Here is a 55,257-nt window from a genome sequence, read left to right as displayed (position 1 = left end):
TTGACAGCGCATCATCCCGGCCCTCTTTTGACTCACATGTTAACCATCCCCGCCCGCCACAGATGAGTGCGCAGCACAACCGTGCATGGCTTCTGGTGCTGCCCGCCGCCGCGGTGATGGGCTTCGTCGCGGTGCTGCCGCTTCTGACAGTGCTCAACTACTCCTTCCACGACATCTTCACGCTCGAAAGCCGCTACTGGATCGGGCTGGAATGGTATGAAGAGATCATCACCTCTTCCCGCTTCTGGGCCAGCCTCGGGCGCTCCGCGCTGTTCTCGGCCATCGTGCTCTCGATCCAGGTGCCACTGGGCATCGCCGTGGCGCTTCTGCTGCGCGGCACCCGGCATCCCACGCTCTACCTCATGGCGCTGGCCCTGCCGCTCGTCGTGCCGTGGAACATGATCCCCGGAATGTGGCTCTCGCTGGTGTCCCCGTCCGGGCTCCTCGGCACCCCGCTTGCCGCCGTGGGGTTCGATTACAAGTTCACCGCGCTCCACACCTGGGCCCTCATCGTGACGATGGACACATGGCACTGGCTCGGCCTCGTGGTGATCCTGTCCTACGCCGGGCTCTCCGCCATCCCCCAGCCCTACTACCGCGCGGCAGAAATCGACGGCGCCTCCCGCGCCGCCATCTTCCGCCATATCGAGCTGCCCAAGATCGCCGGGGCGCTGGCCATCGTTCTGCTGCTGCGCTTCGTCGACAGCTTCATGATCTACACCGAGGCCTTCCGCATAAACGCAGGCGGGCCGCAAGGCGCCACAACCTTCCTCTCGCTCGACCTCGGCGAAGAGATTAACGGCTTCTCCTACGGCTCTGCGGCAGCGAGGGCGATGACCTACTTCCTTATCGTCATCACAGTCGTCTGGGCCTTCGTGCAGGTCACCCGCCGCCGCGAGGCCAGCGCATGAGCCGCGCCCCTCGCATGCTCGCGCTGGCCGCCCTGCTGCTTTTCATCGCCCTGCCGCTGGTGCAAACCGTGGTGCTCTCCTTCACCGCCACCCTGCCCCTTGACGGGGTGGAGCCCGGCCAGTTCACCCTGCTGAACTACGCCAACATCTTCCAATCGCCCGCTCTCGTCGCTTCCATCGGCAACAGCTTCCTCTACGTCTCGCTCAACGTCGCGCTCTGCCTCGCCGCCGGCCTGCCCGCAGCCTATGCCTTCTCACGCTACCGCTTCACCGGCGACAAGCACCTGCTCTTTGCAATGCTCGCCTTCCGCGTCACCCCGCCCGTGGTACTCTCGCTGCCCATCTTCATCCTGTTTTCCAAGTTGGGGCTGGTGAACTCGCCGGTCGGCATCGCCCTGGTCCACTGCGTCTTCAACCTGCCTGTGGCGATCTGGATATTGGAAAGCTTCATCTCCGCCGTGCCCCACGAGTTCGACGAAACCGCCTTTCTCGATGGCCAGTCCCTGCCCGGCTTCTTCTTCTCCAAGCTGATCCCGGCCATCGCGCCCGGCATCGGCGTGGCGGCCTTCTTCTGTTTCATCTTCTCTTGGGTCGAGGTTGTGTTCGCCCGCATCCTCACCGGCACCGGCGGCAAGCCGATCACCATGGCGATCAACGCGCTGTTTTCCTTCCGCACTGATATCGGCCTCGTCATGGCGATGACGGTGGTCTCCCTCCTGCCCGGCGTGCTGATGATCGTCTTCGTCCGCCGCCACATCGCCCGGGGATTCGTAATCCGCACCTGAGGTCCGACCGCCCGCGGCATTAACCATCAAGTCATTTTTGCAGGCGGCGTTAACGTCTTGCCTACCCTCATGAAGATATCGTGTCAGCCATGGGGTCCGTCAACTTCAGGAGCTTGAAACGATGAGTATGGTAAGGCTCGACACGCAAGGCCAGCCGTCACAGTCCCTTGCCCTCCCGGCGCAGGTGCTGGCCGCACGCCACCGGCAAAACTCGGTGGCCCCGCAATCAACCGATATCCGCCCGCCCGAGAAAGCCGAGGCTTCGGCGAAAACCGGGCTCGACACCGCCCGCGAGGAGGCCGTCGGCCCAGATGGCGAGCGCCGCCCGCCGCCGCCGCTGAAGGAATATGCCCGCATCCCCACTGCGATGACGGCCGAGATCCTGCGCCTTCAGGAAGAGGCGATGGAAAAGGCGCAGGAGGCGACCGAAGCCGAAGGCCAGGCCGAAACCGCGCGCGCCGCCGCCGCCCAGGCCGAGAAGGCCGAGGATGCCGCCCGCGCCGCAGAGGCCAGCGCCGCACAGGCCCAGAGCGCCAGCGCAGGGCCAGAGTCCACCGCGCCCGCAGCTCAGCCCGTCGCGCCCGGCCTCGCCGCAGGCCTTACCGCGGTGAACGGAGCCGCGACAGGCGCCAGCACGCTCGACCATCAGGCCTGACGCGCCGCGGGCATCAGCCGCCGCACCAGCCAAGCTCTTGCCCATGAAGCCGGGGCCAGCACCCTGCACCCCTCGGCCAACCTGGCTATGGCGTCACGCATCCTTCACTTTGCCGATCCGCCGACGGCTGTTAGACTTGTCTCGCATTTAAGCACCAATCCATCGCCCTAACCGCGAGACATCTCATGACCGCCCCTGACTGGCTGCAACACATCAAATGGAGTGCGCCACACCGCCTCTCCGACCTCATCGCCGACATGAGCCTGATCTCCACCGTTGAAGGCTTCTACGCCTTCAACCTCGATCCCGGCCCGCTGCAAATCGGCCGCGTCCTCTATATCGGCGAAACCCAGCAGGCTGGCGGCCTCCGGTCCCGCCTGCGCGCCTATCTTCCGGTCGATCCGACAAAGAGCCGCGAAAAGCACTCCGGCGCGCTCTGGATTCACTGGCACCGCATCAAGGACAGCCTCGGCCCCGACGCCCTCACAGCCCCTTGGTCCGAGATTTCCCCCAACGCCAAGCCCACGAACGACAGCAAGATTTACCTGCGTTGGTCCGGCTGGGAGAGCGGGCGGCAGGATCGGCAGGCGGTGGAAACCGGCCTGATGCAATACTACCAGGCGTGGTACAACAAGCGGCAGATGAAGAAGGAAATCGGGCTGGAAACCATCTGATACCCCTGCCCGCAAAGCAAACGGGGCGCCCGAAGGCGCCCCGCGTCATTCTCGATCCAACGTCAGCTTACTGAAGCGCCGCGTCGGTGATATCCAGCGTGTAGGCGCCCTCGGGCTCCTTGGTGATAACCGGGTCCGAGCCGCCGCCGAGCAGCGTCTGCACCGTGCGCTCGTAGTCGGCCACGTCCAGCGCGCCGTTCGAACCGGCGGTCAGCTTGGCGATCTCGTCCATCATCCGCACCTGGTGCTTCTCGGTCTGTGCACCGGTCTGGTCGTTGTCGAGCACGATCATCGCCGCCTCTTCCGGGTTCTCCTCGGCCCACTTCCAGCCCTTCATCGAGGCCCGCACGAAGCGCTGCATCTTGTCCTTGAAGGCGTCGTCGGCGAGGTTTTCTTCCATCACGTAAAGCCCGTCTTCCAGCGTGGCCACGCCCTGATCTTCATACTTGAAGGTCACCAGCTCTTCTTCCGGGATGCCCGCGTCGATCACCTGCCAGTATTCATTGTAGGTCATCGTCGAGATGCAATCGGCCTGCTTCTGAATCAGCGGGTCGACGTTGAAGCCCTGCTTGAGCACCTCCACGCCATCCTCGCCGCCTTCGGTCGGAATGCCCAGCGTGCTCATCCAGCTCAGGAACGGGTATTCGTTGCCAAAGAACCAGACGCCAAGCGTCTTGCCCGGAAACTGGTCAGGCCCTTCGATGCCGGTCTCCTTCAGGCAGGTCAGCATCATGCCAGAGCTCTTGAACGGCTGGGCGATGTTGACCAGCGGCAGGCCCTTCTCCCGCGCGGCCAGCGCGGCGGGCATCCACTCGACGATCACGTCGGCCCCGCCGCCCGCGATCACCTGCGTCGGCGCAATGTCCGGCCCGCCGGGCTTGATCGTCACGTTCAGGTCTTCCTCTTCATAGAAGCCCTGATCGGCGGCCACGTAATAGCCCGCAAACTGCGCCTGGGTCACCCACTTGAGTTGCAAGGTCACGTCATCGGCGGCCTGCGCCGCCCCTGCGGCCAGCGCCAGCCCGGCGCTGAGTACGATCTTCTTCATGGTCACTCTCCTTGTTGGTCTTGGTTCATGCGCTCTCCGGCGCGGTTATTCCTCCCACTCACCCCACCCTCTGGCTGGGATGCCAGAAGGTCACGAGTTTCTCGATCATCGCCACGATGCCATAAAACGCGGTGCCCACAAGGGCGGCCACGGCGATCTCGGCCCAGACGAGATCAATCGCCAGCCGCCCCACGCCGGTGGAAATCCGAAAGCCCATGCCCTTGATCGGCGAGCCGAAGTACTCCGCCACGATGGCCCCGATGAGCGCCAGCGTGGTGGCAATCTTCAGCCCGTTGAACACGAAGGGCATGGCCGCCGGAAGCCGCAGCTTCACCAATGTCTGCCAATAGCTCGCTGCATAGGTACGCATCAGATCCTTCTGCATCGCATCCGCCTCGCGCAGCCCCTGCACCACGTTCACCAGCACCGGGAAGAAGACCATCACCACCACCACTGCCGCCTTCGAATGCCAATCGAAGCCGAACCAGCTCACGAGGATCGGGGCAATGCCAACGATGGGCAGCGCCGCCACGAAATTGCCTATGGGCAGCAGACCAGCCGTCAGAAAGGCGCTCCGGTCAATTGCCAGCGCGGTCAGAAAGGCCGCACCACAGCCCATGGCATAGCCCGAAAGCGCGCCTTTCAAGACCGTCTGCACAAAGTCGACCCAGAGCACATCGGTCGAGTTGGCGAAGGTGGCGGCAATGTCGGTCGGGGCGGGCAGGATCACCGGGTTCACCTCGAGTCCGCGCACCAGCCCTTGCCACAGCACCAGCAACGTCAGGCCGAAAATGAGCGGGACCGCCACCCGAACTGCGCGGCTCCCGTGCCAGGGCGAGCGGGCCAAGGCCACGTTCACCGCCCAGGCCACCGCCCAGAACAGAAGAGCGCCCACAATCCAGCTCATCGCGCCATCCCCATCGCCCGCAGCACCACCGTCTGGAGGCCCCCGATCACCACCACCAGCACACCGGCAAGGCAGGTGGCTGCAATCAGCGCGGCCCAGATCGCCAGCGGCGTGCCGAACTGGTCGCCAATCAGAATGCGGGCACCCAGCCCGTTGATCGCCCCGGTCGGCAGCTCGCCGACGATGGTGCCCACCAGCGCGGCGGCAATGGCCACCTTCAGCGAGGTGAAGAGATAGGGCATCGAGGCCGGCAGCCGCAACTTGAAGAAGCTCTGCGCCGCGCTGGCGTTATAGGTTTTGAGCAGGTCAAGCTGCTGCGGGCCCGGCGCGTTCAGCCCCTTCACCATACCCACCAGCACCGGGAAGTAGCACAGGTAGGCCGAGATGATCGCCTTGGGCACGCCCCGCCCCTCGATACCGACCGCGTTGGAAAGCACGATGATCATCGGCGCCAGTGCAACGATCGGGATGGTCTGGCTGACGATGGCCCAGGGCATCAGGCTCATCTCCGACACCCGGCTGTAGGTGATCGCGACCGCGCCCAGAATGCCCAGAGTGACCCCCAGCGCAAAGCCCGTAAGCGTGGTGCGCAATGTCACCCAACCATGGTAGATGAACGAGCGCTTCGACATCGCCCGCCCCTTGATGGCCATCTCCCCGGTCACCGACCACAGCTCCGCCGCCACCTGATGCGGCGCGGGCACCCGTGGGCGGGTCTGGTTCATCGTCGCCTTGAAGAGTTCCCCGGTCGACAGCGTCTGCTCCGCGCGCTCCGCCTGCTGCAACGCCCAGGGCATGTTCATCCGCCACGCGCCGAGATACCAGATGCCGACGATCACGGCGAGAACGGTCAGAACAGGCAGCGCGCGTTTCATTAATTTACCAAGCCATGCGCCATACGCATATGTATGGGTTGTGCATAGGATGTGCATGGGTTGTGGCCCATGTCTTCTGATTGGTTAATCATCGTCGGAATGCCCCGCTCTCAGCCCTTCGCGCACCCTGTGGGCCACTTCAATAAACTCCTTCGAGTCTCTGATTTCCAAGGGTCTTTCCGGCGGAAGCGGGCTTTCGATCACGTCGCTGATCCGGCCCGGGCGCGGGCTCATCACCACGATCTTGGTTGAGAGATAGACCGCTTCGGGTATCGAATGGGTAACGAAGCCGATTGTCTTCTGCGTCCGCTTCCACAGCGCCAGCAATTGCTCGTTCAAATGGTCGCGCACGATCTCGTCGAGCGCCCCAAAGGGTTCATCCATAAGCAGAATATCGGCATCGAAGGCCAGCGCCCGCGCAATCGAGGCACGCTGCTGCATCCCCCCCGAAAGCTGCCAGGGGTACTTGCCCCCAAAGCCTTCAAGATCAACCAGTTGCAGCACTTTGTTCACCCGCGCCTCACGCTCCTCGCGCGAAAACCCCATGATCTCCAGCGGCAGCTTGATGTTGCCCGCAATCGTGCGCCACGGATAAAGCCCCGCCGCCTGAAAGACATAGCCGTAAGCCCTTGATCTGCGGGCCTCCTCCGGGGTCAGCCCGTTCACTGTAAGGCTGCCGCCGGTGGGTTGCTCGAGGGCCGCGATACAGCGCAGGAAGGTCGTCTTCCCGCAGCCCGACGGGCCGATGAAGCTGACGAAATCCCCCTTTTCGATATCGAGCGATACCCCCTTGAGGGCATGCACCGGGCCGTCCTTCGTCTGAAACGTCAGATCGAGATCGCGGGCGCTTATCACGCTTTGGTCCACCGGTATTCCTTCTGTTATTGCAGCCGTTTGCGCCGTCGTCACACCCCTGTCGCCGGGATGCCGCTGCGCTCCACAGGGCGGGGGGCGGTGAGCTCCTTCCAGGTCGAGAGCGCCTTGTTAACCGTTGCGTTGGGCTCGCGTGCTACAAAGGCGCCGTGGCCTTCTTTGGTGCGCATCTCGCCGTCATGCACCGCCACATGGCCACGCGTCAGGGTAAACCGGGGCAGCCCCTTCACGTGCTGACCCTCGAACACGTTGTAATCAATCGCCGATTGCTGGCTTCCGGCAGTGATCGTCTTTTCTTTTGTCGGGTCCCACACCACGATGTCGGCATCCGCCCCAACGAGAATTGCACCTTTTTTCGGGTAGCAATTCAATATCTTGGCAATGTTCGTTGAAGTGACGGCGACAAATTCGTTGGGGGTAAGCCGCCCGGTTTCCACGCCGTGGGTCCAAAGCATCGGCATCCGGTCTTCAAGGCCCCCGGTGCCATTCGGGATCTTCGAGAAGTCGCCCACCCCGTAGCGCTTCTGTTCGGTGGTGAAGGCGCAATGGTCAGTCGCCACGACCGAAAGCGTACCAGCCTGAAGCCCCGCCCAGAGGCTGTCCTGGTGCTTCTTGTTGCGAAACGGCGGAGACATCACCCGCCGCGCCGCATGGTCCCAGTCGGCGTTGAAGTATTCGCTCTCATCCAGCGTCAGATGCTGGATAAGCGGCTCGCCCCATACGCGCTTGCCATTCTGCTTGGCCCGCCGGATCGCCTCATGTGCCTCCTCGCAAGAGGTGTGCACCACGTACAGTGGCACACCTGCCATATCGGCGATCATGATGGCTCGGTTGGTTGCCTCGCCCTCCACCTGGGAGGGCCGCGAATAGGCATGCGCCTCGGGCCCGGTGTTGCCCTCGGCCAGCAGCTTGGCTGTCAGTTCGGCCACCACATCGCCGTTCTCGGCATGGACCATCGCCGTGGCCCCCAGTTCGGCCAGCCGCTGGAACGACGAATACATCTCGTCATCGTTCACCATCAGCGCGCCCTTGTAGGCCATGAAATGCTTGAAGGTGTTGATTCCACGGTCCTTTACAACCGTCTCCATCTCGTTGAACACCTGCTCCCCCCACCATGTCACCGCCATGTGGAAAGAGTAATCGCAGTTCGCGCGGGTGCTCTTGTTGTCCCACCGCTTCAGCGCGTCCAGCAGGCTCTCGCCGGGGTTCGGCAGGGCGAAATCCACCACCATCGTGGTGCCCCCCGCCAGCGCTGCGCGGGTGCCGCTCTCGAAGTCGTCGCTGGAATAGGTGCCCATGAAGGGCATCTCCAGATGGGTGTGCGGATCAATCCCGCCGGGCATCACGTAGCAGCCCGTGGCATCCAGCACCTCGTCGCCCTTGAGGTCTTTGCCGATCTCCACGATCTGCCCGCCCTCGACCAGAACATCGGCCTCATAGCTCAGGTCCGCGGTCACCACCGTGCCGCCCTTGATGACTGTGCTCATGGTCTAACTCCCCGTTTTAGTTGCAGGACTTCCCGCCTGCCGTAATTTCATGGCTCTTCAGCAGCAGCCTGATGCCGCGTGCCTTGCTGTCTTCGCAGACCGCGTCCCAATCCAGCCCCGCGTCATCGTATTCCACCGCCAGCACGTCTTTGCCCGCGTCCAGATAGGGCTTCAGTTCGTCACAGAAGTCGTAGGCATAGCATTCCTCGACCATCATGAAGTCCATTTGCCCCACGAGATCCGGCACCAGTTCCGGGGCGTTTTTCTGTGCAACTTCAAGCCCCTGCTCCTTGGCGAACATCGCCAACGCGCGGATGTAGCTCAGCGCATCATCGCGTGTCAGCTCAAAGCCCGAGGCGTTGTCATACACATCCATGTTGTCCATCTCGACAGCCATGAAGCCCCGCGCCGCGCAATCCGAGATCCGCGCGCGCATGATTTCACCCACCTTGGCGTTGCGAATGTCGACATAGCGCTCATCAGGCCAATCCCCCAGCGGCTCGCCCAGCGCCTCTTGCGGAAACGCGTCCTTGTCGTCGCGGTATTCCTCCCACGATCCGATGGAGACATAACACACCGGTTTCACCCCGCGCGCCCGCAGCCCCATGATCGTGTCGCGATCATGGTCGTCCTTGTCCAGCGCCAGGACTTTGACATCAATATCAAGGTTGTAAGGGTGGGTGAGCTGCCAATCCCAATAGGCCTGCTCGCCGCCCCCGATGATGAAGATGCCGAGCGCCGTGAGTGCCGTCGTAAGTGCCATTGTCTCCTCCTAGCCGATGCAATAGGGCTGCCCGTCAAAGCCCGCGTCGCGCATCTCCTGTGTCGTCACCGGATAGATCGCGCCTTCGTAGAAGATGTAATAGCACGCATCCCGCACCACGATCTGATCAAGCCGCACATCGGCGGGCACAGCGGCCATCACTGCTTCGGGAATGGGCTGATCTGCCACCACGTAGCCCGCTGGCAAGTTCCCTGTTGTAGTTTGGCAGGCCGCGATAAACGCCACCAAAATCAGCGCCTTCTTCATTCAGTGATCCCCGCGGTCTCGACCACCGCGTGAAACAGCACATCCGCCCCGGCGGTGGCCCATTCCTTGCTGATCTCCTCGGCTTCGTTGTGGCTGAGGCCGTCCACGCAGGGGCACATTACCATCGCCGTGGGGTAGAGGTCATTGATCCAGCAGGCATCGTGGCCCGCGCCCGATACGATATCCATATGGCTGTAACCCAGCCGCTCGGCGGCATCGCGCACCGCCTTAACGCAGCCTTCGTCGAAGGCGGGCGGGTCGAACTGACCGACGATCTCGGCGGAAAACTCCACGCCGATATCGGCGCAGAGCTTGGGCGCCTTCTCCATCAGCTCGTCCACCATCGCATTCAGCTTGTCGAGCAGGTGTGTGCGCATATCGACGGTGAACACCGCCTTACCGGGGATGATGTTGCGTGAGTTCGGGTAGATGTCGATATGGCCGATCGCACCAACCGCATTGGGCTGATTTTTCATCGCGATTCCATGCACAAGCTCGGTCACCAGCGCCAGCCCGCGCCCCGCGTTCTTGCGCATGTGCATCGGCGTCGATCCGGTGTGGCTCTCCTTTCCCGTCACCGTGCACTCGATCCAGCGCAGCCCCTGCCCGTGAGTGACAACTCCAATATCCCTCCCCTCGGCCTCCAGGATCGGGCCCTGCTCGATGTGCAACTCGAAAAGGGCGTGCATCTTGCGGTCGCCCACCTTCTCCTCGCCCTTCCAGCCGATCCGCTCCAGCTCGTCGCCAAAGCGCTTGCCCTTGGCATCCACCCGGTCATTGGCCCACTCCAGAGTGTGCTTGCCGGCGAACACGCCAGAGGCCAGCATGGCCGGGGCGAAACGGGTGCCCTCCTCGTTGGTCCAGTTCACCACCACGATGGGGTGCTTCGTCTTGATATCCATGTCGTTGAGCGAGCGGACGATTTCCAGCCCGCCGAGCACGCCCAGCACGCCATCATACTTGCCGCCCGTGGGCTGGGTATCGAGGTGAGAGCCCACGTAAACCGGCAGCGCCTCCGGGTCGGTGCCCTCGCGGCGGGCAAACATGTTGCCGATCTCGTCTACACCCATGGTCATCCCCGCAGCTTCGCACCAGCTCTGAAATAGCGTGCGGCCCTCGGCGTCTTCATCGGTCAGCGTCTGGCGGTTGTTTCCCCCCGCCACGCCGGGGCCGATTTTGGCCATTTCCATGAGGCTGTCCCACAGCCTGTCTCCATTGATCCTGAGATTTTCTCCTGGGGCGGCCATGGGCTCTCCTCGGGTCTTCCTGTCGGTCGGCGCAGCCGTGCCGAGCCTCGCTCGCCCGGCACTCGCACCTTGTTGTTTGACCAAATGGTCAGGAAGACGCTACCACTCTAACAACACGGGTCAAGAAAATGCGCCGGATGGCTGCCTTGGCGCCATGGAATTTTAAGCACGGGCCGCAGGAAGCGGCTGCATTTTGAGCGCTCGGGAAACGCGCGGTGGAGAGGATAGGATTTTGGCAGCCAAAGGCACCAGGCCGCGCACGCGCATCCAGCAGAAAAACACCTCCGCCATACTCGACGCCGCGCTCGATGTGTTCTCGGCCAACGGCTTTCGTGGCGCCACGGTGGACCAGATCGCCAAGGCTGCGGGCCTCTCTAAGCCCAACCTGCTCTACTACTTTCCCTCGAAGGAGGCGATGCACCAAACCCTGCTCGCCGGGCTGCTGGACACCTGGCTTGCCCCCCTCCGCGCCCTCGACCCTGAAGGCGACCCGGTTGAAGAGATCCTGTCTTACGCGGGTCGCAAGCTGGAGATGAGCCGCGAGATGCCGCGTGAAAGCCGGCTCTTCGCCAACGAGGTGCTACAGGGCGCACCCAATCTCGAGGGGGTTCTGAAAGCGCATCTCAAGCCGTTGGTGGATGAAAAGGCCGCCGTCATCGCGGGGTGGAGCGCCGATGGCCGACTTGCTCCGCTGCATCCCTACCACCTGATCTTTTCGATCTGGGCGCTGACTCAGCACTATGCCGATTTTGACGTGCAGGTGCGCACCGTGCTTCCCGAAATAGAAGCGGGAGACCCCTTTCCGGAGGCCTCCCGCCACATCGAAACGATGTTTCGCAAGATGCTCGAGCCCGGCGGGTGATCAGCCGCTGTAGCTCCACTTGAAGCCATTGCCCACCTTCGTCAGCGGCAGCATCGGGAAGTAGAGCGCCTCGTAGGACTTTGGGCGATAATCGCACACCAGCCGGCCTTTGGCATCGCGTACGAAGCAATAAACCCCGTTCTTGTCTTTCCAGGCCACACCACCGGCGGCGGCGATGGTCATTGCCGTGATATGGTTGTTCGAAGCCCAGTAGCTATAATCGTCGGTGCCCAGGATGGAGGCGCGGAACTCCGCAGGCTCTTTCTGACGGACTTCTTCGACAAGGGTGGCGGTATGGTCGTCAACCGCAGCCTTGACGACCCCGGTGACAATCGCCGGGACGGCCATGATCGCTCCTGCCACCACGCCTGCCACACCGGCGCCGTAGATGACAGTGTCGCCCGCATCCGGGCCGGTGCCCGTTGCGATCCAAACCGCGGGCTGCACGACGAGGCCTGCGACCCCGCCCCTGACGCCGCCGCCCAGTGCACGGCTCACGCCTTCGGATGTGACGGTGACGAGAACGTTGGTGATAGAGTTGTCTGCACTCATGAGTTGGCTCTCCAATGATCTGTTCTACAAAAATGGTCGGGCGCGCGAGGCAATTGCCCGGTCAGCTGGCTCCCGCGCCTTGAAATGCATGGCGCAGATTCACGACATCTAGGTAATGAGGCGTCCCGCGTTGATCAATACCCGAGATGCGGCAAGCCCTACTCCGCCGCCTTTACTGCGCCGGGGTTGTTGGGGTGGGTCGTCCAGTTGGCATAGTCGCCCACCTTTTGCCCCGTACGCGGGTCGGTCGCGCCTTTCGGCAATTGCTCCATCGTGATGCAACCTTCGACGGGGCAAACGTTGACGCAAAGGTTGCAGGCCACGCATTCTTCATCGATCACCTCGAAAGTGCGATCTTCGCTCATGCTGATCGCCTGGTGCGAAGTGTCTTCGCACGCGGCATAGCAGCGGCCGCACTTGATGCAATCGTCCTGGCTGATCCGCGCCTTGGTGACGTAGTTGAGGTTGAGGTGCTGCCAATCGGTGACGCTGGGCACCGCCATGCCGATGAAGTCGGCGGTGGAGGTGTAGCCCTTTTCATCCATCCAGCTCGAGAGCCCCGAGATCATCTCCTGCACCACGCGGAAACCATAGGTCATCGCGGCGGTGCACACCTGCACATTGCCGCAGCCAAGGGCCATGAACTCCGCCGCATCGCGCCACGTCGTCACTCCGCCGATACCGCTGATCGGCAGGCCGTGGGTTTCCGGGTTGCGGGCGATCTCGCTGACCATCGACAGGGCAATCGGCTTCACCGCCGGGCCGCAATAGCCGCCGTGCGATCCCTTGCCGTCAATCGTGGGCTGGGGTGCCATCAGGTCGAGGTCGACCGAGGTGATGGAGTTGATGGTGTTGATGAGAGAAACCGCGTCCGCCCCGCCCAGCTTGGCCGCCGTGGCGGGTTTGCGGATGTCGGTGATGTTGGGCGTCAGCTTCACGATCACCGGCTTGGAATAGTACTTCTTGCACCACTCGGCGACCATCTGAATGTACTCGGGCACCTGCCCCACCGCCGAGCCCATTCCGCGCTCGCTCATCCCATGCGGGCAGCCGAAGTTCAGCTCGATCCCGTCGGCGCCAGTCTCTTCCACCAGCGGCAGGATCGCCTTCCAGCTCTCCTCCTCGCAGGGCACCATGATGGAGACAATCACCGCCCTGTCCGGATAATCGGCCTTCACCCGTTTGATCTCTTCGAGGTTGGTGTAAAGGTCGCGGTCGGTGATCAGCTCGATGTTGTTGAGGCCCAGCAAACGCCTGTCGGCCCCGTAGATCGCGCCGTAGCGCGGGCCGTTGACGTTCACCACCGGCGGGCCTTCCTCGCCCAGCGTCTTCCAGACTACGCCGCCCCAGCCGGCTTCGAAGGCACGGCGGACGTTGTATTCCTTGTCGGTCGGCGGCGCGGAGGCCAGCCAGAAGGGGTTGGGGCTCTTGATACCCAGAAAATCGGTCGTCAGGTCAGCCATGTCTCAGCCCTCCGTCAGCATCGTGTGCATGTCCTCGGCGGCGTCTCGGCCCTCGGCCACGGCTACCACCGTCAGGTCTTCCCCGGGAGTGCAGTCGCCACCTGCCCAGACACGCTCCAGATTGGTGCGGCCCGGCCCACTGACCTTGATCTTGCCATTCTCGATCTCGATCCGGGGTGAGGCGATATCCAGCTTCTGACCGATGGCCAGAAGCACTTGGTCAGCCTCCCGGCTGAACTCCTCCCCGGTGGTGGTCAGCTTGCCATCCGGCCCGGTCTCGGTGCGCACAAAGGTGATCTCCTCCGTCACAACCTGGCCGGCGATCCCGACTGGCGCGGCATTGGTGACAATGCTCACCCCGTTCTTCGCGGCGTGATCTTGCTCGAAGAGGCTCGCACCCATCGCGTCGCGGCCCCGCCGATAAACCATCGAAACACTCTCGGCACCCAGCATCTTGGCCTGCACTGCTGCATCCACCGCAGTCATCCCGCCGCCGACAACCACAACTTTCTTGCCGACAGGCAGCGCGGCCTTGTCATTGGCCTGGCGCAGACGCGCGATGAAGTCCACCGCGTCCTCGGTGTTGTCGAGCGTCTCCCCCGGCAGGCCGGGGCGGTTCACCCCGCCAAGGCCGACACCAATGAACACGGCGTCGAAATCCTCCTGAAGCTCGCGGATGGTGAATGCCTCGCCCAGCTTCACGCCGGTTTCCAGCTTGATGCCGCCGATACCCAGCAGCCAATCTACCTCACGCGCGGCAAAGTCATCCACCGTCTTGTAAGCGGCAATGCCGTATTCGTTCAGCCCGCCCGGCTTCTTGCGGGCGTCATAAAGCGTAACCTCATGGCCATGCATCGCCAGCCGATGCGCGCAGGCCAGCCCGGCAGGACCGGCGCCGACAACAGCTACACGCTTTCCGGTGGGAGCGGCACGGGTGTAGGGGTGGGTGTTGCCCGCCATCACCGTATCTGTCGCATAGCGCTGAAGCCGCCCGATCTCCACCGGGTCTTCTTCCGCCGTATTGCGCACGCAGGCTTCTTCGCACAGCGTCTCGGTGGGGCAAACCCGCGCGCACATGCCGCCAAGAATGTTCTGGTCAAAGATCGTGCGCCCTGCATCGCCGGGCTTTCCGCCCTGGATCTGGCGAATGAACAAAGGAATATCAATTGCCGTGGGGCAGGCCGTTACGCAGGGCGCATCATGGCAGAAGTAGCAACGATCGGCAGCAACGGCAGCCTCGTGATCGCCGAGCGGCGGGTGCATGTCGGTGAAGTTGGCGGCGATATCCTCGCCCGAAAGACGCCCGGGTTTCACCCCGCTTGCGTAACGCGTGTCGGTCATCGTGGCTTCCCTGCTGCAATGATCGTGTACCGAAAGGCTGGCACAGCAAGATTTTTTTATCAAACGGTAAATTTCTGACGGATCGCAAATCGGGGGTTCAAAGCGCTTGCGCTTTCACTTACGTGGCAAGGAGCGTATAAGCCTGCCCATAATTTGTGCCCGGCATGAACCGTGGCAGGCAGAAAGAGGACGGCATGAGTAAGACCCACGATGCAGACGTCGCCTTTATCCAGGCGCTTGCTGAACTGCTCCGGACGAATGACCTGACCGAACTTCAGGTAAAACGCGACTACGGCCAGGATGACAGCCTGAATGTGCGGGTCAGCCGCAAGATGGAACAGCAGGTGGTGCACACGGCCCCCGCCGCTGCGCCCGCACCGACCAGCGCCCCCGCAGCACCGGCCGCAAGCGCGCCAGCAAGCAACGCGAGTGAAACCGATGACCCGGCCCAAGCGCCCGGTGCCGTGACCTCGCCGATGGTCGGCACCGCCTACCTCCAGCCCGAGCCCGGCTCCCCTGCGTTCGTAAAGGTCGGAGACAAGGTGGAAGAAGGCCAGACCCTTCTGATCGTCGAAGCGATGAAGACGATGAACCAGATCCCCGCGCCACGTGGTGGCACGGTGAAGCGCATTCTTGTCGAAGACGGCGCGCCGGTGGAGTTCGGCGCCCCGCTGATGATCGTCGAGTAAGGCGCATGTTCGACAAGATCCTCATTGCCAATCGGGGCGAAATCGCACTGCGGGTCGTCCGTGCCTGCCGCGAGATGGGTATCCCTTCTGTTGCCGTACATTCCACCGCCGACAGCGACGCAATGCATGTGCGCATGGCCGACGAGGCCATATGCATCGGCCCGCCCTCCTCGGCCCAAAGTTACCTGAGCTTCCCGGCGATCATCTCGGCCTGCGAGATTTCCGGTGCCAACGCGATCCACCCGGGCTACGGCTTCCTGTCCGAAAACGCCAGTTTCGTGCAGATCGTCGAGGACCACGGCCTGACTTTCATCGGCCCCACCGCCGAGCACATCCGGATCATGGGTGACAAGATCACCGCCAAGGACACGATGAAAAAGCTTGGCGTGCCCTGCGTTCCCGGCTCCGACGGCGGCGTGCCCGATTACGAGACAGCGCAAAAAGTGGCCGAGGAAATTGGCTACCCCGTCATCATCAAGGCCACTGCAGGCGGCGGCGGGCGGGGGATGAAGCTGGCGAAAACCGCCAAGGATCTCGAAACAGCTTTCCGTACGGCCCGGTCCGAGGGCAAGAGCGCTTTCGGGAATGACGAGGTCTATATCGAGAAGTATCTCGGCAAGCCCCGGCACATCGAGGTGCAGGTTTTCGGCGACGGCAAGGGCAATGCGGTCCACCTCGGCGAGCGGGACTGCTCTTTGCAGCGGCGGCATCAGAAAGTGTTTGAGGAGGCCCCGGGCCCCGCTATCACTCCCGAGTTGCGCGCCCAGATCGGCAAGACCTGCGCCGAGGCCGTGGCCTCGATCAACTACGCCGGCGCGGGCACCATCGAGTTCCTGTATGAAGACGGCGAGTTCTACTTCATCGAGATGAACACTCGACTTCAGGTGGAGCATCCGGTGACCGAGCTTGTCTTCGGACAGGATCTCGTGCGCGAACAGATCCGCGTTGCGGCAGGCATGCCGCTCTCGTTCGGCCAGGATGATCTCAAGATCAACGGCCATGCCATCGAGGTGCGGATCAACGCCGAGAAGCTGCCCAACTTCTCCCCCTGCCCCGGGCGGATCACGCAGTTTCATGCGCCCGGCGGGCTAGGCGTGCGCATGGATTCCGCGCTTTACGACGGATACTCCATCCCGCCTTATTACGACAGCCTGATTGGCAAACTCATCGTCCATGGACGGGACCGGCCCGAGGCGCTGGCACGGCTCAACCGGGCGCTGGGTGAGTTGATCGTGGATGGCGTTGACACCACGGTTCCGCTCTTCCGCGCGCTGCTAGAAGAAGATGACGTGCTGAGCGGCGCCTATGACATTCACTGGCTGGAAGGCTGGCTCGAAACCAACCTTCAGGGCTGAGGCCTGGCGGGTGGAGCCGCTCACGACCGACCTGCTACTCCGGGCTTACCGGATGGGCCTCTTTCCCATGGCCGACGATGCAGACGCGGAAGATATCTACTGGGTGGAACCTAAACTGAGGGGCATCATCCCCTTGGACAACTTCCACATTTCGCGCTCCCTTGCCCGGCTCATCCGGCGCGAGGCTTTCACTATTTCAACCAACACCGATTTTGGCGGTGTCATGGTTGCTTGTGCGAATCGGGAGAGCACCTGGATCAATGCCGAGATCCACCGGCTCTATCGGCAACTGCACCGCGAGGGCCACGCCCATTCACTGGAGGTATGGGAGGGCGATACACTGGTGGGCGGGGTCTACGGCGTGGCGCTCGGCGGATGCTTTTGCGGTGAGAGCATGTTCTCTCGCAGGCGCGACGCCTCGAAGGTGGCCCTGGCCTATCTGGTCGATCACCTCAACCGCTGTGGTTTCCAGCTCTTTGACACACAGTTTATCACGTCTCATCTGGCCAGCCTCGGGGCCATCGAGATACCGCGCGAGGATTACCGCAAACGGCTCGCCCGCGCGCGGAAACTTGACTGCGATTTCAGGAGCATAACCGAAGTTCCCAGCGGTCATTCGGTGGTGCAGCGCAATACCCAGATGTCATAGCGCTGGTGGTCCATCGCGTTCAGCGCAGGCGCCGAAGCCAGCATCCAACCGGCAAAAAGCGGCGCCTCGGCCCCGTCGTCCTCGATCACGAGATAAGCCGTGGCCCGCGCCGGGGTGCCCTCAGGGTAGCGACAATCCGACAGGGTGATCTGGAGATGCCCGTAGCGCGTGGTCTCGCCGATGGAAACCTCGAGGTCGGAAGTCACGCTGGACAGCTTGTCGAGCCCGCGCAAAACCGCACCATTGCCTTCCAGCACCGCCTGGGCCGAGGCGGCGCCCGCGAAAAGCAATGCGATCGCAAGAGTTTGCAACGCCGCCTTCATTCGTCGGATCCGGAGACGAACTTGGACAGCAGCCCGATCAGGCTGATGGCGCCCTGCGTGTCGAGGATCTCGCCACCGGCTTCGAGGTTGAACGGCGAGCCGCCCGGAATGATCTCGATGAAGTTCCCACCCAACAGCCCCTCCGAAGAAATCGCGGCAGAGCTGTCTTCCGGCAGCACGATGCCCTCGGAAATAGCGAACGTCGCCTCTGCGCGGAAAGTTTCTGCGTTCAGATCAAGCCCCCGCACCGATCCGATCTTGACGCCTGCAAGGCGCACATCCGTGCCCACTGAAATGCCCTCGGCAGAGCGAAAGCTTGCCTGAAGCGGGTAGCTGGCACCGGAGCTGCCGCCCGCATCCGTCAGCCCCGAGGCATACCACAGGAATCCCCCGGCCGCAGCCAGCACGCAGGCGCCCACGATAGCTTCGGTCGTATTCTCAGACATGCTGCCTCCAGGCCCTCAGGTCTGCCCTATTCCGGGCTCCAGGCCTCGTAGTCCTGGCGCTCCGCTGGTTGCGCACGACGGATCGAACCGGCCGGCGCATAGGCCAAAGGTGTCCCCGTCATGTTTTCCAGATGAGGCTTTTCCCATGCCTTGTGGGGCAGCGGGCGGTCCGTCGGCGGTTCCTTGAAGGTCTTGTGCAGCCAGCCGTGCCAGTCGGGGCTGATCCGCGACGCTTCGACCTCACCATTGAAGATGACCCAACGCTTGCTGTCATCGGCGTTGCGGTAAAAGATGTTGCCCGCGTCGTCCTCGCCCACCTTGGTGCCCTTGCGCATGGTAAAGAGCTGTGTGCCCAGGGTAGAGCCGTTCCACCATGTGACGGCCCGCAGGAGAGTGTTCATGATGCCCATCGGCTCGGCTCCTCTTGGTCTCGCCTGATATGCCTCAGCGCGGCGGAAAGGTCTAGAGTTTCGAAGAAATCACACCTGTGTTGAAGCCACCCATCCGCAGCTCGCCGAAGAGCCGCTGATATTCCATCTTCGGGCAAAGGTTCTGGATCACGGTCACGCCACGATCTTCGGCCATGGCGGCAGCCTCGGCGTTCTCTACGCCGATCTGCATCCAGACGGTCTTGAGCTCGGGAAAGGCCCCAAGCGCTTCCTCCACGATGGGGGGCACGGCCTCGGAGCGGCGGAAGATATCAACCATGTCCACTTTTGCGTCTATGGAGGAGAGGTCGGGCATGATGGTTTCACCGAACAGCATCTTGCCCGCATGGCCGGGATTTACCGGTATCACGCGGAACCCCTTGAGCGAGAGGTAACGGGCCACGTAGTAGCTCGGGCGCACCTGGTTCATTGAAACACCGACGCAGGCAATCACCTTGGTTTCGGTCAGAATGCGGCGCAGGAGGGAATCGGGGTATCTCATCGGCGCGGCCTGCCAGATAAAAAAGCGCCCGGACCAAAGGGCCCGAGCGCCAGTCGCGGAACGAGGGACAGTGAAGTGAAACGCTGGTGTTCCGAACCAACGCTCATGGTTATCGAGGTAGTCACGAGAAAGCTCTTTCCAAGAGGATGTAATATACCTGTGAACGTGAGGTTAACGACCGTGAGAACGCCCGGGCCAGTCTGCCCGCTCGACAAACAGCGTCAAAACTATTTTTTCAACGGCTTAGGCCAGTTTGCGTCAGCGGCCGTGACGTGGCCCTTTACGTCCTTCTCCCAGATGTTGCGCACGCTCTTGGAGAAGTTGAGATAAAGCTTCCCATCATGGATCGTGAAGGCCGATGGATCGGTGGGCGCAACGTAGCCCTGAGAAGCGGCATAGGCGCAATAGCCCCCGTACTGCGGCGCATACCGCTGAGGGTTGCGCTCAAAGGCGTCGCGGTTCTGCGCGCTTGCAAACCGCCACGTGGCACCCATCCACATCAACTGGTGCGCCGCCTTGCCCTCCACCGGCCTGCCTTCGGAAAAATAAGCCACAGGGTCATAGCCCTGAATGGCCAGCGAGGATGTGGCAAAGATGGGGGGCTCGCCCGCCGCGGCAGGCAGGGCGAAGGCCGCAAGGGCCGTGGCGAGCAGCAGGCGACGGGTCAGCATGGGATCCTCCTCGATGATGCTCAGAGGATGGAGCGGCACCCGGCCTTTTGGCCAGCCCCTTCGCGCAAAGGTGAACTTATGAAAACTTTCGCGCCGCCGCGTAGAGAGAGACAGCTGCCGCATTGGAGACATTGAGCGAGCCAAACTCGCCTGCGAACGGTATTTTTACGAGGTGATCGCAAGTGTCCCGCGTGCGCTCGCGCAGCCCCGGCCCTTCCGCACCAAGCACCAAGCCGATAGCCGTGCCCTCGGGCAGCGCATCCAGCGCTGGCTCAAGCGCCGCTTCCGCCTCTCCGGCCAATCCGAAGAGGATGAAACCCGCAGCCTGCAACTCCGCCATGGCGTCGGCGAGGTTGCGGACGCGCAGGTAAGGCTGACGCTCCAGCGCGCCCGAGGCTGTTTTTGCCAGGGCGCCGGTTTCGGGTGCGGAATGGCGGGCGGGTGCGACGACCGCACGGGCACCAAACACCTCGGCGGAGCGAAGGATGGCCCCCACGTTGTGCGGGTCGGTCACCCGGTCCAGCAGCACGGCGAGCGGACGGCCAGGCCCGGCCACGCAACGGCTCTCCACGCTGCCCCACTCCAGCGGCTTCACTTCAAGCGCGGCCCCCTGGTGGACCGACCCGGGATCCAGCGGCACCGGAAACTTGCGCGGATCGGCGATTTCCGGCTCGATTCCGGCCTCGGTCCAGCAGGCCTCGCCCAGCCGGTCCGCAGCATTGCGCGTCAGAACGAGCCGCAGCTTCACGCGCTGCGGATTGGCCAGAGCATCGCGCACCGCATGCAGCCCGAAGAGCCAAAGCGTCTCGGCCGCACTCGCCCGCTTTGCGCGTTCCTTATCCACCACCCAGGCCGGTTTTTTCGCCACTTTGATTTGCCTCCTGCTGTCGCGCTCCTGCATGAGGATGCAGCGAGAAAATCGCAAGGTTTTTCGCCTTGACGGGCCGGGATGGGCTTTGTATTCCGCTCCGGCGTCGGGCGACGAGCTGCAAGGTGCGGCAGCGGACTGTAACTCCGCCGGGGAGACCCATGCCTGGTTCGATTCCAGGGTCGCCCACCATTCCCCCCCTTAGGTGAGAGACTACAGCGGCAGCAGTCGGCTGTGGGCCGAAGGTGGTGGGGTACACCCTGCGCGGAAATGGGCCCAAGAATCTGAACGGGCGCACGAGGTGCATCCCAAATCCATGATGGGATACGAGACGCCCATGCTGTTTAAATCCAGGAAGCCAAGGTCGCGTTGGAGGCCCAGCGCGGAGCGAACAAACTCGAGGGGCTTGCCACCGGGCGACCGGCACCGGAAGCCGACTCCATGAACACGCCCTCCAAAGTGGTTTTTGCTTAAGCTCCCGGCATGCGGACCCCGGTCAGCCCTTGGCACCCTGCCCCCGGGCGTAGACATCCTCGTAGCGGACAATGTCATCCTCGCCGACGTAAGAGCCGGTCTGAACCTCGATCAGCACCATCGACACCTTTCCGGGGTTCTCCATCCGGTATCTGCAGCCCAGCGGCACGTAGATGGACTCGTTCTCCGTCACGAGGCGCACCTCGCCATCAATCGTCACTTTCGCGGTGCCCTCTACAACGATCCAATGCTCGGAGCGATGAAAGTGGCTCTGCAAAGACAAGGTGGCGCCCGGGTGAACGTGGATGCGTTTGACCTGAAAACGCTCACCGACCGCGAGGCTTTCGAACCAGCCCCATGGCCGGTGGTCCTTGGGAAAGGTCGTGGCCTGCGGGGCCTGTTTTTGCTTGAGAGCGGCGACGGCGAGCTTCACGTCTTGCGCACGGGAGCTGTCGGCCACGAGGACCGCGTCGTTCATGGCGATAGCCATGACATTCTTCAAGCCGATCCCCACCAACTCGAGCTGTTCGCTGTCCGAGCGCAACAGCGTGTTGGCGCAATCAATTGCCGTCGCACCGCCACGCGCAACCACGCCGCGGGCGTCCGGATCGGTCTCCCGCCAGATCGCATCCCACCCGCCCAGGTCCGACCACGCGCCGGAAAAGGGGACCACGGAAAGATTCTGCGCCTTTTCCATCACGGCGTAGTCGATCGAAATATCCTCGACAGCGGCCCAAGGACCGGGTGCGAGACGAAGGAAGCCAAGGTCTGGCACGGCCTGATCGACGGCAGTGCGCACCGGGGCCATGAGCGCGGGGGCATGGGCCTCGACCGCAGCGACCATGTCCGCTGCCCGGAACAGGAAGATGCCCGCGTTCCAGAGGAAGTTTCCCTGCCTCAACATCTCTTCGGCCCGGCCCACATCGGGCTTCTCGACGAACTGCTTGAGGGCTATGGGCGCTGCTTCCGACCCGGGCACGGCGCTCAGTTCCAGGTATCCGTAGGCGGTTTCGGCAAGCGTGGGCTTTATGCCCAGCGTGACCATCCGCCCGTCATCCAGCGCAGTGATACCTGCACGGATGGTCTCCACAAAGGCTTTGGTGTCGGGGATGAGGTGATCGGAGGGCGCAACAAGCAAGACGGCTTCAGGGTCTTCGTCCATCGCGTGCAGGGCTGCCGCCAGAACGGCGGGTGCCGTATTGCGTGGCTCTGGCTCAATCAGAATCGCCCCCGGCTCGATACCCGCTTCCAGAAGTTGCTCCGTCACAATAAACCGGAAGTCGGAACCGGTGAGCACGACCGGCGGCGCAAACTCCGGGCCGTTCAACCGCCGCGCAGACCGCTGGAACAGGGTTTCACCCTCGAGAATCGCCGAGAACTGCTTGGGATAGGACTTCCGCGACAACGGCCACAGCCGGGTGCCAGATCCTCCGCAGAGGATGACCGGGATGATTTTCACTTCAGGCCTCCGACGGGTGGTTTCTGTGCGTCATGCATAGCGGTCGCGGCGCTCCCATGACAGCGGCCTCCACCCGGTTTGGGCAATTTCCGAACTGGCCCCGGTTCCGGCGCTCACATGTGCAAGACGGTGGAAGCTTGTCTGCCGTTGATCGGAAGGGATTGAGGTCACATGCGCCCGGCCGGAGGTGCCGTCGCCGCCCAACTTCAGCCCGGCGAACCCCGCAACCTACTGACTTTTCAGAAGCAATTGGGGCAGAGCGTCAAAGGCGCCCCGCCCCGATCTAGGCTGCCAGTGGCTTACGTCAGCTCTGAAACGAGCGTTCGATCTTGTCGAGCGTCTCCATCGCCGAAAGCGTCTGCGCGACCGATCCATTGGGCTCACGCCCCTCGCGGATGGCGGCAAAGAACTCGCGGTCGATCAGCTCGATACCGTTGTTCGACACCGCCACATCGCTGAGGTCGATCTGCTTTTCATTGCCGTCGTAGAGGTCATCGTAGCGAGCAATGTAAGTGCCGTTGTCGCAGATGTAGCGGAAGAAGGTGCCGAGCGGTCCGTCGTTATTGAACGACAGCGAGAGAGTGCAGATGGCTCCGGAAGGCACCTTCATGCCGATGGACATGTCCATCGCGATGCCCAGCTCGGGGTGGTGCGGGCCCTGCAGGCCGAAGGCCTCCGAGCAAGCCTCGCCGGTCTGGTACTGGAACAGGTCCACCGTGTGGCAGGCGTGGTGCCAGAGCAGGTGATCCGTCCAACTCCTTGGCTCGCCCTTGGCGTTCATGTTGGAGCGGCGGAAGAAATAGGTTTGAACATCCATCTGTTGGATCTTGAGCTCACCCGCCTCGATCTTGTTGTGGATCCACTGGTGGCTCGGGTTGAAGCGGCGGACCTGCCCGGCCATGGCCACGACACCCGTTTCCTTCTGCTTTTCCACAAGCGCCTGCGCACCCTCGATGGAGTCGGCCATCGGGATTTCGATGAGCACGTGCTTGCCAGCTTCCATGCAGGCAATGCCCTGCTCGACATGCACCTGCGTCGGCGTGGCCAGGATCACCGCATCTACGTCATCGCGGGCGATGCACTCTTCGAGAGTGTCGGCGGCATGGGGGATGCCCCGCTCCGCCGCAAGCGCCTCGATCTTGGCCTTGGTTGGCCCCATGACGGATGTAACCTCTACATCGTCAACCGCTGCCAGAGCGTCCAGATGTTTGATCCCGAAGGCCCCGTAGGCCCCCGCTACACATACGCGCATTGTTTTTCCTTCCGCTGAAATTAAGCGTGATTTTCCAAGATGATATGGCCCACGGCGGTGTTCGACGCAGGCACGTGATAGTGCCGATGCACCTCTGTCACCTTCTCGTCGAGCGCCCCGCGCATCACCAGCCACATCACCATCTCGATCCCCTCGGAGCCCGTCTCACGCAGGTATTCGAGATGGGTGATGTTGGCCGCCGCTTCGGGGTCGGTTGCCATGTAATCCAGAAAGCGTTTGTCCCACTCAGGGTTGATCAATCCGGCCCGTTCGGCCTGAAGCTGGTGGCTCATGCCGCCGGTGCCGAAGATCATCACATTGAGATCCTCGGGGTAGCTGTCGATGGCGCGGCGGATCGCCTTGCCGAGGTTGTAGCAGCGCCGCCCGGTGGGCGCCGGATATTGCACCACGTTCACCGCCAGCGGCACCACGAGGCAGGGCCATTCGTCATCGACCCCATGCTCACCGAACATGACAGACATCGGCACCGTCAGCCCGTGATCCACCTCCATCTCGTTCATGATTGTCAGATCGAACTCGTCAAGGATGACGCTCTGGGCAATGTGGCTGGCAAGTTTCTGGTGCCCCTTGACCACCGGCACCGGGCGCGGGCCCCAGCCCTCGTCGGCGGGGGTAAACTCCGCCGCGCAGCCAAGCGCGAAGGTCGGAATGCAGGAGGCATCAAAGGCCGTGCAGTGATCGTTGTAGACAAGAAAGATCACGTCCGGCTTGTTTTCCTTCATCCACTCCCGGCTCTTGGTGAACCCGTCAAAAAGTGGCTTCCAATAGGGCTGCTCGGTGATACCGGTGTCCATTGCCACACCGATGGCGGGCACGTGGCTGCATCCCACGCCTGCGGTTATCCGCGCCATTATTTCTTCTCCCATTCCGATTTGCTGCGGTTGCCCTCGATGGGCCTGCCGCCATGGAGCATCATGTCGCGGTATTCATCGCGGCTGACGCCCGTCATCATCGCGGCCAGATCCTGAAAGGTGATCCCGTCAAAGGCCGCGAGCTTGCTGGTGTAGTAAATGTTGCCGCCCAGCTCGAGCAGCCGGTTCCAGGCGCGGTCGCGGATGGCCTGCTTCTGGTCTTCCGTCATAGGGAAGCGGCTCATGTAGTCTTCCGGGTCGGCCTTCATCGCATCCCGCGCCTTCTGCGTTCTCAGTGAGATGCAGAACTGGTTGAGATGATAGCCTTCCCGCGAGCGGTCGGCATCGAAGACGAACGTCCCTGGAATGTCGTCGTAGTCTTTCTCGTCTCTCATGGCGTCCTCCCTATTCGGCGGCACGTGTTTTGGCGGCACGGGGTGTGCCAGCCATGGCTTCGCTGATCCTGTCGGCGCGACCGGCGTAATTCTCAGGACCTGAGCCGAGATCCAGCTCCGCCTCGCCCACGCGCTGTTGCCACTCCACGATGGCGCGAGACATGTCGGGGGGCAATCCGAGCTCGGCCACGGTCTGCGCCACTTCGCGCATCTCCGCCGCCCGGCGCAAACCGTGGGTGGCGACGCGCTCCATGTTGTAAGCCGCCCGCTCGGGCCAGTTCCAGCCCGGCATGGATGCGTCGAGCGACGCGAGCACCGCCTCATCCACGCCCACACGGCGGGCAGCGAGACAGCACTCGAGCGTCAGCGCCTCGATCCCCTTGATCATGATCGAGCGAACCATCTTGGTGGCGCTCGCAACCCCAACATCCGAACCTGCGATTTGAGCCGACATATCAAGCGCGTGCAGCCACTCCAGCGCAGCTTCGGCGTGCGGGCCGGAGAGCAGAAGAGGCGTGCGGTGAAGCCCGGGGTAAACCGGCGCCATGACCGCTACATCCACATAGCGGATGCCCTTGGCTTCCAACGCCTCGGCGCTTCTGCGTTTTGCTCCGGGCGAGCATGAGTTGCAGTCGAAAAAGAGGGTGCCGGGCGCAAGGGCGACGGTTGCATCCAGCGCGGCCACTTCGGCCTGATCTGCGGTGACCAACGAAAACACCACAGCCGCTGCGCCAGGTCTCTCAAGGCCAGTAACGCCATGACGCGCATAGGCTGCGCGTTGCTCATCCGCATGGGAACGTGAATTTGTTTTGATATCAAAAGCGGAGATATCGACAGGCACGCCGGCGCGCTTCCAGCCAGCCGCAAAGGCTTGACCCGCCTCGCCGAAGCCCAGGCACATGATCGGCATATTGTTTGAAACGCGTTCTGTATCAGACATTTGCGCCCGTTCCTCCTGTCGTAGAGATCTCTATCAATTTTCACCGGACTCCAAAAATCGAAAGGCGGGTCGAGCCATTCAATTATTGGATAGAGCGCCGCAAACCTCGCGCAAGCGCTCCAGAATCCGGCCCTGGGCAGGGGTCGGATGCCATGTCTTGCGGAAGGTCAGGCCGATCGTCCGCTCGTTGCCTTCAAGCGGGATCGGAAGAGTCGTGAGCACACCAAGGTCTTCCTCGAGATCAATTTGACGGCGCGACATGATGGTGAGGTAGGGGCCGCGCATCATGAGGCCGCGCACGAGGACGAGGGAAGATGAGACGATCTTCACCGGCGTTCCCGGGAGACTGTCGATCTTCAACGTATCGAAGAGGTAGGAGCCAGCCGGAGTTGCCTTCGGCGGTGCGATCCACGGGTATTCCAGCGCATCCGAGAGCGTGAGGTTCTGGCGGCCCGCAAGCGGATGACCCTGCCCCGCAACGACTGAAAGCGGATCGTCGAAGAGCGGCTCTTGCTCCACGTCATCTGCGGGCGCAGGAAAACGCAGGGCGCCGATCATGAAGTCGACCTCGCCAAATCGGAGGGCGCGGAGCAGATCGAAGTAGGGGCCTTCGACAGTGCGGATCTGCGGAGCGCCCGGCGAGGCGGTGATGACGTCATCGAACACCTGCGGCAGGATCGACGACCGCGCCAGCGGCATGGCGCCAACCACGATGGTGGTCGCCTCCTGCCCCTGAGCCTCGGCGATCTCGAATACCGCCTGACGCAGCTCGGCGGCGGCGAGCCGGACCTGGCGGGCCAGCACCTCGCCCGGCAAGGTCAGGCTGACGCCGCGACGGTTGGACTCGAACAGGCGAATGCCCGCGAGCCGCTGCAGATCTTTCGCGGCCCGGTGAACGGAGGGCTGCGACACGCCCAGCGCTCTCGCGGCCTGCGAGTAGTTTCCGGCACTGGCCATGGCCAGAAGCGTGCGGAGATGAACCGGGGTGAGTGCGCCGTGAAAGCCCTTGCGGGCCGCACCCGACTCGGCGGATTTCTCATCGCGGGTCGCTCGCCGCACTGCCTCTGCGGCGCCGTCCCGGAGCAGGTCGATCATGCGCTCGGCCCGCGCGCGAAAGAGCTCTCCCGCACCGGTGCAATACATCCCGTCCGGGCGCCGGTCAAACAGCTTTACATCAAGGTTTTTCTCTATCTTTGCAATAGCATGCGTCACGGCTGGCTGGCTGAGATTCACCACGTCGGCAGCCAGAGCTACGCGCTTCAGCCGCGCAGTTTCAACCACGGCCTGAAGGTGACGGATGTTCGGAAACTCCATGGGTGTGCAGACACTCAAAGGATGCGAGCTTTGGCTTCTCTATAGCAAAAATCAATCAACGCCGCCAAGGTTGGAATTTCCGCCCGCGTCCGCGCACGGGTTAAACCCGTCGCAAGGCGTGGCAATCTTTCGCTGCGCGCAAGGAGGATAGCGACCCATGAGTGACAAGAAGACAGCGCTGGTCATCAGCGCCCATTCCGCCGATTTCGTCTGGCGCGCAGGCGGCGCCATCGCCCTGCACCAGTCCAAGGGCTACGAGGTTACCGTGGTTTGCTTGAGCTATGGTGAACGCGGCGAGAGCGCGAAGCTCTGGAAGCAGGAAGGCATGACGCTGGAGAAGGTGAAGGCCGCCCGGCAGGAAGAGGCCGAGAACGCCGCCGCCGCGCTTGGCGTGAACGACATCCGCTTTCTCGACCGGGGCGACTATCCGCTCGATCTGGGCCGCGAGACGCTGGAGCAGATGGTGGACATCATCCGCGAAGTGCAGCCCAAGTTTATGTTTTCGCACTCGAAATGGGACCCCTACAACACCGACCACATGCGCACGACCGATTTTGCGCTGGAGGCGCGGATGGTGGCGCAGGCGTGGGGCCACAACCCCGGCCAGAAGGTGCTGGGCGCGCCGCAGCTTTACCTGTTCGAGCCGCATCAGACCGAGCAGATGGAATGGCGGCCCAACGTGTTTCTCGACATCACCCCGGTGTGGGACAAGAAATGGGCCGCGATCCAGTGCATGCAGGGGCAGGAGCACCTGTGGCACTTCTACGAGAATGTGGCCGAAAACCGGGGCAACCACTTCCGCCGGAATTCGGGGGGCCAGTCGGGCGGGCGCGATTGCCGCTATGCAGAGGGCTTCCAGTCGATCTTCCCGCGCACGGTGGATGAACTGGAATGAGCTATCAGCCGGGCACCACGGGCGTTGTCGTCCAGAATATCGAGCGGGCTGACCCCCAAGTCATTGACGGGCTTTCAGAATGTGGGGTGGCCACGGTGCATGAGGCGCAGGGCCGCAAGGGCCTGCTGGCCGCTTACATGCGCCCGATCTACACCGGCGCACGGGTGGCGGGCTCTGCCGTGACCATCCTCGCTCCGCCCTGCGACAACTGGATGATCCACGTTGCCATCGAGCAGATCAAGCCGGGCGATATCCTGTGCCTCGGCACCATCACCTCCTCCAACGCGGGCTATTTCGGCGACCTTCTGGCCACTTCGGCGCAGACGCGGGGCTGCCGGGGGCTGGTGATCGACGCCGGCGTGCGCGACATCAAGGACCTGACAGAAATGGGTTTTCCGGTCTGGTCGAAGGCGGTTTTCGCGCAAGGCACCATCAAGGAGACGCTGGGCTCGGTCAATGTGCCGGTGGTCTGCGCCGACGAATTGGTCAACGCGGGCGACGTGCTGGTGGCCGATGATGACGGTGTGGTGGTGGTGCGCCGGGAAGAGGCCGCCGAGGTGTTGGAGAAGGCCCGCGCCCGCGAGGCCAACGAAGCGTCCAAACGTGCCCGCTTCGAGGCCGGAGAATTGGGGCTCGACATCTACAACATGCGCGAACGGCTGGAGAAGGCCGGATTGAAATATGTTTGAGGAAATTCTGCTGCAATGCAGAAAGGTATCTTAGCACCTCAGCACAATTGATGCACAACCCATGCACAACCCATGCATATCGCAAGTGCAGCACATTAACGGAAGATGACCCGCACCGCGCGTTGTGCCGGTGCAGAAACGAGGCCAGATGAACAACGGCGTGAGATGCATGTGGATGCGCGGCGGCACCTCCAAGGGGGGCTACTTCCTCGCCGAGGATCTGCCGGAAGATCGTGACGTCTTTTTGCTGCGCGCGATGGGCTCGCCCGACATCCGCCAGATCGACGGGATGGGCGGTGCCGATCCGCTGACCTCAAAAGTGGCTGTGGTTCGCAAATCCGAGCGCGACGGCGTGGACGTGGATTACCTCTTCCTCCAGGTGTTCGTCGACCAGCCCATCGTCACCGACGCCCAGAACTGCGGGAACATCCTTGCCGGGGTCGGACCCTTCGCCATCGAGCGGGGGCTGGTGGCGGCGCAAGACGGCGAGACGCCGGTGGTGATCTACATGGAGAACACCGGCCAGGTTGCCGTGGCGCGGGTGAGCACGCCGGGCGGCGTGGTGAGCTACGCGGGCGAGGCAAAGATTGACGGCGTGCCGGGCGGCGCGGCGGCGGTGCCGATCACCTTCAAAGACACTGCCGGCTCGAGCTGCGGGGCGCTGCTGCCGACCGGCAACGCGGCAGACGAGATCGAGGGGGTGGCCTGCACGCTGATCGACAACGGCATGCCCTGCGTGGTGATGCGGGCGGCCGACATGGGGATCACCGGCGACGAAACGCCTGAGGAGTTGGAGGGGAACGCCGCGCTTCGTGAGAAGCTGGAGGCGATCCGGCTGAAGGCGGGGCCGATGATGAACCTTGGCGATGTGAGCGAGAAAAGCGTGCCGAAGATGACGATGGTGAGCGCGCCCAAAGAGGGCGCGATTTCCACCCGCACCTTCATTCCGCATCGTTGCCACAAGACGATTGGCGTGCTGGGCGCGGTGAGCGTGGCAACGGCCTGCCTGACGGAGGGCTCGCCCGCTCATGACCTCGCGAAGCGCGGCGAGGGCCGGGAGCGGGCCCTGTCGGTGGAGCATCCGACGGGCGAGATGACGGTGGTTGCGACGGTTGAAGGCGGCGAGGTCGTGGAGGCCGCGATCCTCAGGACGGCACGGAAATTGATGGACGGGGAGATTTTCGGATGAGCGAAGAGCAGGTGATGGACGCGGATTGGCTGGTGTTTCACCCAAGCCCCAAGGTGCCCGATTTCAAGCTGCCCAAGGGGGCGGTGGATGCGCATTGCCATGTCTTCGGGCCGTCACCTGAGTTCCCCTTCGCGCCCGAGCGGAAGTATACACCCTGCAACGCCGGCAAGGACAAGCTGTTCGAATTGCGCGATTTCCTTGGGTTTGGCCGCAACGTGATTGTGCAGGCCACCTGCCACGGCAAGGACAACCGGGCGATGGTGGATGCCTGCCGCGCCGCCGGAGACCTGGCGCGGGGGATCGCCAGCGTCGGCCCGGATGTGAGCGATGAGGAACTGGCCGAGATGGATGCGGCGGGCGTGCGCGGCGTACGGTTCAACTTTGTCAAACGGCTGGTGGATGCGACGCCCAAGGAGGTGTTCCTGCGCATCGCCGAGCGGATCGCCAAGCTGGGCTGGCATATCGTGGTGTATTTCGAGGCCGCCGATCTGGAAGAGCTGGTGCCCTTCCTTGAAAGCCTGCCGACGGTGCTGGTGGTGGATCACATGGGGCGCCCCGATGTGAGCAAGGGGGTCGATCACCCGGATTTCCAGCGCTTCATCCAGCTGATGGAGCGCAACGAGAACATCTGGAGCAAGGTCACCTGCCCCGAGCGGCTCACCAAGGCCGGCCCGCCCTATGACGATGTGATCCCTTTCTATCAGGCCATCGTCGAGCGCTTCCCCGACCGCGTGCTCTGGGGCACCGACTGGCCGCACCCGAACATGAAGAGCCACATGCCCGACGACGGGGCTCTGGTGGATTATATCCCCAAGATCGCACGCACGCCGGAGCAGCAGCAGAAGCTGCTCGTCGACAACCCGATGCGGCTTTACTGGGCGCGCTAAGCGGCAGATCTCAGCTTGGGCGGGCGGCGCTGTGCGCCGCCCGTTTGCCATTGTGGGCAAGCCGCGCCGCCATTCATTTTCCGCCACCACAATTCGAAGCGCGTCTCACCGGGCGTTGGCTTGATCCAGGTCAAATTCGGGGCGGATTGCGCCATGCGATACCGGGCAGAGACAATGGAGGACGCGATGGCACAGCACAGCCACGATTATCACATCGACATCCCCGGCACGACGGTCTTCGATGGGCGCATGGCCATGAAGGGCTATGCCCTGAACAAGATGTGCTACGACTTCAACCGCGCCGAGAACCGCGAGGCCTTCAAGGCCGATCCGGAGGCGTGGATGGAGAAGTATGGCCTGCGGGAAGAGCAGCGCCAGGCGATCCGCGACAATGACATTCTTGCGATGATCGAAGAGGGCGGAAATATCTATTACCTCGCCAAGCTGGCCGGGATCTTCAAGCTCTCGGTGCAGGACGTGGGTGGGATGCAGACGGGCCGCACGCGCGAAGAGTTCCAGGCCTTTCTGGCCAGCCAGGCATAGGGAGCAGTCACATGGCACAGATCCTCGGAGGCATCACCACCTCGCATATTCCGGCCGTCGGCAATGCGATCGACAAGGGGTTGCAGGACGACCCCTACTGGAAGCCCTTCTTCGACGGCTACCCGAAGGTTCACGCCTGGATCAGGGAGCACAAGCCCGACTACGTGGTGAACATCTACAACGACCACGGGCTTGGATTCTTCCTCGACCGGATGCCCACCTTCGCGATCGGTGCGGCGCATGAATACCGCAACGAGGATGAGGGCTGGGGCCTGCCCTCGCTGCCGCCCTTTCCCGGCGCGCCTGAGCTTTCTTGGCATATTATCGAGAGCATGGTGGAGGATGAGTTCGACATCACCTCCTGCCAGGAGCTGGCGGTGGACCACGGCTTCGTGGTGCCGATGCAGCTGTTCTGGCCGGGGGCGCCGAACAACCCCGACATGCCCCGCGCGGTGCCGATCAGCGCCAACACGGTGCAGCACCCGATCCCGACGTTGAAGCGGGCTCTGGACTTCGGGAAGGCCTTGGGAAAGGCGCTGCGGAGCTTCCCCGAAGAGGCGAAGGTGGTTGTGCTGGGCACCGGCGGGTTGAGCCACCAGCTCGACGGGCAGCGGGCCGGCTTCATCAACAAGGAATTCGACCAGTATTGCCTCGAGAACATCGTGAGCGACCCCGAGGCGCTGACGAAGATCAGCCGGATGGAACTGGTTGAGAAGGCGGGCGCACAGGGCACCGAGTTTCTGATGTGGATGATGATGCGTGGAGCGCTGGGGGATGAGGTGACGGAGATCACCCGGAATTATCACATCCCGATCTCAAACACCGCCGCCGGCACGCTACTTTTGGAATGTGCCGCCTGAAGAGATCTTGGGCCTCCGGCGGGGATAGTTTTGGAGCTCTGAGAGTAACAAAGCATTAACCTTACCGGTGCATTTTTGACCTGCGGCACAGCTGGGGACGGCGATGGCCGTGAGCGACGAGAGATACGTCTCTGTCAGGGGCGAGGGCGGCTGGGTGCTGCTCTCGCCTTTTTTGTGCAGCCCATGTCTCTCGGAGCTCCTGAACTATCCCCGCCGGAGGCAAACAAACAAAAGGAATGCGCCGCAAGGCGCTCATTTGAACACGGGTTCAATTCAGGAAATGGCCGAAGATCCGCCTTGTCCACTTGCCGTAGGGCGGGCGGATGAGGTGGGTGCCGTTGGGGTGGCGCTGCGTCAGCACCGATTTGGCGTGGCTCATGGATTTGAAGCCTTCGGGCCCGTGGTAGGCGCCGAGGCCGGAGGGGCCGATGCCGCCGAAGGGCAGATCATCGGCGGCGACGTGCAGCAGCGTATCGTTCACCGTGACGCCGCCGGAGGTGGTGCGGGTGAGCACGGCCTCGCGGGCGGCATCGTCTGGGCCGAAGTGGTAGAGCGCCAGCGGGCGCGGGCGGGCGTTGATGTAGGCGATGGCCTCCTCAATGGTGTCGTAGGGCACCACAGGGAGCAGCGGGCCGAAGATTTCGTCCTGCATCACGTTCATCGCGTCGGTGACGTTCGTAAGAATTGCGGGCGCGTCTTCTCCTTCAAGCAGAGGCACGCGGGTGGCGCCCTTGGCGTCTGCGTCTTCGGCCATGGCGCGCAGCCGTGCGGCATGGCGGGCATGGATGGGGCCGGTGAGGTTTTCATCCGCCGTGCCGCCGGGATAGAGCGCGGCGGCGGCTGACCTCATTTCAGTGCAGAAGCGCTCCACCTGCCCGGTCGGCACCAGTGCGTAATCGGGCGCGATGCAGGTTTGCCCGCCGTTCACCAGCTTGCCGAAGGCGAGCGAGCCTGCGGCCTTTTCGAAGTCGGCATCCGGGGCGAGCACGGCGGGGCTTTTGCCGCCGAGTTCAAGTGTCACCGGGGTGAGGTTGGCGGCGGCGGCCTGCATCACCTTGCGGCCCACCTCGGTGCCGCCGGTGAAGAAGAGGTGGTCGAAGGGCAGCGCGGCGAAATCGGCCCCCACCTCCGGGCCGCCTTCCACCACCGCCACCTGCGCGGGGCGGAACAGCTCTTCGATCATCTCGCGCAGCACCGCCGCGCAGGCGGGTGTGAATTCAGAGGGCTTCAGCATCACCCGGTTGCCCGCCGCCAGCGCCGTCGCCAGCAGCACCAGCGCCAGGGAGAACGGGTAGTTCCAGGGCGAGATGATGCCGACCACGCCCTTGGGCTGGTAGTGCACCCGCGCCTTTGCGGGCCAGAGTGCCGGGTGCAGGCGGCGGCGCTCGGGCGCCATGAAGCGGCGCAGGTTGCGGTCGAGGTAGTCGATGGCGCTGATGGTGGGCACGATGTCGACCAGCTTCGTCTCTTCCGCAGCGCGGTGTGCAAAGTCCTTGCCCGCTGCCTCGGCGAAGGCATCGGCGCGAGCGATCACCGCCTTGCGCAGCCGTTGCAGCGCGGCGCGGCGCTCGGCCTGGCTGGGCGGGCCACCTGCGAGAAAGGCACTGCGCTGGGTGTCGAGAAGCTCGGTCAGGTCGGTCATACGGGGTCGCCTTTGCTCATGCGGGTCAGGAAGGCCTCGGCCTCGCGCAGCACGGTCTTGCGCTTACCGTGATCCATCCTGTCCCATGTTCGATACATCTGGGCCATGCGTGGGTTGTTTTCAAACCGGTCGCGGTGCCTGTCGAGAAAGTGCCAGTAGAGCAGGTTGAAGGGGCAGGCCCCCTCCCCCGTCTTCTTGCTGACGGAGTAGTGGCAGCTGCCGCAGTAGTCGGACATCTTGTGGATGTAGTTGCCCGAGGAGACATAGGGCTTTGACGCGATCACCCCGCCGTCGGCGAACTGGCTCATCCCCACCGTGTTGGGCGCTTCGACCCATTCGAAGGCATCAAAATAGACTTCGAGATACCACTCGTGCACCTCGCTCGGGTTGATCTGGGCGATCAGGGCGAAGTTGCCGGTGATCATCAGCCGCTGGATGTGGTGGGCATAGGCCTCTTCTTCGGTTTGATTTACCGCCTGCGCGAGGCAGTTCATCTTGGTCTCCGCGCCCCAGAAGAGGGGCGGCAGGGCCCGCTGGTGGTTCAGCGCATTGCGGCTGGGGTACTCCGGCCCTTCGTGGAAGTAGATGCCGCGGACGTATTCACGCCAGCCAAGGATTTGCCGGATGAAGCCTTCGGCGGCGTTGATCGGCGCCTTGCCATCCTTCCAGGCTTGTTCGACGCGCTGGCACACATCGAGCGGGTCCAGCACGCCGATGTTGAGATAGGCGGATATGAGCGAATGGTAGAGGAAGCGCTGATCTTGCAGCATCGCGTCCTGGTAGGTGCCAAAGTTTTCCAGCGCGGTCTGGATGAAGTGGGTGAGCACCTTTTCGGCCTGCTCCGCAGTTGTGGCGAAGCCGAAGGGGCGGAGTTTTCCGAAGTTGTCGGCGAAGCGCTGCTCGACCAGTTGCAGCACCTCTTCCACCTCCTCGTCGGGCTCAAACCAGAGCGGCTTGGGCAGGAAGAGGTCATCCTCGGCGGGTTTGCGGTTGTCGTGGTCGTAGTTCCACTTGTCTCCCGCCGGTTCGTCACCCTCCATCAACAGGCCGGTCTTGCGTCGCATCTCGCGGTAGAAGTACTCCATGCGCAGGGCCTTGCGGCCCTCGGCCCAGCTTTCGAACTCCGCGTGGGAGGCGATGAAGCGGGTGTCTTCATGCATCGCAACGTCGAGCGGGCAGTCTTCCAGCGCCTCGATCAGCCGCCATTCGCCCGGGCGGGTGGCCAGCACCGACCTGGCCCCGTGCTCCTCGGCACGGCGCAGCAACTCGCCGGGGATGGAGCCCGCGTTCCCATCATCGTCCAGCCGGGTGTAGGCGACCTTCCAGCCGTCACTCTTGAGCCGGGCGGCGAATTTGCGCATGGCGGCGAAGATCAGTGCGATCTTCTTGGGGTGGTGGCGCACGTAATCGGTTTCCGCCGCCACTTCGGCCATCACGACCACGTCGCGCCCCTTCTCCGCCGCCTTCAAGGCGGCGACGGAGGGGCTTAGCTGGTCGCCCAGAACGAGGACGAGTCGAGGAATGGGCTGCGCGGCGCTCACCAGTCGCCGGTGTTTTCCATCGAAGCCCAGGGCTCCTTCGGCGGCAGCGCCTCGCCCTCCTGGATCAGCTCGATCGAGATATTGTCGGGCGACTTCACGAAGGCCATGCGGCCATCGCGGGGTGGGCGGTTGATGGTGACGCCCTTGTCCATCAGATTCTGGCAGGTGGCGTAGATATCATCGACGCGATAGGCGAGGTGGCCCCAGGCGCGGGCGGTTTCCAGCTTCTCGTCACTGTCCCAGTTGTAGGTCAGCTCAAGCTCGGGCGCGCCGTGCTCTTCGGCGCTTTCCTTGTCTTTCGGAGCGGCGAGGAAGATCAGGGTGAACTTGCCCTCAGGCACCTCGACACGGCGGATCTCTTCGAGGCCGAATTTCGTGCACCAGAAATCGAGACTCTCGTCGACATCGGTGATCCGGATCATTGTGTGAACGTAGCGCATGGGTGCCCCTCCTTTGGCGTTTGGTCCAGAGGATAGGGCGCGAAACGGCGGAGGCTAGGGGCCGGGCGTCAGGGAATGAGCACCTGCTTCCGGGGGATCACGGATTCCGACAGCGAGCCATCGTCATACATCATCCGGATGGTCACGGTTTCAACGGTATTGGCCGGCGCCGTCACCAGCGGGATCGGGTCGCCATCGACCATCACGTTGGGGTTGGAAAACTCGGTGTGACACTCGGCCATGTCGAGGCTGCGGGTGGGCGGTTCGTCGTTGAAGCCGAATTGCACCGCCTGCACGCCGCAGCGCCAGGAGACGATGGGGGTGAAGAACACGTAATCCTCGTCGCCCTCCACGCGGATGGCGATCCACTTGTCCTTGATGGTTTCAAGGATGGGGCGGACTTCGGCGGCGGTGGTGAAGTTCTCGGCCTGCGCCGCAAGGGGCATGGAAGCAGCGAGAAGCACGGCGGTGGCGAGCTTCCGAAAAGTCATCGGGGATTTTCCTTTTCGACAAATGGACTTTGGGTATAGTGGCCCCGAAAATGCGAGGCCCGATCGCAACAAGATCAGGAGCAGTATGGCCGCACGCGCCAGGAAATCAAAGCCTTTCAACATCGTCATCGTCGGGCATGCAGGGAGGCTGCAATACGAGGCGGTGCTGTTCGCTGCCTCGCTCCGGCACTTCGACAGCGGTTTCAGCGGGCGGCTCTTCGTGGCCGAGCCGAAGCCGGGCGAGCTTTGGAGCCATGACCCGCGAATGGACGCGCCGTCGGTACGCAGGTTGCTGGAGGGTGAATTGGGCGCCGAGATCCTGCCGTTCGAGAGCCGGCACTTCGGCGAGGCCTACCCCTATGGCAACAAGATCGAGGCGCTGCGCGAATTGCCGGAGGGCGAGCCCTTCATCTTCTTTGACACCGACACGCTGGTAACCGGTGCGCTCTCTGCCCTGCCCTTCGATTTCAATCGACCTGCTGCCTCGATGAAGCGCGAAGACACATGGCCCGAGGTGCCGCTTTATGGCCCCGGCTATGCGGGCATCTGGAAGAGCCTTTACGACAAGTTCGGGCTTGAGTTCGAAAGCTCGCTCGATACCAGCCATCCGGATGAATACTGGCAGCGGTATCTTTACTTCAACGCCGGGTGGTTCTTTGGCGCTTGCGGGCCGAGTTTTGGCGCGCGGTTCGAGGAGTATGCGCTGGCGATCCGCGATGATGCGCCGGATGAGCTGGCCTGCCAGGCGCTGGACCCCTGGCTCGATCAAGTGGCGCTTCCCCTTGTGATACACAGCTTTGGCGGCGGGCGGCCCGGGCCCGAGCTGGACGGGCTGGATGGCGACGTGACCTGCCATTGGCGGGTGCTATCGCTGCTTTACGCCCGCGAGAGCGATCATGCGGTTGCGGCGCTGGCCGAAGTTGCCGCGCCGAACAGGATCAAGAAGGTGCTTAAGGAATACGAGCCCTTCAAGCGGCTGATCTTTCAGAACAAGGGCGAGAAGGCCCGCGCGCTCTTTGACCGTGAGAACTTGCCTCAGAAGGAGCAGACGATCCGCAACCGGCTGAAGCGCGAGAACCTCTGGATGCGGTAGCAACGACGCGAATTTTCGTGCGAAAATTCGCGACCCACCGGGCTACCGTGTCATCGGGGTGGCGCCAAGTTGCACGGCCCAGGCCGACCGTCGCGCCTTCACCGCCTCGCTGCGGGCCAGGGGGCCAAGCCGGGCGTCGAGTTCATCCAGAACCTCCACCGCCAAGGTGCCGTCATGGGCGGCCTGCATGCCGGGCACGGTGCAGCTCTTCATCTTGAGCTGAAACCTCAGCCGGTTTTCGGCGGCGGGCAGATTAGGCGTGGCGCCCACCCAGCAGCGGCCCCCGGTGCGGGCGGCATAGATCACCCAGCGATCCGGGCTTTCCTTGTAGGCAGCGCGGGCGGCGCGTTTGTCGATCATGGGAGAGCTCCTTTTTCGCGGCGGATTGACATATTTTTACCCGGGTGTAAATAGGGCGCCATGGACGAAACTTTTACCGCCTTCGAGGGCCACACCCGCATCGCCAGCGCCACGTTGCCCGAGCTTGCCAACCTGCTCGCACGAATGGGGCACGGCCCCGGCGCAGCGCTGCTCATCTTTTCTGATCTCACGGGCCGTGAGACAGACCTAGACCTTTCGGGTGGGCCGGCGGCGGTCGCCGCGCGCTACGCCCCTGCCCCACGCGGACGGGGCCGCCCGAAACTGGGGGTGGTGCCGCGCGAGGTCACCCTGTTGCCGCGCCACTGGGACTGGCTGGCCAGCCAGCGCGGCGGGGCCTCCGCCACGCTGCGGCGACTGGTGGAGGAGGCGATGAAGCGGCCCGATCCGGCGGCGGCGCGCGATGCGGCCTACAGCTTTTGCACCGCCATTGCGGGCGACCTGCCTGGCTTTGAAGAGGCGATGCGCGCGCTCTACGCGGGCGAGGGATTTGCCGGGGCCATCGCGGGCTGGCCGGAGGACATTCGCGCCCATGCGCTGGAGTTGGCGGGGGAAGGCTGATGCATATCGATCCAACCGAGGAGGCTGCGTTGGCTTTTGTAAGGAGAAACCCGCAGGGGCCGCTGGTGATGGTGAACCTGCTGCGGTTCCGGGCGCAGGCGGATTATGCCCAAGCTCCCGGGCTGGGCGGCGCGGGCCGGAGCGGGCGCGAGGCCTACGGGCTATACGAAGCCGCGATCCAGCCCCTGCTGGAGGCCAGCGGCGGCGAGGTGCTGTTTGACGGCGTCGGCGGGGGTTGGTTCATCGGGCCCGAAGCCGAGCGCTGGGACCGGGTGCTGATGGTGCGGCAGGCGAGCCTCGAGGCCTTCTTTGCCTTCGCGCAGATGCCGGAGGCGCAGGTTGCGGCGGCCCACCGGCGTGCGGCGCTGGAAGACAGCCGGCTGCTTCCGGTGTTGCCGCGCTGAACGCCGCGCATGATCGTGTTGAGCGGATTTCACGGCATGCGCGGCCACTTCACGTTGCCCGTCCTGCCCGCTTTGCCCTAGGGTCGCCGCCAAAACCAGCCCCGAGGGAGGACTACCCATGAGCTACGGCTTCGACACGCTTCAGATCCACGCAGGCGCCCGGCCCGATCCGGCCACCGGCGCGCGGCAAACGCCGATCTACCAGACCACCGCCTATGTGTTTCGCGATGCCGACCACGCCGCCGCGCTCTTCAATCTTCAGGAGGTCGGCTACATCTACTCCCGGCTGACCAACCCAACGGTGGCGGCGCTGCAAGAGCGGGTGGCCACGCTGGAAGGTGGCGCGGGCGCGGTCTGCTGCTCGTCGGGCCATGCGGCGCAAATCATGGCGCTCTTCCCGCTGATGGGGCCCGGACTGAACGTGGTGGTCTCCACCCGGCTTTATGGCGGCTCGATCACCCAGTTTTCCCAGACGATCAAACGCTTTGGCTGGTCGGCCAAGTTCGTGGATTTTGACGATCTCGACGCTGTGGAAGCGGCGATTGACGATGACACCCGCGCCGTCTTCTGCGAGTCCATCGCCAACCCGGGCGGCTACATCACCGACCTGCCCGCCATCGCCAAGGTGGCCGACAAGGCAGGCCTGCCGCTGATCGTCGACAACACCTCCGCCACCCCCTACCTCTGCCGCCCCATCGAGCATGGCGCGACGCTGGTGGTGCATTCGATGACCAAGTATCTCACCGGCAACGGCACCGTGACCGGCGGCGTGGTGGTGGATTCGGGCAAGTTCGACTGGGCCGCCTCGGGCAAGTTCCCCTCGCTCAGCGAGCCGGAACCGGCCTACCACGGGTTGAAGTTTGCAGAGACCTTCGGACCGCTCGCCTTCACCTTCCACGGCATCGCCATCGGGCTGCGTGACCTCGGGATGACGCTGAATCCGCAGGCCGCGCATTACACGCTCATGGGCATCGAAACCCTAAGCCTGCGGATGGAACGCCATGTGGAGAACGCCAAGAAGATCGCCGCCTGGCTGGAGACCAATCCGAACGTCAAGGAAGTGACCTATGCCGGGCTGCCCTCGTCGCCCTATGCCGACCGGGTAAAAACCGTGTGCCCCAAGGGCGCGGGCGGGCTGTTTACGGTAGCGCTGAAGGGCGGCTACGAGGCTTGCGTGAAGACGGTGGACAGCCTTGAGCTGTTCAGCCACGTGGCCAACCTCGGCGACACCCGCAGCCTGGTGATCCATTCGGCGTCGACCACGCACCGGCAGCTCACCGAGGAGCAACAGGTGGCCGCCGGCGCCGCGCCGGACGTGCTGCGCCTGTCGATCGGAATCGAAACGGCCGATGATCTGATCGCCGATCTGGAGCAGGCCCTGGAGAAGGCGCACGCCTGACGGCGGAACCTCGCCGAGCGCGGGCTTGCAGTTTCACGACATTGTCAGCCCCGCTCCCCATTGAATCCGGCCCCTCTGCGGGCCGGATTTTTCTTTTCCGCACAACGCGCTTCGCGGCAACGTGAAGGTGATGCACCAGAAGTTGGGAAAAATTGAAAACCGGAAGGTAAGACTGTATAGACTAAGGGAGTTTTTCGCGGGCCGCTGCTGGCCTGCACCCTTTGGTCGGAAATTCCTTCGATGACGCCTGAATTCGCCCTGGACCTCAGCCACGATGGCATTTCACTTCTGCGCCGCGCAGATGACGGCTGGCGCCGGATTGGCAGGGTGTCGCTGGATGCCGACAGCCTGTCGGACGACCTTGCCGCGCTGCGGGACAAGGCAGCGGATGGCCGAGATATTTCGACCAAGCTGGTCCTCCCCAACAGCCAGATCCTGTTCACCAGTTGCCCGGCGAGCGGCAAGGACGAGCTGGCCGACGAGGTGCGCGTGCGCGCCGCGCTGGTTGGGGCCACGCCCTACGAGGTGTCGGACCTCGTGTTCGACTGGGAATCGGACGGCGAAACCTTGCAGATTGCCGTCGTCGCCCGCGAAACACTGGACGAAGCCCGGGCCTTTGCCAGTGAGCACGGCTTCGGCCCGGTGGGTTTTGTGGCTGTGCCGCCGCGCGGGGGCTTCCTGCGGGAGCCCTTCTTCGGCCCTGCCGACAGAGGGCCTGCCGCCGGCCCCGGAATGGTGGCCGATGCCGAGCCGATTACGGTGGTGGGCGTTTGGGATGCGCCGGCGGTCGCCACGCAGGCAGAGCCGGGTGAGGCCGCGCCAGCAGAAGACCTGGCTGACGCACCGGACGGGCCGGACGTACCGGAGGAGGCCGCCCCGCTTGACGAGGCGGCTGATGCGCCAGGCGAGCCGGTGGTGGAAGCTTCGGTTCCCGAAGAGGCCCCGGCAAGTGAGGCACGGGTAAGCACCGCCGAAGAGGAAGACGTTGTAGACGTAGACGAGGTCGCATCCGCGCAGGAGGTCGATGAGCCCGGCGACGCCGAGTTGGAGGACCCCGCGGCTGCGCTCGGCCCACCGGACGCACGGGATGAGACAGGTGACCAGCCGATAGAGATCGAGGCGCCGGTCGAGGCAGGCGCAGAGATGCAGGACGCCCCTGCTCTGCCGGACGCCGCCGCCGAAGAGGCAGCTGCGGAAGAGCTGCCGCAGGAGGCCGCTGCGCGCACGGAAGCCGAGACGGCGGACGACGCAGCCGCCGAGACCCCGGCGGTTCTGCCCTCTTTCAGCTCGATCCGCGCAACCTCCGACGAAGGCAAGGCCCCCAAGTTGGGTGGCGCACGCAGTGCTGACGGCGCTGCGCCGAGCCGCAAGCTGGGCGGCGCGACACGCAGCGAAACTCCGGCCTCGCCCGCGAAAGCGGGAAGCGAGCGGACGGTCGAAGAGGCCGCGCCGACGGAGGCTGCGGCCCCGGCGCTGGCCACTGACACGCTCGAAGCTCTCAAGGCCGCCCCGGTCGCGGCCCAGGGCGACCCCGAGATTTCCGCGCAGGATGGCGCACCGCGCAGCAAGGCGGCCTTTGCCTCCTTCCGTGATCGGGTGTCGGCGCTGCGACGTTCCGAGGCGCCTTCCCTGACGCCCGAGATCATCGCCGCTCCCCTGCCCCGCCCCACGCCCGGCGATCTGCCGGAGCGGATTTCGCAAGAGGCGGCGCCCGGCGAGTTCACCATCTTCGGCGCACGCGGCAAGAAGAAAGCCCAGGCGCGCAAGGGCTTTCCCGTGGCGCTGACCATGGCGCTGCTGCTGTTCATGGGGCTTGTTGGGCTGTGGTCGAAGCTGTTCCTCGCGAATGACGAGACCGTGGCGCAGGCCGCGGCAGAGGGCGAGCAGGTGGTTGCCAGCGCCTCGTCGGTGCCGCTGCTGGGGGAGGATGGCGGGCTGACGCGCTCGATCACCTTCTCGGAAGCGGGCACCAGCGGCGCAACCACCGACCCCGAGGGCGAGGCGGAGCTTGCCGAAGCGCTACAGGCACCGTCCGACGACTTTGACACCGGCGAACCGGTGGACCTGGCCAGCCTGACGGATGATCCCTTCTCGGCAATGCCCGAGGACGAGCCGCAGCTGGCCGAGCCGATGCTGGAGAACCCGCCGCTCCCCGAGATCGACGCCGATTCGCTGCCCGCCGATGACGAGATGGCAGATTTCGAGCCCGAGCCGGAAGCGGATGTGGCCCCGCGGATGAGCGCCGAAGAGGCGCAGGCGGCCTATACGGAAAGCGGTATCTGGCAGCAGGCGCCGGTGCTTGCCTCGCTCCCCGAGCAGGAGAGCACTGACGATATCTATATCGCCTCCATCGACCCCAGCGTTCAGCCGCATGATGCTGTGGCCCTGCCGCGCGCGGGCACCGAGGGCGGCACCGACACCGCCCTGCCCCGCCAGCCCGGCCCGGTGCCACCGGGCCAGGTTGTGGTGTTTGACGACGAGGGCCGCATCCAGCCGACCGAAGAGGGTGTGGTCACGGCGGATGGCATCACGCTTTATGCCGGGCGCCCGAGTGTGGTGCCCCGTGCCCGCCCCGGCACCTCGGAAGACACAACCGCAGAGGCAGAGTTAGAGGCCGCCGAGGCGGAGACAGAAGCGGAACCGGGCGCGGAAGACGACAACCCGCTTGCCGGACTTCGGCCCCGGGCCCGCCCACAGGGGCTGGTGGAAGAGAACGAGAAAGCCCAACTGGGCGGGCGCACCCGCGCCGAGCTGGCCGGTCTGCGCCCGAAGGCCCGCCCGCAATCCGTCCAGGACGAGGCCGAGGCCAGCCGTCAGGCCGCGATAGAGGAGGCGGTACGCAACAGCGCCGAAGAATCCGCCGAGTTGCAACAGGATGAGGCGCGCGCCCAGGCGGAGGCCGAGGCCCGCGCCGCGGCTGAACTGCAAAACGCCTCGCGGCTTGCCGTGGCCAAATCGCGCCAGCCCGCCGCCAAGCCCCGCGGCTTCGAGCGCAAGGTGGCCGCAGCCCGCAAACGCGCTGAACGTGAACAAGCAGAGGCCCGCAAGCAGGCCGCCGCCGCCGCCAGGCAAGAGCCGGAGCAGACGGCGAGTGCCGCCGTCGCCCTGCCCCGCAATCAGAAGGTGGCGCCCCGGGTGCCCTCCAGTGCTTCCGTCGCCAAGGCTGCCACCGACCGCAATGCGCTGAAACTGCGCGATATCAACCTGATCGGCGTGTTCGGCTCGCCCTCGCAGCGCCGCGCGCTCGTACGGCTGCCCTCGGGCCGGCTGGTGAAGGTGAAGGCCGGTGACAGGCTGGACGGCGGCAAGGTGGCCGCCATCGGCCAGAGCGAGCTGCGCTACGTGAAGCGCGGGCGGAATATCACCCTGTCGATGCCGCGCAGCTGAGCGGACTGGTCGGACGCACCTTGGTACTATCTTAACCACACTGCGCTAGGCCTCTTCCGGTTCAGACCGGAAGGCAGGCACTCCGATGTCCCTTTACTCGATCGGCGGCTACAACGGCGCGGATTTTATCGTGGTGGGCGGTGGCGCCCCCGGGGTAGGCAGCCATGTGCGCCTCGATAGCGACTGGTCAGCCTCGACCCACGCCTACACCTTCGACATCACCGACACTGCGGATGCCAGCTTCGACCAGAGCAGCGCAGGCCAGACCGGCGTGGTTTCGGACGCATCCGGCACGCCTCTGCAATCGGGCAGCGCCAACCTTTCAGGCTGGGGCGCGGTGCTGGACGATGGCAATGGTGGGACTGTTTCGATCTACGAGGTGCACATCGACGGTATACTGGTGGGCTACGTCGCCGACGGAGAGGTGCAGCCCGGCGTCGACTATCAGATCACCACCGTTCTCTCCGCCGGTACACCGGGCATTGCCTATGCCGACCTCACCACATCGACCTACGAGCAGGCCGATATCAACACGGTCGAGGGCGGCAATTACGACGATGTGCTGGAGGGCGGCGACGGCGACGACACGCTGACGGGCCATGGCGGGGATGACATCATCAGCGGCGGTGCGGGGTCTGACCTGATCTACGGCCTTGTCGGGGATGACACCATCTCGGGCGGCATCGGGGATGACTGGCTGCACGCCGGAGATGGCTCCGACGTCGTGCTGATCGCCGAGGGCGACGGCCACGATATCGTCAGCCTCGGCGAGAGCACGGGCGACCACGACGTGCTCTCCTTCTCCGGCACCGGCGGCGTAACGGTGACATTCGACGGCTGGGAGCAGGGCACCTATACGCTCACCGGGGCCTCGGGCCAGTTCTGGGAGGTCGAGGAGATAGGGGGCACCGAGGGGGCGGATATCATCGACGCCTCGGCGCAGGCGGCCGATATCACTCTTGGCGGTCAGGGCGGCGATGACACGCTGGCCGGTGGCAGCGGCAGCGACACGCTCAGCGGTGGCGAGGGCGATGACCTGCTCATCGGCAACGCGGGTGCCGACGCGATCAGCGGTGGGGATGGGGCCGACACCATCTGGGGCGGCACGGGCGACGACATCCTGGATGGCGGCACCGGGAACGACACCTTCCTCATCCCCGAGGGCGACGGCAACGACACAATCACCGGCGGTGACAGGACCGACGAGGTCTGCTTTTTCGGCAGCGGCGTGACCGTGACCTATACCAGCGACGGCGCGGGCGGCTGGGTGCAGACAGGCTCCACCGGCAGTTTCACCGGCATCGAGGAGATCACCGGCAGCGCGGGGTCCGACACGCTGGATGCCAGTGCAACATCTACCGGCGTGAGCCTGTCTGGCGGGGGTGCCAACGACACGGTGATTGGCGGCGCGGGCGACGATGTGCTGGATGGGGGCGACGGCTCCGACACACTCACCGGCGGCGATGGGGCCGACACGCTGACCGGCGGCGGCGGCGATGACGAGATTTATGGCGGTGCGGGCGACGACGTGATCGACGCGGGCACCGGGCATGACGAGATCTATGGCGGCGCGGGGAGTGACACTGTCACCACCGGCGACGGCTACGATATCCTCTTCCTGCAGCCGGGCGATGGCAGCGTGACCATCACCGATTTCGACATGACGCTGGAATCGGGCCAGACGGTGGACCAGTTCGACATTTCGGCGATGGGGCCGGTCAGCGGCTTCGACATTGCGGTGAGCGATGATGGCGCGGGGAACGCGGTGCTTACCTTCCCCGGCGGTGAGAGCGTGACGCTGCTGGGTGTGGACCCGGCCACGATGGATGCCTCGACGATGTTCTCGATGGGGATCCCCTGTTTCACAACGGGCACATCCATCGACACGCCGGACGGGCCGGTGCCGGTGGAGGCGCTGCGCGCGGGCGATGCGGTGCTGACCTCGCGCGGGGTAGAGCGCCTGCTCTGGAGCGGCACGCGGGCCTGCGGGCCTGCGCTCCTGTCCTCCCGGCCCGAGTTGAAACCCGTGGTGGTGGCGGGGCAAAAGGTGTCACGTCAGCACTGTTTCCTCGCCCGGTTCGGCGGCGAGGAGTGGCTCGTGCGGGCCAGGCACATGGCGCTTGAGGGCGTGCCGGGCGTGCGAATTGCCGAGGGGTGCCGCCGGGTGCGCTACCACCACCTGCTGCTGCCGCGCCACGGGCTGCTGCGCGCAGGCGGCTTCTGGCAGGCGAGCTTCTACCCCGGCCCCTGGGCCCTGCGCAGCCTTGACCCGGAGGCTCTTATCGCGCTGATCGCCGCCCTGCCCGGCCTCGGCGCGGTGCTCGGCGGTGCCTCGCCCGAGGTCGTCTATGGCCCCACGGTGCGCCCGCTTCTCCCCCGGCGCGCCTTGCGCGGCCTCTCCCGCAGCGCCCTGCGCCAACTGCTTGTCCCCGCCCGCGACCCGCTGACGGTTTGACATCACGGCCCGCGCGGTGTTCCCCTGCGCGAACATTTCAGCGAGAGGCGCGGGCATGAAAACGGTAGACATCGGCGGCATTTCCATCTCCAACACCCGGCCCTTCGCGCTGCTCGCCGGCCCCTGCCAGTTGGAGAGCCTCGACCACGCGCGGATGCTGGCCGCGAGGATCGGCGAGATGGCGGCGGAGCGGGGTGTGCCCTTCATCTTCAAGGCCAGCTACGACAAGGCGAACCGCACCTCGCTTTCGGGCAAGCGCGGGCTGGGCATCGAGAAAGGGCTGGAGGTGCTGGCCGCCGTGCGCGAGGAGTTCGGCTGCCCGGTGGTGACCGACGTGCATGACGTGGCGCAGGCGCAGCGGGCGGGCGAGGTGGTGGACATCCTCCAGATCCCCGCCTTTCTCTGCCGCCAAACCGACCTGCTGCTGGCCGCCGGAGAGACGGGCTGCGCGGTGAATGTGAAGAAGGGCCAGTTTCTGGCGCCCTGGGACATGGCGAACGTGGCCGAGAAGATCGCCAGCACGGGCAACGAGCGGATCATGCTCTGCGAGCGGGGCACGAGCTTTGGCTACAACGCGCTGGTCAGCGACTTCCGCAGCCTGCCGATCATGGCGGAGACGGGCTACCCCGTGGTCTTCGACGCAACCCACTCGGTGCAGCAGCCCGGCGGGCTTGGCGGCTCCACCGGGGGCAAGCGCGAGTATGTGCCGGTGCTGGCGGCGGCGGCGATGGCGGTAGGCTGCGCGGCGGTCTTCATGGAGGTGCACGAAGCCCCAGACACCGCGCCCTCGGACGGGCCGAACATGCTGAAGTTGCAGGATCTTCCGGTCGTGCTCGACCGGCTGACGGCGCTGGACGCGGTGACGAAGGGCTGATCTGCTCTTCGGCCCTTGCGGTCCTCATCGCAGGTGCGAGGAGGGTCCGAAGGGCCCGAGGAGCTGCCCTTAGGCCGCATCCTCCGGTTTCAGCTCGCCGCTTTCGATCTGCTCCTGCTCGATGCTCTCGAACAGCGCCTTGAAGTTGCCCTCGCCGAAGCCGTCATCGCCCTTGCGCTGGATGAACTCGAAGAAGATCGGGCCGATCACCGTTTTCGAGAAGATTTGCAGCAGGATGCGGGTTTCGCCGCCGTCCACCACGCCCTCGCCGTCAATCAGGATGCCGTGCTTCATCATCCGGTTCAGCGGCTCTTCGTGGCCGACTACGCGCTCCTTCGACATCTTGTAATAGGTCTCGGGCGGGCCGGGCATGAACTTGACGCCCATCTCGGCAATGGCGTCGGTCGCCTCGTAGATGTCGCGCGCGCCCACGGCGATGTGCTGGATGCCTTCGCCGTTGTACTTTTTCAGATAGGCCACGATCTGCCCGGTCTCGCCCCGGTCCTCGTTGATCGGAATGCGGATGCGCCCGCAAGGCGAGGTCAGCGCCCGGGAGAACAGGCCGGTGAACTTGCCCTCGATGTCAAAGAAGCGGATTTCACGGAAGTTGAAGAGCTTTCCGTAGAACTGGAACCACTTGTCCATGTTGCCCTTGAAGACGTTATGGGTGAGGTGGTCGAGGTAGTAGAAGCCGACGCCCTGCGGGTGCGCATCGTCGTGCCAGTCGAACTCGGCATTGTAGGCGCTGGTTTCGAAGTAGTCCTCGATGAAATAGATCAGCGAGCCGCCGATGCCGCGAATAGCGGGCACATCCATGGTTTTGCCGGGGCCGTCGTAGGGCTCTGCGCCGTTTTTCACCGCGTGGTCATAGGCATGCTGGGCGTCCACCACGCGCCAACCCATCGAGGGGGCGCAGGGGCCGTGCTCTTCCACGAAGTCACGGCCATGAGTGCCCTTCTCGTCATTGATCAGGTAGCTGATGTCGCCCTGCTGCCAAAGCTCGATGCGCTTGGTCTTGTGGGTGGCAACGTGGGTATAGCCCATGGCGCGGAAGGTCTCGCGCAGGTGCTCGGGGTCAGGGTGGGCGAATTCGACAAACTCGAAGCCGTCGGTGCCGGCGGGGTTTTCATCGGTGATGGTCGCCTTGGGGGCGTCATGAGGGAAGGGTCCCATGGGTATCTCCTGTTCGCTTTGCAGAAGTTTAGCGCATGGTGAGGGATAAATCTGCGCATTCTTCGTTGAAGTTGCCCTGCTTCGTGCGGCATCATTTCAAAAAATCGCTTAAAGACGCAGACTATCCGCATGGCCATGGACAAGACCGACTCGGCGCTGCTGCGCCTGCTCCAGCAAGATGCCAACCAGACCGCCGAAAGCCTCGGCCAGCACCTTCGCCTCAGCCCCAGCCAGGCCGGGCGGCGGCGGCAGAGGCTTGAGGCCGCCGGCTTGATCTCGGGCTATGCGGCGCGGGTCGATGCGGAGGCGGTGGGGCTTGGGGTGCAGGCGATGATCCAGGTGCACATGGCGGCCCATGCGCCGGATGCCGCGCAAAGCTTTGCGGCCCTTGTCGCTGCCACGCCGGAGATCACCAGCGCATGGGTGATGACGGGCGATGCGGATTACCTGCTGCGGATCTTCTGCACCGATCTGGCAGCACTCAACCGGCTCGTGCAGGAGGTGCTTTTGCCCCACTCCTCGGTGGCCCGGGTCCAAAGCCAGATCGTGATGGCGCAGTTGAAGCCCGACGGCCCGCTGCCGCTCTGAGGCCGCCTGTAACCCAGTGAAAGATTTTGTGCCCCTGCGCAGGCGGAAAACCCGCGCAATGCGGCGTTGCGGCCATTCCATTTTGGCCCGCGCCTGATACTTCTGGAGAGGTCGGAACAGGCAGGTGTCATGGAAGGATTTCTCTACCAGGCGGTGATCTACCTCAGCGCGGCTGTGGTCGCCGTGCCGATATCGGCACGGCTGGGCCTCGGCTCGGTGCTGGGCTACCTGCTTTCGGGTATCGTGATTGGCCCGATCCTCGGGCTCGTCGGCTCGGAAACCCAGGAATTGCAACACTTTGCCGAGTTCGGCGTGGTCGTGATGCTGTTCCTGATCGGGCTGGAGCTTGAGCCTAAGGCGTTGTGGAACATGCGGCACCGGCTGCTTGGGCTGGGCGGATTGCAGGTGGTGGGCACCAGCCTCGTGATCGCGGGATGTGCCGTGGCGCTGGGGCTCAGCTGGAGCCTTGCCCTCGCCGTGGGCATGACCTTTGCGCTCTCCTCCACCGCCATCGTGCTGCAAACCCTCAGCGAGAAGGGGCTGATGCAGTCGCCGGGCGGGCGGTCGATCATCTCGGTGCTGCTGACGCAGGATATTGCCGTCATCCCGATTCTCGCGGTGCTGCCGCTGCTGCCCGTTGCGCTGGTGCCGCAACTCGACCCGAGCGGGGCCATCCAGCGCGGGAGCGAGGAGGCGCATCACACCATGTCGCTGGTGGAGGGCCTGCCCGGCTGGGGCGTGGCGCTGGTGACGGTGGGCGCGGTGGCGGCGGTGATCCTCGCAGGCATCTTCCTGACGCGCCCCCTGTTCCGCTTCATCCACATGGCCAAGCTGCGCGAGCTCTACACCGCCACGGCGCTGCTGATGGTGGTGATGATCGCCTTCCTGATGAACCTCGTGGGCCTCTCCCCGGCGCTCGGCACCTTTCTTGGCGGGGTGATGCTGGCCAACTCGGAGTTCCGGCACCAGATCGAGGCCGACCTGAACCCGTTCAAGGGCCTGCTGCTCGGCCTGTTCTTTATAACTGTTGGGGCGGGCATCAACTTCACGGTGCTCTGGACCAACATTTTCACCATTATCGGGCTTACGCTTGGGGTGATGCTGATCAAGGGCCTGATCCTCTATGCGCTGGCCTGGATCTTCAAGCTGCGGACAAAGGGGCAGTGGCTTTTTACCCTCGGGCTGGCGCAGGCAGGCGAATTCGGCTTCGTGCTGATCGGCTTCATGACCGGCCAGCGGATGCTGGACCCGGTGCTGGCGCAGGTCTTGCTGCTGGTGGTGGCGATGACGATGCTGCTCACGCCGCTATTCTTCATTCTCTACGAAAAGCTCTCGGAGCGGATGGCGGACGAAAGCGAGGCGCCGGAGCCCGACGAGATGGACGAGAACGCCCCGGTGATCATCGCCGGGCTGGGGCGCTTCGGGCAAGTCGTGAGCCGAATGGTGAGCGCTGCGGGCGTGCAGACTACCGTGCTCGACCACAACCTGGAGACCATCAACCTTCTGCGCCGCTTCGGTTTCAAGGGGTTCTTCGGTGACCCTACGCGGCCCGAGCTGCTGCATGCGGCGGGCATCCATCATGCGCAGGTGCTGGTGGTGGCGCTCGACAACCCGAAGACGGCGGTGGAACTGGTGCGCTACGCCCGCGAAGCCCGCCCCGACATCCACATCGTGGCCCGCGCCCGTGACAGGCTGCATGTGTATGAGCTTTACAAGGCCGGAGCGAACGACATCGTGCGCGAGCTGTTCGACTCCAGCCTGCGGGCCGGGCGCTACGTGCTCGAGAACATGGAGTTTTCGGAGTTCGAGGCGAGCGAGGTGGAAAAGAGCTTCTACAAGCACGACCGGCACACGCTGCGGGAGCTGGCCGAACTGTGGCAGCCCGAGGTGCCGTTGACGCAGAACGAGGCCTACGTGAAACGCACGCGCGAGCTGAACTCGGACCTGGAAGCGGCGCTTGTGCGCGAGATTCAGGAAGAGCGGGCGCGGGATGACGACGACGATGATGATTGAGCCGAGCCCGTAAGTGCGTTGCGCATGAAAAAAGCCGCGCCCGAAGGCGCGGCCTTGGCAATCACATTTCGCGCAGCGATCAGGCGGCGGCGCGGCTCACCAGCACGTCATCCACCTGCTTCTGAGCACCAGCCTCGTCGGAGCCGGACACGGCAGCGACTTCACGGGTCAGCCGCTCGAGAGCGGCCTCGTAGAGCTGACGCTCGGAGTAGGACTGTTCGCGTTGGTCGTCGGTGCGATGCAGGTCGCGCACCACCTCCGCGATGGCGATCAGGTCGCCGGAGTTGATCTTTTGCTCGTACTCCTGCGCCCGGCGCGACCACATGGCCTTTTTCACCTTGGCTTTACCCTTGAGGGTTTTCATGGCCTGGCTGACGATATCGGGCGTGGACAGCGAGCGCATGCCAACCTCGGTGGCCTTGTGGGTCGGCACGCGGAGGGTCATCTTGTCTTTCTCGAAGGAGATCACGAAGAGCTCCAGCTCAAAGCCGGCCACTTCCTGCTTCTCGATCGAGACGATCTTGCCCACGCCGTGGGCCGGGTACACAACGAAATCGTTGGGGCGAAACTCGGATTTCTTCTTAGTCATTCAGGGCCTTCCTTAGCCGATCCCTTGGAGCCGAAAAGGCCCCTCCCCGGCGCGGGTGCATCCGGGAGTGAGCCTTGTTTGCGCTATGAATTCCCCCGAAACGGCGAGTCGCGCAGCCTCGGAAGCCTCAGGATTTATGTTCCATCGGCAAGTAATATATCACAAAAATCGCGATTCTCAAAGCGCATCGCCAGCCCGGAGCTGCGACGTTTTTACCAGATGGTCAAATCCGGCCGCGCGGCGGCGTCTCAGCCACCCTCGCCCGGCGCTTCCGAAAGCAGCTCCAGCTTGCCCGGCTTGCCGTCCATCTCGTCGGCATTGGGCAGCGGGTCTTTCTTGGTCACGATGACCGGCCACATCTCGGAATACTTGCGGTTGAACTCCACCCACTTCTCCATTTCCGGCTCGGTGTCGGGGCGGATCGCATCGGCGGGGCACTCAGGCTCGCAGACGCCGCAATCGATGCATTCGTCGGGGTGGATCACCAGCATGTTCTCGCCCTCGTAGAAGCAATCCACGGGGCAGACTTCAACACAGTCTGTGTATTTGCAGGCGATGCAGTTGTCGTTGACGATATAGGTCATGCGGGCCTCGGAAGTGTTCGGGGCAGAGGTATTTCAAACCACCCGGTCATTCAAGCGACTTGCCCCTTAAAAGACGGGCCTTGCGACGATCCCTCGCATCCGGGCGGCTCCCGGCCCGCGGAAGCGCCGGATCGCGGGATTTTGTTTCGGGTGGAGCGAGATCTTCGTAAAGCTGTTGCGCCTCGGGGGCCGGGCCACGGCGGGTGCCCAGCGCGACGATCCGGATCACGCGGATGTGGCTGTCTTTCGGGAAGGTCAGCGTGGCACCGGGCGCGACCATGCGAGAGGGCTTGGAGATGGGCGTCCCGTCCACCCGCAGCTTGCCCTCGCTCACAAGCTTGGCGGCGAGGCTGCGGGTTTTGAAAAAGCGGGCGTGGAACAGCCACTTGTCGATGCGCAGGCTGTCCGGCGCGGCCTCCGTCACTCCTTCTTCAGCCCCATCAGAGCCTGGGCGAAGGGGTTGTCGGGGTCGATCTGCTTTTCCTTACGGGGCGGGCGGGACTGGAAGTTCTTCGGCCCGTCGTCGCGGCGGGGGCCACCCTTGCCCTTGGGGCCGCCCTTGCCGCGCGGCTTGCCCTTGCCCTGGCCCTTCGGACGGTTGCCCTGCTGATCGCCCCGGCGACCGCCGCGGTTACCGCCCCAGGTGAACGTATAGAACACCTCCATTTCGGGGCCGGCCACATCGGCATCGGGAGCGGTACCGGGAACGAGTTCTTCGGCAGGCGTTTCGGCCACCGCCGCTTCGGGCGCGGGCTCGGCCGGGGTTTCGGCCACGGGTGCCTCGCCTGCGTCGGGCAGGGCCTCGGCTTCGGGCGAGATGTCATCTGCCGGGGTCTCGGCTGTGGGCGCTTCGATGATGCCACCCTCGGGCGCTGCCTCGGCCGCGTCCATTACCGGCGTGTCCCCTTCCGGCGCGGTGCCTTCAGCCTCGGGCACGACCGCATCCACGGGCTTTACCTTGGCGCGCTCGCCCTTCTCGGCCTTGTAGCCGAGCCCGCCCATCAGGTCGGCGAACTGCTCCAGCGTCATGCCGGTGATCGAGAGCATGTCGGCATTGGCCTCGAATCCCGCACGGCTGTCCTGGCTGCGGAGCTGATCGGCCAAGCGCTCCAGCATGTCGATGCGGATCGCCCGCTGGCCGGCAACACGGTAGCCCGACATCGGCGCGTACCCGTCCGGCATGGCAACGGGCGCGGGGATGGTCACGAGGCCCGGCGGCGGGCTTTCGGGGAATTCATCGAGCCCCTGCCAGAGCGACCAAAGCACCAGCCGCAGGCGGGTGGGCGCGGGTTTGAGCAGCAGCGGCATGAAAATGGTGAATTGGCCGAAGCGGACGCCATGCTTGCGCAGCGCGCCGCGCGCGTCCTGATCGAGCGCCTTTACGTCCTGCGCCACCTGCTCACGCGGGATGACGCCCAGCGCCTCGATGAGCTGGAAGCCGAAGCCGCGCGCCAACCCGGTGAGCGCTTCATCGCCCTTTACCGCCAGCAGAGGCTCGAAGAGCGCGGCGATCTTGCGGTCGATGAAATGCTGGAGGCGGCGGGTGACCTTTTCGGCCACATCGGCACCGGCCTCGTCGTCGACAAAGGCTTTCACCTCGGGCTTGAGCGCCTCGGTGCCCTTCACCAGCTTGCCCACGGCATGCTCGCCCCACATCAGCCCGCCCTGCTCGGTGAAGTCGAGTTCTGTATCGGGGGCGTTGTAGAACCGGTCGGACAGAAGTGAGAACTGCGGACCAAGGGCAGCCACGGCGGCGGCACGGAGCGTCTTGGCCTCGCCCGCGTCGGCGGTGTCGGCCTGTCGGAACCGAAAGCCCTCAAGGCGCCCCACCGTATGGCCTTCGATGACCACTTCACCCTTGTCGTTCACATCAGCCACGAGGCTCTCCTTCTGTTTCAACCGGCGCAGCAGCACAGAGGTGCGCCGGTCGACAAATCTTTGGGTCAGCGCCCCGTGAAGGGCATCCGACAGGCGGTCTTCTACCGCGCGGGTTGCTTCGCGCCAATGGGATTCGTCGTCGAGCCAGCCCTTGCGCTGAGCGACATATGTCCATGTGCGGATATACGCCAGTCGTTTGGACAACGTGTCGATGCCGCCATCGGTTCGGTCCTGCCGTTTCACCTGCCGCGCGAACCAGTCGTCGGGAATGCGGCCGAACTCGTGCAGGTCGGCAAATATCTTGGTCAGCAAGCTGGTGTGCTCGGCGTGAGAGATGCCGCGAAAATCGGGAATGCGGCAGACATCCCAGAGCAGCTTGGTGTCGGCGCGGGACGTGGTCCGGGCTGCCAGCTCGGGCGCGGCGGCAAGGGCCTTGAGCGCGCCGAGGTCGTCGGCCTCGCGGGCGCGGGTGAGTAGGGTGTTGTCGGGCCGGGCTTCAAGCGAAGCGATGAGATGGGCGGGGCTGCGGTAGTCCAGCTCGGGGTTGCGCCATTCCAGCCGCCGGACTGGCTCGAAGCGGTGCTCTGTGACGGCCTCCACCACCTCTTCGGAGAGCGGCGAGGCCTCGCCCGTCACGCCGAAAGACCCGTCGCGCTGGTAGCGCCCGGCGCGGCCCGCGATCTGGCCGATCTCCTGCGCGGTAAGCGGGCGCATCCGCCGCCCATCGAATTTGGAGGTGGCCGAGAAGGCGACGTGGTGCAGATCGAGGTTGAGCCCCATGCCGATGGCGTCGGTGGCCACGAGGTAGTCGACATCGCCGTTCTGGTAGAGCGCCACCTGGGCGTTGCGGGTGCGGGGAGAAAGCGCGCCCATCACCACCGCGCAGCCGCCTTTCTGGCGGCGGATCAGCTCGGCGATGGCATAGACATTTTCAACCGAAAACCCGACGATGGCAGAGCGCGCGGGCATCCGGCTTATCTTTTTCGAACCTGCGTAGGTCAGGTGCGAGAACCGCTCGCGCTTCACGAACTGGGCGCGCGGCACGAGCTGGGCGATGGCCGGGCGCATGGTTTCGGCGCCCAGAAACATGGTTTCATGCCGCCCGCGGGCATTCATCAGCCGGTCGGTGAAGACATGCCCGCGCTCGGGGTCGGCGCAGAGCTGGATTTCGTCGATGGCGAGAAAATCATGCTCGCCCGAGAGCGGCATGGCTTCCACCGTGCAGACCCAGTAGCGCGCGCGCGGCGGCACGATGCGCTCTTCGCCCGTCACCAACGCCACCGCGTTTGGCCCGCGCAGCCCTACGATCCGGTCATAAACCTCACGCGCCAGCAGGCGCAGCGGCAGGCCGATCACC

The 55,257-nt window shown here is 64.2% G+C and carries 55 protein-coding genes, 1 tRNA gene and 2 pseudogenes (1 of these 58 cut by a window edge); 25 read left to right on the top strand and 33 right to left on the bottom strand.

Annotation, left to right across the window (positions count from 1 at the left end; genetic code table 11):
- Positions 1-62 precede the first annotated feature (62 nt).
- The 4 genes from DYI42_RS02465 to DYI42_RS02450 all read left to right on the top strand — a co-directional run bounded on the left by DYI42_RS02465 (position 63) and on the right by DYI42_RS02450 (position 3,025).
- The gene (locus DYI42_RS02465) at positions 63-911 is read left to right on the top strand and encodes a carbohydrate ABC transporter permease (protein WP_213544326.1); all 849 of its coding nucleotides are present in this window, start codon (positions 63-65) and stop codon (positions 909-911) included.
- Positions 908-1,696 (top strand): carbohydrate ABC transporter permease, encoded by a 789-nt coding sequence (locus DYI42_RS02460; RefSeq protein ID WP_213544325.1) that lies wholly within the window; start codon positions 908-910, stop codon positions 1,694-1,696. Before DYI42_RS02465 ends, DYI42_RS02460 begins: the two co-directional genes overlap by 4 nt.
- A gap of 121 nt (positions 1,697-1,817) precedes the next feature.
- Positions 1,818-2,351: a hypothetical protein gene (locus DYI42_RS02455; protein ID WP_213544324.1), complete on the top strand. Its 534-nt coding sequence runs from the start codon at positions 1,818-1,820 to the stop codon at positions 2,349-2,351.
- 185 nt (positions 2,352-2,536) lie between these two features.
- On the top strand, positions 2,537-3,025 hold the full coding sequence (locus DYI42_RS02450; protein ID WP_213544323.1) for a hypothetical protein: 489 nt from the start codon (positions 2,537-2,539) through the stop codon (positions 3,023-3,025).
- A 67-nt stretch (positions 3,026-3,092) separates the two neighbouring features.
- Here DYI42_RS02450 and DYI42_RS02445 read toward each other — a convergent pair whose 3' ends face one another.
- The 8 genes from DYI42_RS02445 to DYI42_RS02410 all read right to left on the bottom strand — a co-directional run bounded on the left by DYI42_RS02445 (position 3,093) and on the right by DYI42_RS02410 (position 10,492).
- Positions 3,093-4,073, bottom strand: a complete 981-nt coding sequence (locus DYI42_RS02445) for an ABC transporter substrate-binding protein (RefSeq protein WP_213544322.1) — start codon at positions 4,071-4,073, stop codon at positions 3,093-3,095.
- Between the two features lie 58 nt (positions 4,074-4,131).
- Positions 4,132-4,980, bottom strand: a complete 849-nt coding sequence (locus tag DYI42_RS02440; RefSeq protein ID WP_213544321.1) for an ABC transporter permease — start codon at positions 4,978-4,980, stop codon at positions 4,132-4,134.
- Positions 4,977-5,855, bottom strand: coding sequence for an ABC transporter permease (locus DYI42_RS02435; protein ID WP_213544320.1), 879 nt, complete (start codon positions 5,853-5,855; stop codon positions 4,977-4,979). Before DYI42_RS02435 ends, DYI42_RS02440 begins: the two co-directional genes overlap by 4 nt.
- An 84-nt stretch (positions 5,856-5,939) precedes the next feature.
- Positions 5,940-6,722, bottom strand: a complete 783-nt coding sequence (locus DYI42_RS02430; RefSeq protein WP_440870615.1) for an ABC transporter ATP-binding protein — start codon at positions 6,720-6,722, stop codon at positions 5,940-5,942.
- A 38-nt stretch (positions 6,723-6,760) separates the two neighbouring features.
- Positions 6,761-8,215: a dihydropyrimidinase gene (gene hydA / locus DYI42_RS02425; protein WP_213544319.1), complete on the bottom strand. Its 1,455-nt coding sequence runs from the start codon at positions 8,213-8,215 to the stop codon at positions 6,761-6,763.
- Positions 8,216-8,231: 16 nt separating this feature from the next.
- On the bottom strand, positions 8,232-8,978 hold the full coding sequence (locus DYI42_RS02420) for an endo alpha-1,4 polygalactosaminidase (RefSeq protein ID WP_213544318.1): 747 nt from the start codon (positions 8,976-8,978) through the stop codon (positions 8,232-8,234).
- A 9-nt stretch (positions 8,979-8,987) separates the two neighbouring features.
- Positions 8,988-9,245: a hypothetical protein gene (locus DYI42_RS02415; protein WP_213544317.1), complete on the bottom strand. Its 258-nt coding sequence runs from the start codon at positions 9,243-9,245 to the stop codon at positions 8,988-8,990.
- Positions 9,242-10,492: a Zn-dependent hydrolase gene (locus DYI42_RS02410; protein ID WP_213544316.1), complete on the bottom strand. Its 1,251-nt coding sequence runs from the start codon at positions 10,490-10,492 to the stop codon at positions 9,242-9,244. The genes DYI42_RS02415 and DYI42_RS02410 overlap by 4 nt, the downstream gene beginning before the upstream one ends.
- Before the next feature lie 232 nt (positions 10,493-10,724).
- Here DYI42_RS02410 and DYI42_RS02405 point away from each other — a divergent pair, with 232 nt between their 5' ends.
- Positions 10,725-11,354, top strand: a complete 630-nt coding sequence (locus DYI42_RS02405) for a TetR family transcriptional regulator C-terminal domain-containing protein (protein ID WP_213544315.1) — start codon at positions 10,725-10,727, stop codon at positions 11,352-11,354.
- On the opposite strand, the gene DYI42_RS02400 is transcribed toward DYI42_RS02405, so the two are convergent.
- The 3 genes from DYI42_RS02400 to DYI42_RS02390 form a co-directional block, all read right to left on the bottom strand.
- Positions 11,355-11,906, bottom strand: a complete 552-nt coding sequence (locus DYI42_RS02400; protein ID WP_213544314.1) for a hypothetical protein — start codon at positions 11,904-11,906, stop codon at positions 11,355-11,357. It abuts the gene before it with no gap.
- Between the two features lie 158 nt (positions 11,907-12,064).
- Entirely contained in the window at positions 12,065-13,369 is a 1,305-nt protein-coding gene (gene preA / locus DYI42_RS02395; protein ID WP_213544313.1) for an NAD-dependent dihydropyrimidine dehydrogenase subunit PreA, read from the bottom strand.
- 3 nt (positions 13,370-13,372) lie between these two features.
- Positions 13,373-14,710 carry an NAD(P)-dependent oxidoreductase gene (locus DYI42_RS02390; protein WP_213544312.1) on the bottom strand — a complete coding sequence of 446 codons (1,338 nt, stop codon included), beginning with the start codon at positions 14,708-14,710 and terminating at the stop codon, positions 13,373-13,375.
- 194 nt (positions 14,711-14,904) lie between these two features.
- Between DYI42_RS02390 and accB the strand changes: the two genes are divergently transcribed.
- Genes accB through aat form a run of 3 tightly spaced genes read left to right on the top strand, consistent with a single transcriptional unit; the run spans position 14,905 to position 17,403 of the window.
- Positions 14,905-15,399, top strand: a complete 495-nt coding sequence (gene accB, locus DYI42_RS02385; protein WP_213544311.1) for an acetyl-CoA carboxylase biotin carboxyl carrier protein — start codon at positions 14,905-14,907, stop codon at positions 15,397-15,399.
- A gap of 5 nt (positions 15,400-15,404) precedes the next feature.
- Entirely contained in the window at positions 15,405-16,754 is a 1,350-nt protein-coding gene (gene accC / locus DYI42_RS02380) for an acetyl-CoA carboxylase biotin carboxylase subunit (protein ID WP_213544310.1), read from the top strand.
- A 10-nt stretch (positions 16,755-16,764) separates the two neighbouring features.
- On the top strand, positions 16,765-17,403 hold the full coding sequence (gene aat / locus DYI42_RS02375) for a leucyl/phenylalanyl-tRNA--protein transferase (RefSeq protein WP_342344593.1): 639 nt from the start codon (positions 16,765-16,767) through the stop codon (positions 17,401-17,403).
- Here the strand turns inward: aat and DYI42_RS02370 are convergent.
- Positions 17,367-17,726, bottom strand: coding sequence for a DUF2155 domain-containing protein (locus DYI42_RS02370; protein ID WP_213544308.1), 360 nt, complete (start codon positions 17,724-17,726; stop codon positions 17,367-17,369). The two genes, aat and DYI42_RS02370, sit on opposite strands and share 37 nt — an antisense overlap.
- Between DYI42_RS02370 and DYI42_RS24720 the strand changes: the two are divergent.
- Positions 17,693-17,839: pseudogene (locus DYI42_RS24720) on the top strand (hypothetical protein); the annotation flags it as partial. The gene DYI42_RS02370 and the pseudogene DYI42_RS24720 overlap by 34 nt on opposite strands.
- On the opposite strand, the pseudogene mlaD reads toward DYI42_RS24720, so the two are convergent.
- The 5 genes and pseudogenes from mlaD to rlmB form a co-directional block, all read right to left on the bottom strand.
- Positions 17,798-18,172 (bottom strand): annotated as a pseudogene (mlaD, locus tag DYI42_RS02365) (outer membrane lipid asymmetry maintenance protein MlaD); the annotation flags it as partial. The pseudogenes DYI42_RS24720 and mlaD sit on opposite strands and share 42 nt — an antisense overlap.
- Before the next feature lie 26 nt (positions 18,173-18,198).
- Entirely contained in the window at positions 18,199-18,582 is a 384-nt protein-coding gene (locus DYI42_RS02360; RefSeq protein ID WP_213544306.1) for an NADH:ubiquinone oxidoreductase subunit NDUFA12, read from the bottom strand.
- Positions 18,583-18,634: 52 nt separating this feature from the next.
- A complete protein-coding gene (locus tag DYI42_RS02355) occupies positions 18,635-19,102 on the bottom strand; it encodes a CoA-binding protein (RefSeq protein WP_213544305.1) in 468 nt (155 codons plus the stop codon).
- 227 nt (positions 19,103-19,329) lie between these two features.
- Positions 19,330-19,773, bottom strand: a complete 444-nt coding sequence (locus DYI42_RS02350) for a YHS domain-containing (seleno)protein (protein ID WP_213544304.1) — start codon at positions 19,771-19,773, stop codon at positions 19,330-19,332.
- Positions 19,774-19,849: 76 nt separating this feature from the next.
- Positions 19,850-20,674, bottom strand: a complete 825-nt coding sequence (rlmB, locus tag DYI42_RS02345; RefSeq protein ID WP_213544303.1) for a 23S rRNA (guanosine(2251)-2'-O)-methyltransferase RlmB — start codon at positions 20,672-20,674, stop codon at positions 19,850-19,852.
- 75 nt (positions 20,675-20,749) lie between these two features.
- On the opposite strand from rlmB, the gene DYI42_RS02340 reads away from it, so the two are divergent.
- A tRNA-Tyr gene (locus tag DYI42_RS02340) sits at positions 20,750-20,833 on the top strand.
- 304 nt (positions 20,834-21,137) lie between these two features.
- Here the strand turns inward: DYI42_RS02340 and DYI42_RS02335 are convergent.
- The 6 genes from DYI42_RS02335 to DYI42_RS02310 all read right to left on the bottom strand — a co-directional run bounded on the left by DYI42_RS02335 (position 21,138) and on the right by DYI42_RS02310 (position 27,347).
- On the bottom strand, positions 21,138-22,574 hold the full coding sequence (locus DYI42_RS02335; RefSeq protein ID WP_213544302.1) for a mannose-1-phosphate guanylyltransferase/mannose-6-phosphate isomerase: 1,437 nt from the start codon (positions 22,572-22,574) through the stop codon (positions 21,138-21,140).
- Between the two features lie 304 nt (positions 22,575-22,878).
- The gene (locus DYI42_RS02330) at positions 22,879-23,826 is read right to left on the bottom strand and encodes a Gfo/Idh/MocA family oxidoreductase (protein WP_213544301.1); all 948 of its coding nucleotides are present in this window, start codon (positions 23,824-23,826) and stop codon (positions 22,879-22,881) included.
- Between the two features lie 20 nt (positions 23,827-23,846).
- The gene (locus DYI42_RS02325; protein WP_213544300.1) at positions 23,847-24,698 is read right to left on the bottom strand and encodes a class III extradiol dioxygenase subunit beta; all 852 of its coding nucleotides are present in this window, start codon (positions 24,696-24,698) and stop codon (positions 23,847-23,849) included.
- A complete protein-coding gene (ligA, locus tag DYI42_RS02320; protein WP_213544299.1) occupies positions 24,698-25,093 on the bottom strand; it encodes a protocatechuate 4,5-dioxygenase subunit alpha in 396 nt (131 codons plus the stop codon). The genes DYI42_RS02325 and ligA overlap by 1 nt, the downstream gene beginning before the upstream one ends.
- A 10-nt stretch (positions 25,094-25,103) precedes the next feature.
- The gene (locus DYI42_RS02315; protein ID WP_244867433.1) at positions 25,104-25,994 is read right to left on the bottom strand and encodes an NAD(P)-dependent oxidoreductase; all 891 of its coding nucleotides are present in this window, start codon (positions 25,992-25,994) and stop codon (positions 25,104-25,106) included.
- A 117-nt stretch (positions 25,995-26,111) separates the two neighbouring features.
- Positions 26,112-27,347 carry a LysR family transcriptional regulator gene (locus DYI42_RS02310; protein WP_213544297.1) on the bottom strand — a complete coding sequence of 412 codons (1,236 nt, stop codon included), beginning with the start codon at positions 27,345-27,347 and terminating at the stop codon, positions 26,112-26,114.
- 157 nt (positions 27,348-27,504) lie between these two features.
- Here DYI42_RS02310 and DYI42_RS02305 point away from each other — a divergent pair, with 157 nt between their 5' ends.
- From DYI42_RS02305 to DYI42_RS02280, 6 genes are all read left to right on the top strand, one after another.
- Positions 27,505-28,242 (top strand): PIG-L deacetylase family protein, encoded by a 738-nt coding sequence (locus DYI42_RS02305; RefSeq protein ID WP_213544296.1) that lies wholly within the window; start codon positions 27,505-27,507, stop codon positions 28,240-28,242.
- Positions 28,239-28,931 carry a 4-carboxy-4-hydroxy-2-oxoadipate aldolase/oxaloacetate decarboxylase gene (gene ligK / locus DYI42_RS02300; protein WP_213544295.1) on the top strand — a complete coding sequence of 231 codons (693 nt, stop codon included), beginning with the start codon at positions 28,239-28,241 and terminating at the stop codon, positions 28,929-28,931. Before DYI42_RS02305 ends, ligK begins: the two co-directional genes overlap by 4 nt.
- A 148-nt stretch (positions 28,932-29,079) precedes the next feature.
- Entirely contained in the window at positions 29,080-30,120 is a 1,041-nt protein-coding gene (locus DYI42_RS02295; RefSeq protein ID WP_213544294.1) for a 4-oxalomesaconate tautomerase, read from the top strand.
- The gene (locus DYI42_RS02290; RefSeq protein WP_244867421.1) at positions 30,117-31,007 is read left to right on the top strand and encodes an amidohydrolase family protein; all 891 of its coding nucleotides are present in this window, start codon (positions 30,117-30,119) and stop codon (positions 31,005-31,007) included. Before DYI42_RS02295 ends, DYI42_RS02290 begins: the two co-directional genes overlap by 4 nt.
- Before the next feature lie 153 nt (positions 31,008-31,160).
- Entirely contained in the window at positions 31,161-31,550 is a 390-nt protein-coding gene (locus DYI42_RS02285; RefSeq protein WP_244867420.1) for a protocatechuate 4,5-dioxygenase subunit alpha, read from the top strand.
- A gap of 11 nt (positions 31,551-31,561) precedes the next feature.
- Positions 31,562-32,410 carry a class III extradiol dioxygenase family protein gene (locus DYI42_RS02280; RefSeq protein ID WP_213544293.1) on the top strand — a complete coding sequence of 283 codons (849 nt, stop codon included), beginning with the start codon at positions 31,562-31,564 and terminating at the stop codon, positions 32,408-32,410.
- A 268-nt stretch (positions 32,411-32,678) separates the two neighbouring features.
- Here DYI42_RS02280 and DYI42_RS02275 read toward each other — a convergent pair whose 3' ends face one another.
- The 4 genes from DYI42_RS02275 to DYI42_RS02260 form a co-directional block, all read right to left on the bottom strand.
- The gene (locus tag DYI42_RS02275; protein ID WP_213544292.1) at positions 32,679-34,052 is read right to left on the bottom strand and encodes a coniferyl aldehyde dehydrogenase; all 1,374 of its coding nucleotides are present in this window, start codon (positions 34,050-34,052) and stop codon (positions 32,679-32,681) included.
- Positions 34,049-35,575 (bottom strand): cryptochrome/photolyase family protein, encoded by a 1,527-nt coding sequence (locus tag DYI42_RS02270; RefSeq protein WP_213544337.1) that lies wholly within the window; start codon positions 35,573-35,575, stop codon positions 34,049-34,051. The genes DYI42_RS02275 and DYI42_RS02270 overlap by 4 nt, the downstream gene beginning before the upstream one ends.
- Before the next feature lie 14 nt (positions 35,576-35,589).
- The gene (locus DYI42_RS02265) at positions 35,590-36,033 is read right to left on the bottom strand and encodes a VOC family protein (RefSeq protein ID WP_213544291.1); all 444 of its coding nucleotides are present in this window, start codon (positions 36,031-36,033) and stop codon (positions 35,590-35,592) included.
- A 68-nt stretch (positions 36,034-36,101) separates the two neighbouring features.
- On the bottom strand, positions 36,102-36,524 hold the full coding sequence (locus DYI42_RS02260; protein WP_213544290.1) for a hypothetical protein: 423 nt from the start codon (positions 36,522-36,524) through the stop codon (positions 36,102-36,104).
- Positions 36,525-36,609: 85 nt separating this feature from the next.
- On the opposite strand from DYI42_RS02260, the gene DYI42_RS02255 reads away from it, so the two are divergent.
- Positions 36,610-37,617 (top strand): hypothetical protein, encoded by a 1,008-nt coding sequence (locus DYI42_RS02255; RefSeq protein ID WP_213544289.1) that lies wholly within the window; start codon positions 36,610-36,612, stop codon positions 37,615-37,617.
- Between the two features lie 42 nt (positions 37,618-37,659).
- On the opposite strand, the gene DYI42_RS02250 is transcribed toward DYI42_RS02255, so the two are convergent.
- Positions 37,660-37,977: a hypothetical protein gene (locus tag DYI42_RS02250; protein ID WP_213544288.1), complete on the bottom strand. Its 318-nt coding sequence runs from the start codon at positions 37,975-37,977 to the stop codon at positions 37,660-37,662.
- 60 nt (positions 37,978-38,037) lie between these two features.
- Between DYI42_RS02250 and DYI42_RS02245 the strand changes: the two genes are divergently transcribed.
- The 6 genes from DYI42_RS02245 (at position 38,038) to kdsA (ending at position 47,075) form a co-directional block, all read left to right on the top strand.
- Positions 38,038-38,556: a DUF2239 family protein gene (locus DYI42_RS02245; protein WP_213544287.1), complete on the top strand. Its 519-nt coding sequence runs from the start codon at positions 38,038-38,040 to the stop codon at positions 38,554-38,556.
- Positions 38,556-38,960 carry a DUF1330 domain-containing protein gene (locus tag DYI42_RS02240; protein ID WP_213544286.1) on the top strand — a complete coding sequence of 135 codons (405 nt, stop codon included), beginning with the start codon at positions 38,556-38,558 and terminating at the stop codon, positions 38,958-38,960. The genes DYI42_RS02245 and DYI42_RS02240 overlap by 1 nt, the downstream gene beginning before the upstream one ends.
- A gap of 118 nt (positions 38,961-39,078) precedes the next feature.
- Entirely contained in the window at positions 39,079-40,359 is a 1,281-nt protein-coding gene (locus DYI42_RS02235; protein WP_213544285.1) for an O-acetylhomoserine aminocarboxypropyltransferase/cysteine synthase family protein, read from the top strand.
- A gap of 240 nt (positions 40,360-40,599) precedes the next feature.
- Positions 40,600-43,746 carry a hypothetical protein gene (locus tag DYI42_RS02230; protein ID WP_213544284.1) on the top strand — a complete coding sequence of 1,049 codons (3,147 nt, stop codon included), beginning with the start codon at positions 40,600-40,602 and terminating at the stop codon, positions 43,744-43,746.
- 85 nt (positions 43,747-43,831) lie between these two features.
- The gene (locus DYI42_RS02225; protein WP_213544283.1) at positions 43,832-46,201 is read left to right on the top strand and encodes a Hint domain-containing protein; all 2,370 of its coding nucleotides are present in this window, start codon (positions 43,832-43,834) and stop codon (positions 46,199-46,201) included.
- 55 nt (positions 46,202-46,256) lie between these two features.
- A complete protein-coding gene (kdsA, locus tag DYI42_RS02220; protein WP_213544282.1) occupies positions 46,257-47,075 on the top strand; it encodes a 3-deoxy-8-phosphooctulonate synthase in 819 nt (272 codons plus the stop codon).
- 69 nt (positions 47,076-47,144) lie between these two features.
- On the opposite strand, the gene hppD is transcribed toward kdsA, so the two are convergent.
- A complete protein-coding gene (gene hppD, locus DYI42_RS02215; RefSeq protein WP_213544281.1) occupies positions 47,145-48,248 on the bottom strand; it encodes a 4-hydroxyphenylpyruvate dioxygenase in 1,104 nt (367 codons plus the stop codon).
- Positions 48,249-48,377: 129 nt separating this feature from the next.
- Here hppD and DYI42_RS02210 point away from each other — a divergent pair, with 129 nt between their 5' ends.
- Both DYI42_RS02210 and DYI42_RS02205 read left to right on the top strand, forming a co-directional pair.
- Complete coding sequence (locus DYI42_RS02210) at positions 48,378-48,836, top strand: Lrp/AsnC family transcriptional regulator (protein WP_213544280.1); 459 nt, start codon at positions 48,378-48,380, stop codon at positions 48,834-48,836.
- 129 nt (positions 48,837-48,965) lie between these two features.
- Entirely contained in the window at positions 48,966-50,849 is a 1,884-nt protein-coding gene (locus tag DYI42_RS02205; protein WP_213544279.1) for a cation:proton antiporter domain-containing protein, read from the top strand.
- Positions 50,850-50,928: 79 nt separating this feature from the next.
- On the opposite strand, the gene DYI42_RS02200 is transcribed toward DYI42_RS02205, so the two are convergent.
- The 4 genes from DYI42_RS02200 to DYI42_RS02185 all read right to left on the bottom strand — a co-directional run.
- Positions 50,929-51,438: a CarD family transcriptional regulator gene (locus DYI42_RS02200; protein ID WP_213544278.1), complete on the bottom strand. Its 510-nt coding sequence runs from the start codon at positions 51,436-51,438 to the stop codon at positions 50,929-50,931.
- Positions 51,439-51,686: 248 nt separating this feature from the next.
- Positions 51,687-52,022, bottom strand: a complete 336-nt coding sequence (gene fdxA / locus DYI42_RS02195) for a ferredoxin FdxA (protein ID WP_213544277.1) — start codon at positions 52,020-52,022, stop codon at positions 51,687-51,689.
- 46 nt (positions 52,023-52,068) lie between these two features.
- Positions 52,069-52,446 carry an RNA-binding S4 domain-containing protein gene (locus tag DYI42_RS02190; RefSeq protein ID WP_213544276.1) on the bottom strand — a complete coding sequence of 126 codons (378 nt, stop codon included), beginning with the start codon at positions 52,444-52,446 and terminating at the stop codon, positions 52,069-52,071.
- Positions 52,443-55,257: the 3' portion of a helicase-related protein gene (locus DYI42_RS02185; RefSeq protein WP_213544275.1), read on the bottom strand. The gene runs 98 nt beyond the window's last position; 2,815 of the gene's 2,913 nt are visible here — the last part of the coding sequence; its start codon lies off the right edge, out of view — the gene reads right to left on this strand; its stop codon occupies positions 52,443-52,445. The genes DYI42_RS02190 and DYI42_RS02185 overlap by 4 nt, the downstream gene beginning before the upstream one ends.

The sequence above is a fragment of the Vannielia litorea genome, assembly GCF_018424695.1.
GTDB classification, from domain to species: domain Bacteria; phylum Pseudomonadota; class Alphaproteobacteria; order Rhodobacterales; family Rhodobacteraceae; genus Vannielia; species Vannielia litorea_A.
Note: the sequence above shows the minus strand (reverse complement) of the source record. Positions and strands in the feature narration are given on the sequence as shown.

Coding starts and splice junctions, on each gene's coding strand:
- DYI42_RS02465 (WP_213544326.1), top strand. CDS start 63: ATGAGTGCGCAGCACAACCGTGCATGGCTTCTGGTGCTGCCCGCCGCC.
- DYI42_RS02460 (WP_213544325.1), top strand. CDS start 908: ATGAGCCGCGCCCCTCGCATGCTCGCGCTGGCCGCCCTGCTGCTTTTC.
- DYI42_RS02455 (WP_213544324.1), top strand. CDS start 1,818: ATGAGTATGGTAAGGCTCGACACGCAAGGCCAGCCGTCACAGTCCCTT.
- DYI42_RS02450 (WP_213544323.1), top strand. CDS start 2,537: ATGACCGCCCCTGACTGGCTGCAACACATCAAATGGAGTGCGCCACAC.
- DYI42_RS02445 (WP_213544322.1), bottom strand. CDS start 4,073: ATGAAGAAGATCGTACTCAGCGCCGGGCTGGCGCTGGCCGCAGGGGCG.
- DYI42_RS02440 (WP_213544321.1), bottom strand. CDS start 4,980: ATGAGCTGGATTGTGGGCGCTCTTCTGTTCTGGGCGGTGGCCTGGGCG.
- DYI42_RS02435 (WP_213544320.1), bottom strand. CDS start 5,855: ATGAAACGCGCGCTGCCTGTTCTGACCGTTCTCGCCGTGATCGTCGGC.
- hydA (WP_213544319.1), bottom strand. CDS start 8,215: ATGAGCACAGTCATCAAGGGCGGCACGGTGGTGACCGCGGACCTGAGC.
- DYI42_RS02420 (WP_213544318.1), bottom strand. CDS start 8,978: ATGGCACTTACGACGGCACTCACGGCGCTCGGCATCTTCATCATCGGG.
- DYI42_RS02415 (WP_213544317.1), bottom strand. CDS start 9,245: ATGAAGAAGGCGCTGATTTTGGTGGCGTTTATCGCGGCCTGCCAAACT.
- DYI42_RS02410 (WP_213544316.1), bottom strand. CDS start 10,492: ATGGCCGCCCCAGGAGAAAATCTCAGGATCAATGGAGACAGGCTGTGG.
- DYI42_RS02400 (WP_213544314.1), bottom strand. CDS start 11,906: ATGAGTGCAGACAACTCTATCACCAACGTTCTCGTCACCGTCACATCC.
- preA (WP_213544313.1), bottom strand. CDS start 13,369: ATGGCTGACCTGACGACCGATTTTCTGGGTATCAAGAGCCCCAACCCC.
- DYI42_RS02390 (WP_213544312.1), bottom strand. CDS start 14,710: ATGACCGACACGCGTTACGCAAGCGGGGTGAAACCCGGGCGTCTTTCG.
- accB (WP_213544311.1), top strand. CDS start 14,905: ATGAGTAAGACCCACGATGCAGACGTCGCCTTTATCCAGGCGCTTGCT.
- accC (WP_213544310.1), top strand. CDS start 15,405: ATGTTCGACAAGATCCTCATTGCCAATCGGGGCGAAATCGCACTGCGG.
- DYI42_RS02370 (WP_213544308.1), bottom strand. CDS start 17,726: ATGAAGGCGGCGTTGCAAACTCTTGCGATCGCATTGCTTTTCGCGGGC.
- DYI42_RS02360 (WP_213544306.1), bottom strand. CDS start 18,582: ATGGGCATCATGAACACTCTCCTGCGGGCCGTCACATGGTGGAACGGC.
- DYI42_RS02355 (WP_213544305.1), bottom strand. CDS start 19,102: ATGAGATACCCCGATTCCCTCCTGCGCCGCATTCTGACCGAAACCAAG.
- DYI42_RS02350 (WP_213544304.1), bottom strand. CDS start 19,773: ATGCTGACCCGTCGCCTGCTGCTCGCCACGGCCCTTGCGGCCTTCGCC.
- rlmB (WP_213544303.1), bottom strand. CDS start 20,674: ATGCAGGAGCGCGACAGCAGGAGGCAAATCAAAGTGGCGAAAAAACCG.
- DYI42_RS02330 (WP_213544301.1), bottom strand. CDS start 23,826: ATGCGCGTATGTGTAGCGGGGGCCTACGGGGCCTTCGGGATCAAACAT.
- DYI42_RS02325 (WP_213544300.1), bottom strand. CDS start 24,698: ATGGCGCGGATAACCGCAGGCGTGGGATGCAGCCACGTGCCCGCCATC.
- ligA (WP_213544299.1), bottom strand. CDS start 25,093: ATGAGAGACGAGAAAGACTACGACGACATTCCAGGGACGTTCGTCTTC.
- DYI42_RS02315 (WP_244867433.1), bottom strand. CDS start 25,994: ATGTGCCTGGGCTTCGGCGAGGCGGGTCAAGCCTTTGCGGCTGGCTGG.
- DYI42_RS02310 (WP_213544297.1), bottom strand. CDS start 27,347: ATGGAGTTTCCGAACATCCGTCACCTTCAGGCCGTGGTTGAAACTGCG.
- DYI42_RS02305 (WP_213544296.1), top strand. CDS start 27,505: ATGAGTGACAAGAAGACAGCGCTGGTCATCAGCGCCCATTCCGCCGAT.
- ligK (WP_213544295.1), top strand. CDS start 28,239: ATGAGCTATCAGCCGGGCACCACGGGCGTTGTCGTCCAGAATATCGAG.
- DYI42_RS02295 (WP_213544294.1), top strand. CDS start 29,080: ATGAACAACGGCGTGAGATGCATGTGGATGCGCGGCGGCACCTCCAAG.
- DYI42_RS02290 (WP_244867421.1), top strand. CDS start 30,117: ATGAGCGAAGAGCAGGTGATGGACGCGGATTGGCTGGTGTTTCACCCA.
- DYI42_RS02285 (WP_244867420.1), top strand. CDS start 31,161: ATGCGATACCGGGCAGAGACAATGGAGGACGCGATGGCACAGCACAGC.
- DYI42_RS02280 (WP_213544293.1), top strand. CDS start 31,562: ATGGCACAGATCCTCGGAGGCATCACCACCTCGCATATTCCGGCCGTC.
- DYI42_RS02275 (WP_213544292.1), bottom strand. CDS start 34,052: ATGACCGACCTGACCGAGCTTCTCGACACCCAGCGCAGTGCCTTTCTC.
- DYI42_RS02265 (WP_213544291.1), bottom strand. CDS start 36,033: ATGCGCTACGTTCACACAATGATCCGGATCACCGATGTCGACGAGAGT.
- DYI42_RS02260 (WP_213544290.1), bottom strand. CDS start 36,524: ATGACTTTTCGGAAGCTCGCCACCGCCGTGCTTCTCGCTGCTTCCATG.
- DYI42_RS02255 (WP_213544289.1), top strand. CDS start 36,610: ATGGCCGCACGCGCCAGGAAATCAAAGCCTTTCAACATCGTCATCGTC.
- DYI42_RS02250 (WP_213544288.1), bottom strand. CDS start 37,977: ATGATCGACAAACGCGCCGCCCGCGCTGCCTACAAGGAAAGCCCGGAT.
- DYI42_RS02245 (WP_213544287.1), top strand. CDS start 38,038: ATGGACGAAACTTTTACCGCCTTCGAGGGCCACACCCGCATCGCCAGC.
- DYI42_RS02240 (WP_213544286.1), top strand. CDS start 38,556: ATGCATATCGATCCAACCGAGGAGGCTGCGTTGGCTTTTGTAAGGAGA.
- DYI42_RS02235 (WP_213544285.1), top strand. CDS start 39,079: ATGAGCTACGGCTTCGACACGCTTCAGATCCACGCAGGCGCCCGGCCC.
- DYI42_RS02230 (WP_213544284.1), top strand. CDS start 40,600: ATGACGCCTGAATTCGCCCTGGACCTCAGCCACGATGGCATTTCACTT.
- DYI42_RS02225 (WP_213544283.1), top strand. CDS start 43,832: ATGTCCCTTTACTCGATCGGCGGCTACAACGGCGCGGATTTTATCGTG.
- kdsA (WP_213544282.1), top strand. CDS start 46,257: ATGAAAACGGTAGACATCGGCGGCATTTCCATCTCCAACACCCGGCCC.
- hppD (WP_213544281.1), bottom strand. CDS start 48,248: ATGGGACCCTTCCCTCATGACGCCCCCAAGGCGACCATCACCGATGAA.
- DYI42_RS02210 (WP_213544280.1), top strand. CDS start 48,378: ATGGCCATGGACAAGACCGACTCGGCGCTGCTGCGCCTGCTCCAGCAA.
- DYI42_RS02205 (WP_213544279.1), top strand. CDS start 48,966: ATGGAAGGATTTCTCTACCAGGCGGTGATCTACCTCAGCGCGGCTGTG.
- DYI42_RS02200 (WP_213544278.1), bottom strand. CDS start 51,438: ATGACTAAGAAGAAATCCGAGTTTCGCCCCAACGATTTCGTTGTGTAC.
- fdxA (WP_213544277.1), bottom strand. CDS start 52,022: ATGACCTATATCGTCAACGACAACTGCATCGCCTGCAAATACACAGAC.